The sequence below is a fragment of the Gemmatimonadota bacterium genome, assembly GCA_026705765.1.
In the GTDB taxonomy this organism is placed as follows: Bacteria; Latescibacterota; UBA2968; order UBA2968; family UBA2968; genus VXRD01.
On record JAPPAB010000101.1, the window covers coordinates 1 to 55,542 of the forward strand.

A 55,542-nucleotide genomic window follows, 5' to 3' on the forward strand; every position below is an offset into this window, starting at 1 on the left:
GTTGATTCGTTGATTCGTTGATTCGTTGATTCGTTGATTCGTTGATTCGTTGATTTTTGACCCACTACGATTACTTTGGAGGTACTCACATGTTCTTCACACTTCTCCTCATCACGCTCGTAGTCGCCGCTCTCGTGTCTTTTATTGCCGTGCGTGCGTTTAGTAGCGCGATCAATAGTATCCTTCACCGGCTTATTGACGATGCGATAGCAAGCGCATGGGTGCGCTATATGAAGTTTGCGATTTTTGTGGTGGGTATTTCTGGCGGTGTGCGCGTCCGTTCGCTGGAGCGCTATATTTTACCGCAGGAGTCTTTCGATTCCGCAGGCGAATCTCGCGATGTGCCACCCTTTGAGCTGACTACCGAACGCTGGGTGCTCGAGATCTATCGCACGATTATCGAATCTCTGCAATCTATCGCGTGGATGTTGCTCGTCTTTTTTATCGTTTCACTGGGTATGTACATTGTCGTGCGTATCTTTGAAATGCGCCGGGGGACGAACGAGTGATGAGTAGAGAGGGCGATAAAGCGGTGGACATCGGATTGCGGCGAATATTATATTGGGCGTTATTGACGCAAAGGGGTCTGGTATGGAGAAAATAGAGAAAAAAGTGATACCGGGCTGGACCGGGAGATGCTATGAGGATTTCGAGGTGGGCGAAATCTACCGAAGCCGGTTCGGGCGGACGGTGACGACGGCTGACAACCAGTTGTTTACGCATCTGACCCTGAATACCAATCCGCTTCACTTTGACGAGGAGTACGCCCGTCGGACGCGGTGGGGAAAGATTCTGGTGAACAGCACGTTTACGCTCGCGCTGGTCGTGGGGATGAGTGTCCCGGACGTGAGCGAGCAGGCGATGGCGAACCTGGGTTGGAGCGAGATCCGGCTTCCGAACCCTGTATTTGTGGGAGATACGCTCTATTGCGAGACGGAGGTGCTCGCCAGGCGGGAGTCGAAGTCGTTTCCGGAAGCAGGGATTGTGAAGGTTCGCACGCGGGGCGTGAATCAGCACGGCCGCGTCGTCATAGATCTGACTCGCAGTGTGATGGTCTATAAGAGGGCGCACGCGCCGTTGGCGGATACTTTTCCCGAAATTCACGAGGAGAAAGACGGGTGAAGTCGATGCGGTCCTGGCTTTTTGTACCGGGGCACCGGCAGCGTATGATCGACAAGGCTCTGGGCCTGCCGGCGGATGTGTTGATATTCGATCTGGAGGACGGCGTCCCGGAGGCTGAGAAGGATGTTGCGCGCAGTCGTGTCGCTGCCGCGCTGGATGGCCCGCATGGCGGCTCAACGCGGTTCGTCAGGGTTCACGATGCTGGTTCATCCGAATTGGACGCCGATCTGCAGGTGATCGCGCGTGCGGGGCTGCAGGGGCTCGTGTTGTCCAAAGTGCAGGGTCCAGAGGATGTGCTTCAGGTGTGCCGGTGGCTGGACCGGCACGAGACCAGAGCGGGTATTCCATCTGGAGGCGTCGGGCTTCTGGCAACCATTGAGAGCGCCCGGGGTCTGGTTCAGGCGCCTGCGATCGCATCCGTTACACCCAGGCTGGTGGGGCTTATGTTCGGCGCGGAGGATTTCGCGCTGGATATGGGCCTTTTTTCGCACCCGGGACAGGGATTGGTCAATTACGCCCGATCGGCTCTGGCGGTGGCCGCGGCAAGCGGGAAAATCCGGGCTATAGACAAGGTATTTACGGACATCAGCGATCTTGACGGGTTGGCTGTGGAGGCGCGACGGGCCAGAGATCTGGGGTTTGCCGGAAAAGCCGTGATTCATCCGGGTCAGGTTGGGATGGTGAATGAAATTTTCAGTCCCACGGAGGTCGAGGAGAGGTGGGCACGGCGAATTGTTGAGGCTTTTGAACGGCGGGCGGACGAAGGCCCGGCGACTGTAGATGGTCGGATGGTAGATAGGCCGATTTTGGAACGGGCGCGCTGGATCCTGGATCGCCTTGAGGAAGAGGGTTAACTTGCACGATCAAAACCAACATCCGCCCCTGAATGGAATAAGGATTGTCTCGGTGGAGCAGTTCGGAGCGGGGCCGTGGGCAACGATGATGCTGGCGGACCTTGGGGCGGAGATCATCAAGATCGAGAATCCCGAGACGGGCGGCGATGTCGCGCGTTATGTGCCACCTTATACGGCTGATCAGGATAGCGTGTATTTCCAGAGTTTCAACCGAAACAAGAAGAGTATGACGCTGAATTTGCAGCATCCAGGAGGGCGGGAGGTGTTGCATCGGCTGGTGGGGATTTCGGATGGGGTGTTCAACAATCTGCGCGGAGACCTTCCGGCTCGGCTGGGTCTGGATTATCCGGCGCTGCGTGCGATCAAGGCTTCCATTGTGTGCTGCTCGCTTTCCGCGTTCGGACGGCATGGGTCTCGGGCGGGTGAACCGGGATACGATTATCTGATGCAGGGATATGCCGGATGGATGAGTCTTACGGGCGAGCCTGACGGTCCGCCGACGAAGACAGGACTTTCTCTCGTGGATCTCGGCGCGGGCACCATGGCGTCTCTGGGTATGGTCAGCGCGATCTTCCGCGCCAGACAGACGGGTCTGGGGTGCGACGTAGATGTGAATCTGTTCGATACGGCACTGGCGAATCTGGGATATGTGGCGGCGTGGTTCCTGACCAGAGGGTATCAGGCGCATCGGACGCCGGATTCTTCTCATCCGTCACAGATCCCGTCGCAGGTGGTGCCGACCAGGGACGGATGGCTGGTGATCATGTGCGCAAAGGAGAAGTTTTTTCAAAATCTGGTACGTGTTCTGGGGGTGCCGGAACTGGCGGAAGATTCCCGGTTCTGCTCTTTTGCTGATCGCCTGGAGAACCGGGATGTTCTGGTTCCGATTCTGAAGGATCTCTTCCGCAAGAAGACGACCGACGATTGGCTGGCGCTGCTCAAGGGCAAGGTGCCCTGCGCGCCCGTGAATACGGTTGCGCAGGCTTTTGCCGACCCGCAGGTGGCCGAAGATAATATGATACTGGAGTTGCCGCATCCGGAGTTCGGAGCCGTCCGGGTGGTGGCGAGTCCCATAGATGTCGGCGGTGGATCGGTTGAACCCCGGCGCGGGCCTTCACTGGGGGAACACAACGAGTCGATCTTGGGCGAGTATCTCGGATATTCGATGCCAGAGATTGAGAAGCTCCGAAGCGATGGCGCCATTTGAATTTTCAGGCATTGGGCAATTCGGTTCGCAATGCGAATTTTTCCTCAGGCGTTCCCGCGCCTTTTAATACTTCCAGATATGCTTTGTGCAGTCGCTGTGCTTCGGCCATGTTTTGCTGGTTATACACGTTGTTCTTTTGCGCGAGGTCTGTTTGGAGGTCGTATAGTTCCGCTGGCCAGTTGGGTCCGCGATAGTGCAAGGTCCAGTTGCCGTCTGTGATGCTGGAGCACACGCTGCGGTCTTCGCGCACGGGCAGGGTTGCCGATGTGACGGCGACTTTCCGTTGTTCTTCTGCTTTTTCGCCTTTTAAGATGGGGGCGACTGATATCCCGTGTAGTCCATCGGGTTTTTTTATGCCTGCAAGGTCGAGTATTGTGGGCATGAAATCGACGGGTTGTGTTAAGGCTTTTGTGCGTTTTCCGGCTGCGTTGCTGCCGGGTACATATCCCATGAAAGCTGTGTGGGATACTTCTTCGTAATAGGGCCAGTCGCCATCTGGTCCCTGTCCGCTTTTGCCAATGCGTCCGTGGTCGCCGATGTAGTGTCCGTGGTCAGACATGAAGATTACGGCTGTGTCTTCCCAGAGGTTCAGGTTTTCTACTTTTTCCAACAGGTGACCGACCCAGGTGTCCATGAGTGTGACTTCACCTGCGTATAGTGCCTGCGTGTGTTTGATTTCTTCTGCGCTCAGGTAATCGCAATAGTCGTAAATGGGATGGTCGATGACTTCGCCTGTGTAGTCGGGGTTGTACATATTGACATAGTGCGCGGGGGGGTCCCACGGTTCGTGAGGATCAAAGGTGTCGATGTAGAGGAAGAATTTTTCGTGGGTGTGGTTTGCTTCCAGCCAGTCTGCGGCGCGTTGCATGGTGCGTGCGACAAAGGTGTCGCGTTCTGTTTCCCAGTGTGCTGCACGCCAGCGGTAGTGATATTGTTGCATGCGCTCAGGTGTGCGAATTTTTTCGGGGACTGATTCGAGGGGGACGGGTATATCATCTGTGATTGAGCGGTCGCCTTCTTGTCCGCGAATCCATTCCCAGCCCAAAAATCCGCGGTCAAATTGATGTCCGTCTCTTACCAGGTGCGGTGTGTCGCACAAGAGCATGGTGACATATCCCGCGTCTGTGAGGAGTTCGGACAAGATGACTTCATCTTCGGGAAGTGGCGTCCAGCCTCGAAAGGGGAATGTCAGCCTGCCGGTCATCATGTCTGTGCGCGTGGGTATTGTTGGGAATGATGCCTGATACGCGCGGTCAAAGACCATGCAGCGTTTGGAGAATGCGTCTATATGCGGCGTGTGGATCCAGGTATTTCCGTGACACCCCAGGTGATCATAACGCAAGGTGTCGGACATTACGACAATGATGTTCATGTGTGACCCTCCCAAAAAGGTTTCTGAATGCTGAAAATTGAGCTTGTGTAAAATAATTCCCTTTTTCAGAATCTGCAACACGAACGCCAGATGGTGTCAGAATGGTGTTGTGGTTTGCAGCAGGATATAACGCCTGTCGATGGTTGACAGCTTATAAATTTCTGTCTATGTTTGTAGCAAAATCAAATACCCATTTTAAAGTCACATATCACGTAAATACATGACGGAAAAAGATCCAGACATTCTATCCTTGGATGAAATCGAGGAAATCGAAAAGCTCACGTTGCGTTGGATATTTCAAGCGGTTTATGATTTCGGAATGGAAGCACATGAAATATTCCTTAGATCGCCTGATAGCGTTAAAGATATTGCTGAAGATATAACGCGAGAATTGCTTGATCGACTTTCAGGATTTAATGTGCAACAGAGAGTATATGGAACAGTTGATTATAAAAAAGCACGATATGTGATTCTTCCTGATCAAACCGTCAGACAGGCATTACTTATTGACTCAAAAGCAGAGAAGGAAAATCGTTCTGCAACGATTCAGATGTCACAAACGTCCATGTGGGTGAGACAACGGCGGTCCGGTGCTCAGGTTAATGAAAAAGGGTTTTTGCCAGAAATATCCAGATATGGAGATAAAAATTATCTCACAACGACATGCCTTATTCATTTCAGCTACGATGATCGTTTAGGTCGTCATCATTTGCGTGAAGTGACTATGATAGCAATTCCAAATGGAAAATTGCAAGGAAGGTATAATCCAACGGTTGATGATGGCATCTGGTTGGCTGGTAGAAATGCACCGATATTAGGTGAAGATTTCAGGGTAAGAGTAGGCTTTAGCAGATTAAAGGCCAAGGCTTCGTGGCGAATACAAAGGCTTACTTATGATGAAAAAAGACAGGAGTGTATAGGGTCATGGCAATCGTAAACTTGTTTAAATCACTTGCTCCGAACGCAATATATCACGGCGATTCGCAGGAGCTTTTGGGGAGAATTGAACGAGAATCCATTGCGCTCAGTATCTGGTCTCCTCCGTATTACGTCGGGAAAGAATACGAGAAGGATTTATCATTTGAAGATTGGAAAAATCTTCTGCAAAAGGTGATTAAACTACATTTTCCCATTGTAAAACCCGGTGGATTTTTAGTAATCAATATTGCCGATATATTGTGTTTTAAGGATGAGACGATGCCCAAAATTATGGCGGAAAACATTTCTCGTCGGAAAATTAATCTTACAAAAGAAGATATACTTAAGGTTGTACAACAGCATCCCAATTGGAATAGGTACAAACTTGCAGAACACTTCGGATGCAGCGAGCAAACAATAGATCGGCGGCTTAACGGTAACAATATTAGAGGTGGGAAATATCAATCTCAAACAAGGGTCTATCTCGTTGGGGAATTAATAGAAAAAGCTGCTACAGATGCAGGTTTTTATTTATATGATCGGCGTATATGGGTAAAAGACGCCGCCTGGGAGAACTCGAGGTGGCATACCATATCATACCGTTCTGTAGATGAGTCCGAATATATTTATATTTTTTGGAAGCCGGGTATAACGAAGGTTGATCGATCAAGGCTTACAAAACAAGAATGGGTAAATTGGGGTTCCAGAGGTGTATGGGAGATTCCTTCTGTACGCAGCAATTCAGATCATGATTCTAAGTTTCCAGTTGAGTTGCCTCGCAGAGCAATTAAGCTATTTACTGAGCCTGATGAAATTGTGCTCGATTGCTTTATAGGAAGTGGCACGACTGCTTTGGCAGCATTAAGTGAGGGAAGAAGATATATCGGTATTGACAAAGAAAAGAGGTCGGTAGAGATCGCAACAGAAGCTGTAAAATCATTCAATACGTACGAAAAAGAGCCTGAGCAGATGGATCTTCTGATACGGGAATTGGAAGCAGGATATGAGATAGATGAAAGACGCAAGATGTGACGTCAAAAGCGGGCGAACTCAAGGGTGTAATCTACAACTGACTATTGACCACGAAGTGATATGGATAAAGACAACAAACTTTTAGATGTGGTTGCATTGACCGAAGATATTGCTGAGTATGATCTCTGTCAGGGGCAGGTTGGAACAATTGTTGAGGTGCTTTCGGATGGTCAAGCGTTTGAAGTTGAATTTTGTGATCGGGAAGGTCGCACCTATGAATCAGTTGGTTTACGTCCCAACCAGTTTATCGTATTACACTATGCGCCGATCTCGAATGTCTGAGATGTTGTAAGTAAAAAGTTGATAATAAGCCCCGGATTTTTCCAGGGCTTTTTTTATAACGCAATAATCAGTTTGACCTCTGTAGGAGTGATGTTTTTTCAGGATTAATATTTGTGGTCACACGCATTGAGGAGGAGATGATGGATTCTATTTATGGGATTGTGCCGCCAGTGGTAACGCCGTTTCGAGAGGATGACTCGCTTGATGAGGGGGCGTTTCGTGCGGAAATTCAGTATATGGTTGAGACGGCAGAGGTGCACGGGGTGGCGGTGACGGGGAGTACGGGCGAGGGGCATACGCTCGGAGATGATGAGGTGAGGCAGTTGACGCAATGGGCAGTGGAGGAAGCCGATGGGCGAGTGCCAGTGATTACGGGGATTATTACGGATAGTACGAAGTCGGCAATTGAGCGGGGGAAGGCTGTGGCCGATTTGGGTCCGGTGGCGTTGCAGGTGACGCCGGTGCATTATTTGTTTCGGCCAGATGATGATGCGATGGTCAGGCATTTTGAGGCGTTGTGTGAGGGGACGGGATTGCCGGTGATGATTTACAATGTGGTGCCGTGGACGTATTTGTCGCCGGAGTTGTTGACGCGGATTATTGACGCGGTGGAAGGTGTGGTGGGGGTGAAGCAGAGTGCGGGAGATATGAAGTTGCTGGCTGATTTGTTGTTGATGGCGGGAGATCGAGCACGGATTATGACTGCGGTAGATGCGTTGTTGTATCCGTCATTTGTTTTAGGGGCGCACGGTGCGATTGCGGCGATTTTGACGGCGGTGCCCGAGTTGTGTGTGGCGGTGTGGGATGCGTGTCGTGCAGGTGATCATAAAAAGGCGTTGGATTTACACGAAAAGTTGCTGCCGATTTGGAATGCGATTTTTGATGATAATTTGCCCGCAAATACCAAGTATGCGATGAAGCTGCAGGGACGTAATGGAGGTGTGCCGCGCCCGCCAATGCCACCGTCGTCTGCCGAGCAGGAAAGGCAGGTTCAGGCGGCATTGGAGAATGCAGGTGTGATTTAATCCTTCCGCAATTGCACGGCTCGACGGCGATGATGGGAGTTGACGGCGTTGCGTATGATGCTGTGTAACCAGGGTCTAAATCGGTCGGGTTTGCGAAGTTGGTGCAGATTTTCGTACGCTTTGATAAATACGATTTGGACCAGATCTTCTACGTCGTCAACCAATCGTATGGATCGGGCAATTTGGGCATACACATATCGCGAATAGCGTTGCACCAGAATTGCGAATGCTTTGCGGTCGCCATCCAGAATTTGAGCGATGAGCGCGCTGTCTTCAATCTGTTCCACGAATGCTCCACGAGAAATCAATTCACGCGTGTTGAAATAAAAGACGAGTTTGTATCCCGAAAGTGTCGCACGGATATAAAAAAAGCCCCGGATTGTCCGGGGCTTTTGGTTTTATGGGCTGTTAAGCATTGGGACACTTAAAGTCCAGGCCATCCATGATGACTTTTATCTGGTCGGATGGTTTGAAATAATCTGTCGCCGTATAGTTTTCGCCCAGATCACCCATTAACCGACGGCGGCGAGGTGTCATGCGGGATAGCACTTCTTCGGGACATTTTTCGTAATCGTAGGGTCTGCACCACATTTGGCCATACCGAAAGGTGATGCTGCGCCGCACGACGTCTGTGTGATTTGGCGCAACCGCGTGCCACATGGTATTGGGGAAGATCGCGCAATCTCCCGCTTCGGCAATGAGTTGTATTGCGCCGGGTGGTGTTTCATTGCGCGCCTCTTTGGGCATTGGGCGGCGATGGCTACCGGGTACCAGACAGAAGTTTGCACAATTTTCGTGTGGAATATCGGTGAGGAAGAACTGTATTTTGAAGTTTAATGGCAGACTGTCTGGCGTGACTCGAATTTGTGCCAATGAGCGTCCAGCATCGGTGTGCCAGCCGATCAAGTTATCGGTTTTGTCATTTGGATAGCGCACGTAGATTTGCGATCCCATGATCTGGATATAAGGTCCCATCAGGTCGAGGATGGTGCCGAATAAGTTGGGATGGTCCATTAATCCGTCAATCCGACTTGTTCGGAAGAGCGTTTGGATGATGGTATAGACGCCTTTTTCGAGGACCTCGGGATATTTGGCTTCGTACTTTGCGATTACTTCATTGGCCGCATCGAGGTAACCCGCTGCTTCGTCTTTGGGGATTACATTTTTGAGATGTAAATATCCCTGCTCCTGCCACTGTTGCCGCATGGATTTGCTCACGTGGTTCATGTCAAAGCTCCTGTTTTTTGAATGTTGTTTTAGACCTTAGCTCTTGCCTGATTGTGTACAATGAGATATTTTTTCGATGAAACTATCGGAAAACAATATAAAAGGAGGCTTTTATGCTCGTGTTGACAACCCCCAATATTGAGGGAAAAACTGTTGATAGCTATCAGGGTATTGTGACGGGTGAAGCCATTTTGGGTGCCAATTTTTTCAAAGATATTTTTGCGAGTCTCCGCGATATTGTCGGCGGGCGTTCAGCCGCGTATGAGTCAGAACTCCGCAGAGCCAAAGATCTTGCCATTGAGGAAATGGTCGAACAGGCACGCGGTATGGGTGCCAATGCCGTCATTGGGGTGGATCTCGACTACGATACCGTTGGTGAGGGCAGTATGCTTATGGTCAGTGCCAGTGGCACGGCTGTTACTTATCGGGATTGAGACGGCGAACGAATCAACGAATCAACGACGCAGTTCGGACTAATTCGGGGTGGTAGGGTGGGGTTCGTCTATTCGTCTATTCGTCTATTCGTCTATTCGTCTATTCGTCTATTCGCGCTTTGTATTACCGTAGAATTGTTGTATTCATTTTTTATAGTGTTCTTTGGAAAATTTTGACTCTTTCACCACGGTTTGCGATTCGTAAATAGATCCGCTTCGGAGTGCGCCCGGCCAGGGCATTCGCACGGGTACGGCTTCCACGCGTGGGACGTTGGTCGGTTCACCGCGCACGATTGTTTCATTGAACAAATCCCAGTTGTTCAGGCCCGATAGGGGGTACGCATCGATCGCGCAGTATTGAAATAGGAGCAGTCGGCGGGGTTTGTCAGATGTGTTGGATACTGACCCGTGTAGCATGCGGACGTGGTGGATTGTGATGCCGCCTGCTTTGACCATTACGGGTACGGCGCCTTTGTCGCTAAAGGTAGAGTCGGTTACGGCGCCACAGAAATGGCCCTCGAGGTGATGGTCGTAAATTGGCCCTTTGTGCGAGCCGGGGATGACGAGCAAGGGGCCGTTCTCTTCTGTCATGTCGTCGAGTACTATACCCACGGCGAGCAAGTCGTCGTTGCTATGCGGATAAAATGCCCAGTCCTGATGCCATTCGACCGGGCTGCCGTAGCCGGGTTGCTTCATGTTCAGTTTGTTGCCATTACACCGCAGGCCGTATCCGATCAATTGCGATACGATTCCCAAAATTTTCTCGTGATGCAGGGTTTTGCGATATACTTCATGTAGCAAAATCGGACTTTTTAAGCGTCTCAGTTTTGGGTTTTCGGGTGTGTGTCCGGGTTCGAGGTCGAATACTTCGGTGTGATCGGTGACCTCCCGCGATTTTTCCACATATTCATCGGTTATCCGACGCAGGTCATTGACTTCGTTTTCACTGAGCACGTTCTCCACACCGAGATATCCGTGTTCGTGATAAAACGCAATTTGTTTCTGGGTGAGCATGGTTTACTCCTTACTTTTATGGATGGCGGTATTTGTTTCCAAATTTTTCGCGCAGTAAGACGGCGCCTTCTGCACGGTCGGTTTCTGCAAGGCGATCGCAATAGTCTTCGAAAGCTCCCCAGGTGTGCATTGGTCCACCTTCTTGCATGACTGTCCAGAGGGGATCGTTGTCGTAGGGTCGCGGCATGGTTTCCATCATGTGGTCGTGCCAGTTCATGAGGCGATACGCAGCCTCGCGGCATATATCGGGATTTTCAGACGCGACGTCGCGCATTTCATAGGGGTCGTCTGATAGGTTAAACAATAGTTCGCGTGGGTAAAGTCGATATCCGTCGTGATAGGTGCGGATATAAATCCAGTCGTCAAAGCGGACAGCCCGCTGACATACATGCGCGCACTGGCTCAAGATCAATTCGCTACGCCCGGCATCTGCGCCTTCGGTAATGACAGGGGCGTAACTTTCGCCATCCCACAACGCTTGTTTTTGCCCACATAGAAGATCGGCTAATGTGGGCGCTAAATCAATATTGTAATGCAGGCCCTCGTCTGTGATTCCAGACTGCCCGCCGGGCCATTTTACAATCATCGGTATATGGCAGGTCGCCTGATCGGCTGTTCCGTGTTCGCCGTATATGCCGAGTTCGCCCATGTTTTCGCCGTGATCCGCGCTGATGATGATCGCGGTGTCGTCCAGTACGCCTTTGTCTTCCAATATGCCCACAATGATGGCAATTTGATCATCTACGTACCGGATTGCGGTGTCGTATCCGTCGATCATTCGCCGCAGGTCGTCCATGTTGTCCAGGCGCCCGGGGTGCCGGGGAAAGCGGGGATTGGGGCGGTCGTTCCACATCATGATGTCCTGCGCGGTGTGGGGGCCGACGAGTTTTTTGTGTTCTTCCAGCAATTCGGGTGTTAGCCAGGCTGGGAGAGGATCATCGGCAAAGGGTTCGCCGTATTCTGCTGGCGCGCGATAGGGGGTGTGTACATCCCAGTAATTGATGTGCAAAAACCAGTTGTCGTCCGCGGCATTGTCATTCAGCCATTTTTCGACTACGGGTGTTACTTCTTCGGCTGATTCCATGCCGCCTTTGCCGGTGTTATGTATTTCGTTGAAGCCGGCATAAAAGTGCCACGCGGCATGCCGCTGTCCAAAGGGGCTGATCATGGATGTTTTAAAGCCCTGACGCTGTAAGAATCCGGCCAGTCCCTCGTTGGCGAGTCGATCTCGAAATCCGCGGTTTGGTCCATTTATTCTCCGTTCTGATGCGGTGCCGCCGTGTCCTACGACGCCCGAATGAATGCCGAATTGCCCGGAGTAAAATGCGGTGCGCGACGGCAAGCAGGGTGCGTCTGTTGTATAGACCTGGTTAAATCGAATGCCTTCGGCTGCGATTTTGTCAATTGTTGGCGATGTGTTGCGGTGATATCCGTAACAGCCCAGGTGCGTGGGATTTAAGGCGTCGAGATCGAGGTACAGGATGCGCATAGATGTTCCTTTTCTGTTTTGGTTCGTTCAGGGGATAATTTACCTTTAAAATTGTTTCTTAGCAAGTGTTCCACGCTGATAATCAGAACCTCTTGACGGATTGGCCCGTTGACATTATTCTGCATCGCACAAACAATAGCGAGGAGAGCACAGATGACAGAGCCAACAATTTCTCTTTCACAGGAACAAATTCATTCATTTCACGAGGATGGGTTCCTCGTTCTCAATGCGATTACGACGGAGGAGGAGGTGGAACAGCTTCGGAAAATTTACGATCGGCTTTTTTCGGATCGCACGGGGTGGGATCAGGGGAGTCAGTTTGATCTGGCGGGTACAGATGAGGATGATCAACCACGCCTTCCGCAAATGCTCGGTCCCAGCCGTTTTGCGCCCGAGTTGAAGGATACGCTCTATCTGGCCAATGCGCGGGCGATTGCGCGGCAGTTGCTGGGTTCTGATATGCTCGATAGGAATGGCGAACACATGATTTACAAGCCGCCGCGTATTGGTGCGCCAACGCCGTGGCATCAGGATCAGGCGTATCACGATCCTGCGATGGCGTACAAAGGTGTAAATTTTTGGATGCCGCTGGACGATGCGACGGTTGAATCCGGTTGTTTGCAGTTTATTCCGGGTAGCCACAAGCTCGATGTTTTGCCGCATCACAGTATTAACCGGGATCCGCGTATTCACGGTCTTGAGGTCGATGATCCCGAACAGTATGCCGCGCGGGCGGTTCCTTGCCCTGTTGCGGCTGGCGGGGCTTCGCTTCACGCGTGTTATATGCTTCACTACGCTGAGCCAAATCGCACAGATGTTCCGCGGAGGGCTTATACGCTTACGTTCAGGACGCCACCCCAGACGCGCGATAAGCCCGTTGATGCATATTGGCAAAAGAACAAACAGACGGCGCGGCAAGCAAGGGCAGATGCGTATCAAACAAGGGGTTCTATGTAGTAGATCAAAAAATCAAAAGGAGATTTTATGAAGGTTCTCGTTACAGGTGCCGCTGGACAGGTCGGTTGCCGGCTGGTGCGCCAGTTGCTCGACCAGAATTGTGAAGTTCGTGGGACCATTCTTTCCGACGATCCCGCGCGCAGCCGTCTCGATGGTGTCGATATTGAGTTGCGCGAGGGAGATTTGACAGATTTATCTTATGTTAAAGATGCCGTCGAGGGCGTGGATGCGGTTATTCATACCGCCAATCTCGTCGGTCCGCATTTTGAACTTAATAACCAGATCAATCTCCAGGTTACACGCGCGTGTGAGGGCGTTGCCGATCGGCTCGAACGCTATGTTTATACCAGTTCTTCGGGTGTGTTTCCCAATAATGGCGAAAATGTTCCGTGTGCTTATCATCCGGTGGATGAATTGCATCCCAAACGGCCGGATGGCGAGTATTCTATGTCCAAGTATTTCGGCGAGGTGATGGCAGAACGCGCTAATCGAGAGACGGGTTTGCGCTATTCTATTGTGCGTCCGAGTCACGTTTTGTCCGGGACCAAGATTTTGAATCAGTTCAGTGTTGCGCGCGTGGTCAATTTGTTGAAGAAAAGCCAGGAAAGACCCGGTACGGAACTCTATATGGCCGATGGGACGGAACTGTGGCACGATATTGAAGCGAAGGCGGCGTCTCCGCAGCAACCGTGTAGTATTACGGATGAGGATGGACGCCCCTGGCTTTATCAGCCGCAGGATGCCCGCGATATTGCCCATTGTCTGGTTTGTGCGCTGAACTCCGGCGCGGCGCTGGGCGAGTCGTTCAATGCCGGCGCGCCAGAGCCATTTCCTTTTACCGAAGGGGCGCGGTTGATTGGAGAAAGAAGAGGGGTTGAGCCGCTTGAGGTCAGAGTTCCCCTCCAGTACATGTATGACCATGCCATTGGCAAGGCCAAGAGTTTGATTGATTATCGTCCGCAAGGCGATTTGAATGCGATGATCGAGTCGGCTTTTGCGTGTGAAGAAGGCGCGACGGACTATACCTGGGATTGAGAAGTTCTAAAGGCGTGTTCTCAAGGCATCTATCAGATTATCTGCTGGTTCGAAGGGCAGTTTTACGGGCCGGTGTTCCAGTGCGCTTGTGTAGATTCCCAGGATGATGTTGAAGTCGCGCAAGGCGAGGTCGAGGTTCAGAGGGTGGACCTTTGCGTCGTCTTCAATCCATTGTAGCATGGCATCTGTCATGGCCGCTTGTCCGAGTATGTCTTCGTCGGGGTATTCGTGCGTGCCCCGTTCTATGTGGCCATCGATACCTGTCTCCCACGACCACATGGTCCAGTGTACATATCCCCGCGTGCCATAGGCGGCGATGCGCTTGTGGACATTGGTGCGATCTTCATTTGTTACGCGCGGGGCAAATGGTCCCGAGATGAGTTGGGCGCGCAGGCCATCGGCGTATTCTATTGCGCCGATGCACTGGTCGGGCGCGAAGTGTTTTTTTGGCGTGTCTTCCAGGCCGTCTGTGCCAGAGGCTTGTCCCATTACTTTTGTGGGGATGCCATCTGGATGGAAGGCGGCGATGGATTGTAGCGCGTGCGTGCCCTGATACGCCAGGTTCATGCCGCAGCTCGCTTCGATAAATCGGATGTCGCCGATTTTTCCTTCCTGTACGATATTTTGCAAATGCTGTCTGCGCGGGTGAAAGTGTAGCTGGTGATTTACCGCGATTTTGGTTTTTGCGGTTGTTGTAAAGTTTTTGATTGCGCGCCAGTCTTCTCCTTGAATTGCTATGGGTTTTTCCACGAGGACAGCGGGTACTCCGGCGTTTTCCGCGGCTTCGAATACTTCCAGTCGCACACTGGGCGGGGTATTTACGTGTACCAGGTCTGGCTGTTCTTTTTCAAACATTTCCCGATAGTCCAAATACCTTATATCGACGTCAAATGTATCGCCAAATGCGTGCAGACTTTCTTCTGTTCGGGTGGAGATTGCGGCGAATTTGCCGTGTGTTACGTGTTGATACGCTTCCGCCAATCCCCGTGCGCGTCCGCCGCTTACGCCGATTATTGCACATTTAAGCATTGATTACTTCCTCCTTTACACTTTATCCCCACGGTTTTAATACGACTTTTGCACACTCGCCCGTGGTTTGCAATTCCCAGGCTTTTTGCACGTCTTCGAGTGAGAATATATGTGAGATCATCCGATTCAATTTGTCTGTGTTTGCGCGGACGACTTGCATGAGTTTTGGTACGTCTTTTAAGTTGTAATGCCAGGAGCCGACGAGTGTGATGCCTTTTCGGATCATGTCTTGGCTGATTCGCAAGGGGGTTTCTTCTCCGCATTCGCCCACGAATGCCACCTGCCCACGCCGTCTCGCAGCGTCGATGCACAACCGGTGTGCAGATACGGCACCCGAGCAATCTACGGCAGCATCTACGCCAATGCCGTTGGTGAGGTCCATTATTTGTTGCAGGGCGTTTTCTTCGAGGGGATCGATTGCTTCGTCTGCGCCCAGTTCGAGTGCTTTTTCGCGCCGATAGGGGTTGATATCTACGGCTATTACACGCGCGCCAAGGTGTTTGCTGTTGATGACGCCTCCAAGTCCCACGGGACCGAGGCCAGTGACCATGAATGTGTCGTAGGCGTTTATTTGCATGCGCTGTATGGCGCCAAATGTGGGTCCCAGACCGCAGCAGGCCATTCCCCCGTGTTCATAAGAGACGTCGTCGGGAATTTTTGGGAGTAGCCAGTCGGGTTTTAAGAGGTACTGCGCCATGGTGGCTCGGCCTTCTTCTCCGCCTGTGAATTCGGCGAAGTTTGCGCTTTGCTGGCAGTGGATGTAATCGCCGCTGATACACAATGGGCATGTACCACACGGATATTGGGGCATTACGGCTACGCGGTCGCCGACTGATACGCGCCCGGGTTGGGCGATTTCGACGACTTCACCGGCTGCTTCGTGTCCCAGAGAGGTGGTTTTTCTGCCGCCTGTAAATCCTTTGTATTCTGTACACATCGGCGCGGCGTGAACTTTTACCAGTGCCCAGTTGTCTTTTGGCTTTGGGTCTGGTACGTCTATTACGCCGCCTTTGCGTTCACCAAATATTGCAGCTACTTTCATTTTTTACCTCCAGAATGGGGTTGACAGAGGTCATGGATCGCTATTCATTCAACAAGCTATAGAATATTTCCAATAATAGATTTCACGGAGAATATCATGGACAAAATCCGAGTTGCATTTATTGGCTGTGGTAATATGTCGTCGCAATTGCAACGGTGCATACCGCTGGTGCCGGAGTTCGAGTTTGTCGCTACTTGCGATCTCGTCGAAGAGAAGGCGAGATCAAATGCGCGCAGGTTCGGTGCACTCCGCTATTATACCGATTACAACGAGATGTTCAAGCATGAAGATCTCCACGCAGTCGCTGTTGTGGGTAGGCCAGAGGACAAATTGCATCGGGATATCGGTATTGCGTGTCTCCAGCAGGGTTATCATATCTATACCGAGAAGCCGCCTGCGACTACCTCTGAGGGTGCGAAGATGCTGGTCGATGCCTCAGTTGCTGCCGGTAAAACAGGGATGGTGGGCACAATGTGGCGGCATGCGCCTGCGCATCAGATTGCCAGAGAGTTGATGGACGATGAGGCGTTCGGCGATGCTTGTCAATACCATACCCGCTACATGGCGCCGGGTCCCCGGTTACAGGAGATGGGATCGCCTTTTGCGTGGCCCTTTATGCTCGATCAGGTTATCCATCCTACTGATTGCATGCGTTTTTTTATGGGGCAGGTCAGCGAGGTTTTTGCGCTGGGTTCTGTTGATGGTGCGTCTGGTACGGTGTCAATATCCGTTAATTTGCGCTATGGGAATGGTGGCATCGGTACGATGACACTCGGTACAGGTCCGGTTTTGGAGGCGATGATTTTTGTCAAGGGTACGAATAGTCAGGCCATTCAGGTGTTTGAGACGCGCAAGTTGCGCCGCTACCGCGTTCCGACATGGCTCGATTCTGGCGGTGGGTACGCCGATACGCCTACCGAAGAATGGGATCTCAATACCGCATTTCACAGCGTTGGTCGTCCGGGCTATCTCGAAGAGATGCAGCATTGGGCACAGTCGCTGCAAGCTGGCACACAGCCTCACTCGAGTCTTGAAGATGCTTATCAGAATATGCGCGTTTTGGAGGCGATTAGCCATAGTGTTGAGACGAGTGAAGTCGTTCAAATTTCCGCATAACCTGTATTAGAGGAATTTTTTATGGACAAACCCATCCGCATGGCCGTGGTCGGTGTTGGGCGCATTGGCGTTTTTCACGCTCGGCATGTTCAGGAGCTCGCCCGGGAAACGGGTGTGTGTGATCTCGTCGCTGTGTCCGATACTTATGGCGATACGGCCAGTCGCGTGGCTGCAGAGCTTCAGGCAGATCAGGCGACTGAGATTCACGCATTTGATGATGTGTCTGATCTCGCTGCGGCAAATTTGATCGATGCTGCGCTTGTTGCGTCGCGCACAGAAGATCATGAACGCGATGCGCGAGTGCTTGTTGACGCGGGTTGTCGCGTGCTTTTGGAGAAGCCGCTGACCCATTCGCTCGCGTCTGCTGAGGCTTTTGTTGCCGATTTGAATCGGGATCCCAGACGGAAAAACGCGCTGATGCTGGCTTTTATGCGCCGGTTTGACGCTCCGTTGTTGAGGGCAAAAGCGTTGTTGGAACAAAACGCCATCGGCAATGTTTTCAAAATTGTTTCGGTGCTGGAGGACCCTATTCCACCGCCGGATGGTTATAATAGCGCGGGTTTGCTCAGCGATATGGCTGTTCACAATTGCGATGAGATTCTCTGGTTGCTCGGCGGTCCTTTGCCGGAATATGTGGCCGCGTTTGGGTCTAATCTTTACAATTGTACTATCAGTACTGTTGAAGAGGATTACGACGATGCTTTTTTACAGATGTGGTTTCCCGGTCGCACAATCGGTCAGGTTATGGTCAGTCGCAATCACGTTGCGGGATATCGCAATGCGACCTGGATTTATGGCGATGGCGGGGTGATTCACGTGGGGCATTTTCAGGAGGATCCGCACAGGGTTGAGGTGGAGGCGTATGGTCCTGATGGTGTGATTTACAAAGAATCCCTCCCTTTGCGGGATTATGGCTCCGATGTGCCCGTGTTTATTACTCGTTTTGGTGAATCTTATAAGAATGAACTCGATTATTTTATTACGCAGTGTATCGACGATGCACCGTTTAGCGTTACGCACGAAGACGGTCTCAGTGCGATGCGCGTTGCCATTGCCGGAGGCGAGGCGATATGTGCCAGGGAAGATGCGAGAAAGGTGTGACATACGTCTAACACGTTACGTCCTTGCCTTCGCTGCCATAGACCGCAAGGCGTTCTTCTGAAGAAATTTCCTCTATGGATCCGGGGATGTAATGCAGTTGCAGGGCGCGGCGACGTCGGTTTGATCGATTCTCCGGGGAGCCGTGGTGCAGCCGCCCGTGCCAGAGCAATACGCCACCGGGTTGCAGGGCTACTGCGGTGATGTGGTTGCGGGCGACGTCGGTGTCGCAGATTTGCCAGTCTCGTCTTTTGAAGTGTACGACGGGACCTGCGCGATGGCTTTGGGGGATGACGTGCATGCATCCATTTTCGGGATCCGCGGGATCGAGGGCAACCCACGCGCTGACGATGCAGGTGTGCCTGGGTACGTTAAAGTAGGCGTGGTCCTGGTGCCAGGGTTTTTCGCGTCCAATGCCGGGCGGTTTTAACATGGCCTGGTTGGCAAATAGTTTGGGCGGTTCCCCCATGATGCGGGTCAAAATATCTATCAGTTGGGGGTCTTCGCCAAATGCGTCCAGTCGCGGATCAAATCCGACAAATCGGGTGAGTTTTCGCACGAGTAGTTCGCGCGCGTGACCCTCTGATCGTTTGACCTGTTTGGCGCGCCCGCGCTCGAATTGTACACCCCTGAATTCGCGATTTTGCCCTGCGATCAATTCTTTTACTGCGGCCATGCCGTCGTTGACCTGTGCGCTGGAATACGCGCTCTGTATTGGCAAAAAGCCCTGTGCGTGAAATTGCGCGATGTGTTCGTCGCTTACTTTTTCAAAGCCGTCAACAGATTCGGCGATGTGGGCGTATTTGTAGAGCGCGGGGTCGTATTCGCCAGGCTCGTACGTATCTTGCAGGTTATCTGTTTTTTCATCCACAACAACCTCCTTTGGAGATTCTTATGCTCGACCTCGAACTTATTGAACCGTCAGAAGTTGACCGCGCTGCCGCTGTTTTTCACCGGGATGGGCTTGCGGTTGTGACGGATGCGCTGACCGATGATCAGTTCGCTTTTCTTGTGGAGGGCGCGCATCGCGTCGTTGCAGAACAGACGAGCGCGGTTCCGCTGGAGAAGGCGAATAGGGGGTTTGCGCGTTATTCGTTTGGTTCGCAGATCCATCACCCCGAATGGGCGATGCTGGTCGATCTGCCTACTATTTTACCTATTATTGAAGCTATTTTCAATAGTAATCAGTTTGTGTGTAGTGGTGCTGGCGGCGATTATTCTCTGCCGGGTGCAAAAATCCAGCATTTGCACCGCGATATGCCCGATTTGATCAATGATCCCGAGCAGCGGGTGACGGTTATGGATGTTCCGGTGCCGTTTATTGTGGTTAATTTTCCGATGATTGATTTTAGTGTGGAGAATGGGGCTACGCGATTTATCCGCGGCACCCATCGCTCGCGCCAGGCGATTCCCGGTTTGGAGGATGAACCCGAGTGGATGAAGAATTCCGTGGCTTGCGCGCCGAGTAAGTCGGCGATTTTTCGAGATGTGCGCTGCTGGCACGGGGGGACGCCCAATATGTCTCGGGATGTGCGTATTATGACGAGTGTGGGCTATTACGCGCCCTGGTTTCGCCGACCTGGACGAGATGGCGAGATGCCCCGCGCGATTTACGATTCTCTGTCAGAGCGCGGTAAAGCGCTGTGTCGGTCTATTGTGGCGTTGGATTGAGAAGGGAGAAAATGCATGAAACTGGTCGTTCTTTCCTATAGTCACCACGGGCGAGGTATGGCGCGTACGGCGCACGGTCTCGGTCACGATATTGTCGGTGTTATGGATGGCGATGCAGGTCCTCGGCAACAGTTGGCAGAGGAGTTCCAGTGCCGTGGGTTCGAGTCGGCGGGTGCGTGTCTCGATGCGTGTCTGCCAGATGCGGCGCTTGTTGCGGGGAAACATGTCGAGATGCCGTCTCATGTGCAAGCATGTGTGGATCGCCGCGTTCCCTATCTTCTGGATAAGCCGTTCGCCGATTGTGCAGATCGCTTGCGCCCCGTTGCAGAGGCTTCGGAGAAGTACGGCGTGTTTAGTGCGCTGGTGCTGCCCAATCGCGCGAGCCGAATTGTCCGCGTGGTGAAAGATATGGTTGCAGATGGTAGTTTGGGCGATCTGGTGCTGTACAGTAGCAGGTTGAATAATGGGCCTCCGTCCCGCTATGATCCGACACCGTCAGCGTGGCACAATGATCCGGGTATTTCCGGTGGCGGTTGCTGGGCAGTCGAGGCGGCGCATGGGATTGATACGTTTTTGCAATTTGTTGGCGATCGGCGTGTTTCCGTTGTTGGCGCAGTGATGTCCAATGCGATGTATAGCCGGGGTGTGGAGGATAGTGGTATTGGTGTGTTGCGGACGGATGACGGTATTACCGGGATCGTTGAGTCTGGTTATTCTTATCCGGCTGGTACGCGCAGTGGGGATCATTTTTTTCGGTTTATCGGTACAAAGGCTTCGGTTTTTGAGCAGTACGGTCGCAATGGCGAGCCTTTGATTGAGGTTCACACGACTGAGGGCGTCCAGTTCAGCGAGGATATTTCGCACGGCGAGCGCATGCAGCGCGTGATGGGCAAAGCGTTAGACGCGAGTCGTGAGGGCAATGCGTTTGAGCCGACGATTGTTGATGCGGTGCGTATTCTCGAGATTCAAGATGCGGTTTACGCCCACGCGCGACAGGGTATGATGACCCACGGTCCGCATCCGATGGGGGCGCAAGGTCTATAAAAAAGAGGAGAGTATCATGTCCAAAACGGCTGTTATTTCAGGGGTCGGCTCTGGTTTAGGTGCCGCGCTGGTGAGGAAGTTTGCAAGCGAAGGCTATCAGGTGGGGTTGTTGGCCCGGTCCCCCGGTTATATCCAGGATCTGGCCGAAGAACTGCTGCAAGAAGGTGTGAAAGCTCTGGCTTTACCCACGGATATCACCGATCCCCAGCAGGTGATCCAGAGTTTTGCCCGGGTGCGCGAGGAACTGGGCCCGGTTGATGTCCTGATCAACCACGCTGGCAATGCCTCCTGGAAAGACTTCCACGAACTGACCCTGGATGAGTTTGAACTGTCCTGGCGCGTGTGCGCCTATGGCTCCTTTCTGTGTGCCAAAGAAGTGGTCGGCGATATGCTATCTGTGGGTAGTGGTGCTATCCTTTTCACTGGTGCCACTTCGTCCATTCGGGGCCGGGCAGGTGCCATTGCCTTTAGCAGTGCCAAGTTTGCGGTGCGCGGTCTGGCCTGGGCATTGGCCCGCGAGCTTTGGCCCAAGGGCATTCACGTGGCCCACGTTATCATAGATGGGGTGCTGGATACCCCCTTGTTGCACGAGAGAGGGGATGTCGAGGAGGGTGAACCGCTCATGAATATCGACGCCGTGGCCGATGCCTATTGGCGTCTGGTGCAACAGGACAAAGGCGCCTGGGGTTTCGAGATCGATTTACGACCCCACGATGAGGGGTTCTTCGAGTGAAGTCAATTGTGGGAATTACATACCAAAGTGCCCACACTATTGTACGCCAACAAAACATTTCAGGACAAATAAAAAATCTCGACCATAATTAGTCGAGGTTTTGTTGTGGGGTTATAGATGTATCTTTTCCTATTTGAGATGCCATGCGATAAACCGACAATTTTGAAGTAGCGTGTAATTACTTGACACTTGTTCCAATGCGGGAATGCCGCTTATAGTGATTTGTATATCCTTGTATTGCCTACCTTTAGCTTTACTATGAACCAATGCTGCCATTTGACCGAACAATTTTTGAGATTCTCTATGATTAAAAGATCCCATGTACCCCTTTGAACCAACAAGAATGCTCATCGATACAGTATCACTGCCGTATTGATCCTTATTTTGCCCCGTATTCACAATATGTCCTGTTACCGTGATACGCTTACTCTCCGGCGGATAAATGTCGCTGTGTAAAATTTGATCTATTTTCTTGGCTTTAATCCGAGCGTCCGTCATAATATCGTCGTAATTAAGATTGTTACCCTCAGCTACGTAGGCAGCCGCGCTACGGCTACCGTCGGTTTTACGTAACTCACGATCTATGCTATCCGTCCGCGCCCGACGCTGCGCTATTAGTTTATCAGTTTCAGAATAGTCAATTTTGGAGTAGTCAGGTCCTTCGCGTCTTTCGGAAATAGTTTCAACAAGAGCGGCGATAACTATAAGTCCTACAAAGATTACAACAAAAAAAGCACTGGCCTTAAAAAGCGGGTGTTTAGGGAATATACTACGATCTAAATCGTGAGGTGACTTGCGGGTATCATTTTGGCTCTCTGTGTAGGCTGAGTACAGCGGTTTTGGGTTTATTGCAATTTTTGGTTTATTCAACTTATTAGTATTAGAAGTAGATCGTTTTTCTACATTATTTGTAAGGGCCATAGCTAAAGAGATAATCCACCCAATTACTGTCCATCCAAGAAATAGATTGATCACTAAAATGGAAGCCCTATTATTATGACGGGACGCATACGCTAAAATGGTCGGAATAGCATAAAATGCCAGCAAAAGTAGAATTTCCATGTAAAAACCCCTCAATTGTGTGAATGTCGCAAGTTATGTCACAAGATTGTCGCAAGTTCAGTGGGCATTTCTCTACATTTGAATGCCCATTACGCCAGAGAAGTCAAGTACCACCACATCACCTGTCATTGCGGCATGGTTTTAGCCGCAATCCAGGGGTTTTGGTTGTCATTACTGTCGTCGTGCCTACGGCGTGGCGATATGGTTTTAAGCCGCTACGCGCAAGCACAATGTCAGTAATCCAGTTCGTTTTTTTTGTACTGGAAAACTCATGGGCGACTACTTACCAATGCGGTAGGCGGTTGGATACCCGATTCGCAAGCCATAAATGACTGCATTGGGATATTTGGCAAGTAGCTGTTTCGTAGCGACTAAATCGTCGGCGTTGATTTCGTATTCACCTGTTTCAATATCTATGACCAAGAACTTGCCTTTGTGCTTGGGATCCACTTTGTCACGGATTTGTTGCACATATATTAGTTCACCGCGCGATTCGACTTCGTGAGACGTATAATTAGTATAGGGCATGGTCGTTTGGTCGTTCTCTTATCACTCTGAGGAGGCCAATGGCTCCAGAGCAATTCTTACACACGCACATACGCCTTGCCAATCGCGGTCAGATAGATGGCCGACAAGCGTAGGATGGGTAGCGGAGGGTAGGGTGACAAAAAAACTGCGAAAAACTGAGGGTATCCTCAAGCCAGCCTGCGACCAATCTTGCAATACATAGTCCATAGGACCAAGCGCTACAGTTTGGCTCGTAATCAGGCCAACGATCACATCAGGCCGCGAGGCATGATAAACTGAAGAGGAAACAATCACGGACGGTCGACGTTTGGTGCCGGTCACGCCAGGAAAGTCAAGCACCACCACATCGCCTGGATTAAACAAGGTCTTCCTCCTCTGGATAAAGTACTTCCGCGTACTGTAAGGAGGCCGTGGTCAAATCTTTTTGATCTTGTTCACTCCAGGTGTTACTCTGGTCCCCAACATTGACCTTGGGTTGTACCTGTAAAATTGTTTTCATATCCTGCCAGTGGGTCTCCACAAATCGGAGGCTTGTTTTCAACTCTCCCAATTTCAGCGATACTTCTGGCTTGTCCGAATCCTTCATCAGAGCATGATACAAGGCACGCAAGGCACTTTTATCGCGCTTCACAAATTCCTTGTACCTCGCCGCGCACTCTGGACATAAAGCAAGAAACTGCACCTCGTGTTCCTTGTGAAAGTAGTCTATAGAAAGAGCCTCTACCGCCTCAAAGTAATACTCATCATCGCGCTTTTTGAACGGCATCTCCTTTTGACATATCTGGCAGATCAACTGATCGTCCTGGTTGGTGTACTGATTCCTAAGATAGATGTCAGGCTCAATCTCTCCTCGTGTAGTCCGAGTACTTATTTCTCTCGTCTTAGATTCTTTCTTTGGCGCATCTTTCACTTGATCCCTGAGTTGCTTTTTTCGGCGTTCAGAGTTAGTGGAAACTCTTTCAGGAAATTCTGGTTTTTTTTCTTTTAATTCTCTTTCAGCTTTCCACCGTCTGAATCCCTCGGGATCTTGTCTTAATAGTTCGATATCTTCAGTTGAGATGCCAACTTCTTCCGCAAGTTTTGCAATGACATTCTTCTTCATACCAAGTTGATCCGCTAATTTATCATCGGGTACGAATGATTCAGGCAGATCATCAAGGGTTAGTTCGCTCGGTTTATGCATATTTCCATTAGGGTCTGGTAACCAAGCAGTGTCAGTCAATAGCTTGCCAAACCCAGATAGTCGATTTTCTTTTTTACTGCGCTCATAAGATTGCCTTTTTGATGTTTCCACAATTCCGCGAATGCAATCAGAATTGGGTATAGCTATTTCATTCCATATAAATGTACTTTTCTCAAGACTTGGATTAGCTATTGTACATTTCAGTCCCTCAACATGTATATTAGGATCAAATCCATTGAGTCCTCTTTTGTGATCACCGCGACGACTTTCGATGTTGACGTGTCCTTCCCGATTCTTCTCTCTCCGGTTTATCCTTACGGTTTTGCTAACTCCCAAGTCTTTGAACAATGCAGATTGGGGATGGTCTAGTTTGACACAGGCAAAAGAATCATTGCTGGCAAAATACATACACAAATTATCACTTCCAAAATAGACTTGATCTGGCTTTCGATAGATTGTTTTTTCCAAACTGAGGCACTCTGCAAGAATGAATGATGTTACCCGCAATTGTTCCTGAAGTCGCTCTTTCTTCTCTTGGGAATCCGTTTTGTATGCCCGCTCAATTTTTTTGAGGTCGTGTTTGTTCTCATCAGGGTCAATCATTACTGAATCGTCCGTATATTTCGGTAGTATTCCCCTGATTACTTCTTCGACAATATCCAACTTCGGGACGCCCAACTCCTGTAGGAATTTTTGGACTTTTTCATCCGACGAGAGCGTTACTTTCACGATTGGCAACGGAGTTTCAGTATCCGTTCCAATGGCTAAGGATGCGTTTGGCGAGCCGTCATACTGGAATGGGTTGACGTGAGACCCATCTTGAAGACGCAGAATGGGTTTTTTTCGGAGAACACTCCACGAGTGTTGCCACAATGCGTTTTGTCCAGACAAGAATTCATAGAACCTAATGAACCATTCGTCGTCTTGGGTGGCAAGAAATTGTTTAGATAGATTGCGTGCGAACACTTCCGGGTCAACTTCTTCGACCTCGAGTTCTTGCATCAAATAAGACCGTAGATCGGGTGTGCGGTCTTGGGTGATTTCATCCGATAGCCACTTGATCTCATTATCCGATTGAAACAATGCACTAAGTTGTTCTTGATTCAAAATCTTCATAAGTGCAGCACCACGGACGAGTTTAGCGTTCCGGGCAGCGATAAACGTGCCGTCATTAGCCGGGAGTAGTTCCTTTTTCATAAGTGCTTTGCGCACTTTTGTGAAGATGAGGTAAAAATCTCCGTAGTAACCACCATTGCTATAGTAATACTGACTATCTGAACACCTAATTGGTAAGGCTTCCAAAAGAGAGACCGACAGCAAACCCATCTTCTTTAACTGTCTAAGTGCTTCAACAACCAACTCAGCAGTTTCTTCAATTAGCTTTTTATTCCAAGCATCATTTTCTAGAATATCGTTGCGTGCTGGCGTTGTGCGATATGGCCCCTGAATCAAGAAGCCCATTCTTGTATCTTTTTTTGTCGGGAAATAAACAACTAACGGCGAATCATTAATTTTTTTTATAAACTCAGTATTATCTTCTTGGTTGACTTCAAGTTTAAATCCTACCTCAATATGGACATAGTTACTATTATCAGGAGTCTTCACACTACGCTCAAAGAGTAGCCAATTTTCCTCCTCTTCCTGATTATTTTTCTCGCCAATTACAGTAACGCGGTGCGCGGTTTTACAAATATTGTCTTTTTTTCTTTCCTTCAGGTACTGTCCTTTTTCTCCATCCGGCGCGACACTCCATTTGATTTCGTCAATTCGCCTCAAGAATAGCAATACTCTCGGTCCAAGGTCTCGCAATTTATTTAAAATGAGATTAAAGGCTTGTTTTGCGGATAAATTTTTATGATCGAATGGAAAAACGAAGACAGTCTCACCGGATGCTATTGAAAGGCTGTGTGTTGGCTCTTTCGCTTCAGGTCTGATATATCGTTTAATCACAAAATGTTCATCGCCAGAATGAATTTCTGGAGAAGCTGTAAATGCATAAACTGACTTGAATCCGATGCCAAACTTGCCAATCTGAATGAAATCCTCTTTTTTCGTCCCTTTCAAGACATCGGATATTCCTCTAACATCTTCTTCGTTAAATGGCGTGCCGAAATGTCTAAATTCAAGTCTGTCACTGAAAAGTCGAAACTGAACTGCACAGTGGGAACCGCCGTTAGGATTTTGTCTAAAGCGTCTCTCTAAAGCATCCTCGGCGTTCTGTAATAATTCATATATGAAATGGGATCTATCGCTGTATAACTGTTCTGAGATGAGTTGCCCAATATCGTCAAATTCTTCGCCGCGCCGACGTATATTGTCTTCGCGGATTTTCTTGTAGTCACTCGGCATGATGCCTCCTTCTTTTTAAGCTGTTCCCAATCTCACTAAGTACCTACGAATCTGTAAGTTCAACTGAAATTTCAAGATGAAGTGCCTTGGCAACATCTTGAATATATCTTGCCTTCTGTTCCGTGCTGGAATGCGTTTCAATAAAGTACCCATCTATTTTTCGTACCTGTCCTGCTGATTCATTTTCTTTACGCGATACAATCGGATGGCCACCATGACTCCTGATTGACTTCAATTCCGAAACATGCTCTAAGCCAATATATTGGAAAGACTTGATGAAAGTATCTACTGCCTTGTTTTCAAAAATAACCATTCCATTGGGAAACACAACTCGTAGCTTCTTTGGGGAAGATGTTTTTCCGCCCTTGAGTTTTTTCAGATGGCGGTCTATGTCTCTTGCTAAGGTTGAGAGTTCATTCGCCAAATCAGTCAATTTTTTTATTTTTTCCGAAGCACTGATAAATTCTTCAAGAGATTTTTTTTCTGATTTTATGTCTGGTGATATAGGTATGTCCAGTTTTTTTAGCTGATCAATTACCTTTATGATTTCGCGGTATCTTGTCGTTGCTGTCTCCAAAGGAACTGTATCTGGAGATGAAAGTGATTCTTCAACCCAAGCTCTTAACTGATGAACCATTTGGAAAGGATTGTAATTATCCATCTTATGCCTCTTCTATGGTTAAGATTCCATACGCCACAGGCTCAGCGATAACATCCGCTTTATCTATAGCATTGTCCAATTCCTGGATGCGTCTATTGTAGTCGGCGGTTGCGCTCTTGATCTGGGATTGGCGCATTCTTTGTATTTTTTCGTCATTTGCCTGTTCAAGCTGTTCTCTAAGAAGTGCCATGCGTGCCTGGTGGCTCGTTGACAGGCTCTCTTTGCGGTACTTCGCTAACTCCTGATTCCGTTGCTGATGATCTGTGCGTTCTTTGGACCACAACTTGTAATGATGAGCGTCTAATTCATCCCACACGGTAGCGTTGCTTTCGTTCTGATCATCTGCATCCACTGCTTCCTCAAGAAGATGGCTTAAGTGTGGTGTTAAGGCCTCTGATGAAGCAATTGGCTTGAGCATTAAATCATCCCTGATGCCCTGGAATCGCCACTGATAAATGGCAAACTCATAACGACCAGCAGGTACTTCATTGGTCTGTGCCTTCAGACTTACGATGACTCGTTCCTTCGTATCCAATGACTTCGCCGCCTGTTTTACCAAAGGATGGAGCGGCATAACGAAAGCAGCCTCGGGATGCTGAGCAGCGCAGTCCGATTTAAAGGTTATGGACAAGTGAGGGTCTCCGCCCTTTAGCCAATTCTCCCAATCGCGATAGGCCGTCGTGTTCTGTCGGGGAAGTTGCCGAAAATCGCGCAATAGAATATTGCGTGCATCTTGTGAAAGACGAAGCGTTTTTAAGGGCCTCTCCCCAAGAATAAAGGCATGAGCCTCCCCGCATTTTCGCTGTAGATAGAGCGCGACGAGTCTTTGCAGGGAAGTCGGCTCTAACCAAAAGCTTGAGGCACCTTTAATTTCTTTCTCCATCTGATCTTCAGGGAAGCGGATACCGAAGAGCTCTATCTGCTTCTGTTCCAGTTTGTCTTGTTCTTGTATCAATCGGATCTTGTTATCTGCCAACTGTTGCAACTTGGCCCTTCGTTCCTCTTCGGTCAAGGAATAATTTTCCGCGATATTTTTGATCTCTCTGGTGATTTCCCCGAGTATTTCTTCGCTACTTCCAAGAGCACGATTGAACATGCCTATGCGCACAAGACAACGCTCATAAATGTCTGCGTCAACTGTTCCGGGAGTGATCAAATTGACAATGGCGACGGTCTCACTTTGCTGGCCGTTGCGGTCAATACGACCAATTCGCTGTTCAACGCGCATTGGATTCCACGGCAGATCATAATTCACAATACAATCGCAAAACTGGTAGTCTAATCCTTCGCTACCGATTTCCGAAAACAATAAGACATCGAGAGTGTCGCTATCCTCCCGCGGCTTCTCAAAACGGTTCCGAAGAGCAATTCGCTCTTCATCGGGCGTCCCGCCGTGAATCATACCGACGCGAATGCCATTAGCTTTGAGATGTTTATAAAGATAGCCAAGTGTGTGTCGAAAGCTACTAAATAGCATGATTTTGTTGTTGGACAGGCTCTGTTTTTCCCGGATAATTTTGCGAAGGGCCTCCAGCTTCGGATCATAGGGATCAAGAGATCGTGCCTTCTCGAGAATTGCTTGGATTTGCGACTGGATGGAACTAATGGTATCGCTTGATGGGACAGATCCCATATCGTCGGCTTCGTCCCATTCTAATTCGTCGAGATGGCGACTTAAAATATCCTTGAGAAAAGGAGCTAATCCATACAAACAACTCGCGGCTTGCCGACGGATCGTGGTCATCATGAACTTGACGTTGATATCCCCATGGAGCCTACGGAATATCTCTGCTTGTACCTGGAGCAAGTCGTAGTGAAGTTGTTGCTGTGAAGCGGTAAATGGAACGTTGACGGTTTCCGGTTTTCTAATGGTAAACGTGCCGATATCTCGCCGTCGCGTTCTGTTGATAATTCCCGAGAACGTATGCAATGATTCAATATCCGTGATGAGTTGCACTCTTTCATCGGCGGTAACATGACCTCCAGCCAGTCGTCTTTGGACCCTCTTAAATTCAGGATTATCGCGGAGAATCGCCCGACCCCAAGACGTTGCGGCTGCCTGATCAAGGGCTTCTATGGTCCGCGCTGTCCAATCTTGCTCCTGTGTACGTACATAATCCACAGCTTGGTTGATGAATGGGTTTGGCTTTGCCATGTGTTCAAAGCTCTCATGATCCAGGATGAGGTCGGGACGGAGCGTGTTCAGTAGAACAAACAAGTCATGGCTGCCAAGCTGGATAGGCGTGGCGGTCAGAAATATTGCGGCTTCGGCGTGGTCACAGAAAAATCGCACGGCTTGATGAGAGTAAGTACTCTGATTGCGAATATGGTGGGCTTCATCAACAATCACAAGGTCGAATCGTGGAGGTGGATCCAAGTCCAGCAGACCTTTTCTGCTTTTTCCTCTACCCCTTCTTTTTGAACCGTGAAGGAGCACCTCGTCAAATAACGAGTAAGGGAGAATTGTTCGCTGGTGTTGTTGGGGCCATACGCCTTCCAGGTCCATTTCCTTGATACAGGATCTCAAGATAGGTCCATTGAGATGAGTGAAACGCTCGTCAAATCGTTTCATCTCGTTCTGCCATTTGCGTTCGGTCACCAATGGGCGTGGACATATAATGAGGACAGAGTTGATGTCACGTCTGGCTTGCAACTCCCGTAGGATCAATCCAGCCTCAATGGTCTTGCCTACACCCACGCCATCTGCGATCAGTAGTCTCGGACGGTCTGATCGAATGAATCTTAGCACTGGGCGAAACTGGTAGGGTATAAAGTCAACGCGAGCCGCGTTGAGTGAATACAAGTTTGATAGGCTCGGATGCTGTATTTGTAGGGCGGTCAAGTAGGCGTGGAACTGATCGCGCGAAAGAGATTGAAAGTCGTCTTCGGGTTGCTCTTCGGCCTTCAACTGAGAAGCGTAATATGTGTGGATATTTCCCTCTGTAAAAACCCTAACCCGATCCTCATTCCCACCCGGCAATACCTCAACAACCGCTCCCTTCACAGAAGAATCGGACTTCAAGATCACAATTTGTCCCTGTGAAAATTCCATATCCATTATTTGTTTTCCTATTGAGTTTGGTGGTGAGTTTCTCTGCCAATTCATACAGTATTTCTGGACAGGTTAATCCTTCAATTTTACTCTGTCGTGCCAGTTCAAGACAGTGATATGGATTGCCTCCCCAGCCGATACTGGACAACAGAATGTTTGTATCATAAACGACTATGGGTTGCATTCACGATCCTCAGGGATGAGGTCATCGACAAAATTCTCGCGTTCCGCTTCGGTCATCGTGTCCCAATCCAATCCCTGAGACGCACATAACTTTCGAAACTGCGCTTCGGCATAGTCCATGCGTGCCACTCGATTGGCTTCTGCCTGCTCTGCAAGCGCGAGCAGTACTGCTCGCTTTTCTTCCGGTGGCATCTGCTGGACCAAACCAATGATCTGATCGGTTGTTAATTCAACGGTCAAATTCATGTCAATCCATGTATTGAGAAAGTTTAGTTAGTCGTAGCCAGTGGCTTCACAGCCGGATCCAATCTGATAGGTTCTCGTGCTGGAAGATCATGGTCTCCTGGATGCTCGACATCCGTCCCTTTCCCGCTTCTCTTGCTCGTTGATACATCGCATAAGCAATAGCGACATCGACATAGGCCAGGCCAACTGCGTTGAAGTAGGCCCGTTCTTCGGGGGTCTCCCTTCCTCCTTTTTCACCGGAGACGACTTCGACGAGGTTTGCGTAGATGTCCTCGTCCGAGAGTTGTCCGTCCTTATACATACGACTGAGCGTTTGCGTTCTGTGCTTTACGGTTTCCCAATCATCGCACACAATTTTATCGCATTGTCCCGCCACGTCATATTCGTCTTCCCAGCCGCCGATATGGCTGTAGAAAGTGCCAGGCTTTATCCATGCCGCTTTGAGAAGCGGGGCTTGTGCGCTCGTGGCTGTGACGAGAATATCGGCACCCTCTATGGCCCGCTGTGCATTTGTGTGGGCGGCGGAAAAACGCATGTCTCGAAAGAGTGTCGCCATTTCGTCGATGAACTGTTGCTCTTCGTGGTCATGCTTGGCAGAGACCCGGCACTCCTCAAGGCCTGGAAACACCGTTTTCATGGCGATCAAGTGCATCTTGGCCTGTTCCCCTGCTCCAATGAAGGCAATGCTCGTGGAATCCGGTCTTGCGAAATGCCTGGCGGCAATGCCACCCATCGCACCCACGCGCATATTCGAGCACAGGGTGCCGTCCATAAAGGCGATGGGGTAGCCTTTCTCGATCTCGGATAGGATGAAGACCGCAGAGAGATTCTGCTGTCCGTATTTCTCGGGATTGAACGGGAATACGGATACCCACTTAGCTCCGCATATCTTTTCGGGCAAGAGGGTTGCCGGCAGGCAGTTAATGCGATCCTGGGTGTCTTCATTGAAAATCTGAACTACTTTTTCTGGAAAAAGGATGTCGTTTTTTTGGTAGGCGAGCATGGCGTTTTCAGCCGCGCTCATGGCAAGCCGTATGTCCAGGCATCCGGCTTGCAGGAGGTCTTCTTGAGAGAGAAAGAGACATTCGATGCGATGCTTATCCGTCATGGGTTCTCCTTTTTTAGAGATTAACGCGCAGATTGCCCGCGTGGTGGGAGTCCAGTATGCCGAGCATGATCTGAAGTGTTTTTCTGGCTTCGCGTGCGGGCGAGACGAGTGTGCCGCCGTTTTCCAAAACGTGGATGAGTTCCGAGACTGCGCCAATTTGTCGGATCGATATATACGGCTCTACGGGGACTGCTGCATGCGACCACCAGCGCGGTTCTTGTGGGGTAATAACCTCAAATTTTTGATCTGAGATTTCAATCCGTCCATTTTCACACGTCAGAGAAAATTTCGATCCGTTAAACGCCATTTTGTGGCAGTTGTAAAATGCGCGTACATCATTGTCAAAATGGATGTACGCAGAGGCATAAGGATCGGTCGCCGGGTCGTGTCCGCCATCGCCTTTGTATTCGGTGAAGTGCTCAAATCCGGGTTCCAGTTCGCCGACCAACCATTCGGGGTTTGCCTCGGCAAAGAAGCACATCATGTCGATCATGTGTGTGCCGTTGCGGAACATCATGGCGCGCGTTCCGAATTGGTCGCAGACGATGGTTCGCAAGCGGCCCATTTCGCCAGATCGGATCATTTCCCGGGCTTGTAGATAACTCGGATACCAGCGGCGCGTGTGTTCTATCGAGAGCGGTACGTTATTTGCCTCGGCTGCTGCGATCATGCGGTCGGCGTCGTCCATGGTTGTGGCTATGGGTTTTTCACACAGGATTGCCTGTGCGGATCCTTCGGCTGCTGCGACTGTGATATCGGCGTGTGCGTGATCAGATGTCACGACACTGACGAGGTCGGGTTGCTCTTTGTCCAGCATTTCCCTGAAATCTGTGTATGTGTTCACATCGGGCCAGACGTCGCCCCACCGCTCGCAGAAGTCATCCAGTACCTCCTGGCGCAGGTCGCATACGCCGACGACTTCTGTCTGTGCGTGTTTGTGATAGGCCGATGCGTGAGACGGTGGCATGGCACCAAATACGGGTCCTCTCGGTTCGTGAGGGCGGCTGGCGCCTATGCCTGTCAAGCCTACGATTACAGCGCGATATGTATTCATTTTATTCCTCCCTGATTAATCCAGTAAACGGTTGACGATGTGGTCTTCTGCAGCGATGAGGGGGTGTTGCTCATTTTGCAAGGGCAAGGTGACGGGTTCGCCTGTATGTGCGGCTTGATAGGCGGCTGTTGTGAGCAGGGCTACTGATAGTCCGTCTTCTGCACTGGTGACGGGTGTTGTGTCTTGTTCGATGCAGTCGATGAGATGTGTCACACAGGCCGCCAATCCCGCTGCTCTGGGCGGTGGTGTATCGACGAGTTTTCCGTTGACGGAATATCCCATGCGATCTACCTGAACCCACGCGCCTTCGCCCGTGATGTTGACGCAGTCGAATGTGGCATCCTCGCTTTGCGCCTTTGACCTTCCCGCGGTGAGTGTTGCCGTGAAATCGGGATATTCACACCAGAGTGTGGCGATGTCTTCTGTGCCAAATTGCGCGTATTCCTCAAAGTAGAGATTTTGCATTTGGCAACTCACCCTGTTGGGCATGCCAAAAAACCAGAGCAGGGCATCCACGGTATGGCTGCCCAAATTCATCAGTTCACCCCCGCCATTTTGCACGGCTGGCGTCGGATAGCTTACATAAGCCATGAGGTCGCCAAAAAATTGTTTTACGCTGTTGTGGGCATACGCGGAGATATGTCCGTATTCGCTCCGGTCAAGGGCTTCTTTGAGTCTTATCATCGCGGGCGAAAATCGCGTGGGATAGGTTAACAGGACTTTATTTGATGCGCCGGCGACAGTATCGACCAATTCTCTGGCTTCGACAACGGTTCGCGCGATGGCTTTATCGACCAGTACGTGTTTGCCACAGTCGAGTGCTTTTTTGATCAGGGTGCGTTTGAGATAAAAGTCCGTGCAGATGGAGACGATATCCACGTTTGGGTCTTCCAGGACTGCGTCGTAGTCTTGTGAGACCTCAAGGCCGTAGAGTTGAGATAGGGCCTTGCCTTTGCCTTCGTGGTGCTCTGCCGCTGCGACGATTTTGCAATCTTCTCGTTCATGCCAGATCGGGCCGTAACTGTTCTGGTGCGCCCGATTGCCAATGAGTCCAATGCGATACATGGGTTATTTCCCTCCGTAGGTGGGCGATGAAAATTCGGGCTGCTGCGACCAGTGGTCAACTTTTCCCATTACCCTGTAGAGTTCGGGGCGCCGGTCGCTCAGATGGTTTTCATCCGATGCGTCTTTGAGATCGACCTTGTGGATTAACACGTCGGGTACGTTGGATTGCAATTTTGCCGCGACTTTGCCGTGTGGGTCTGTGATCAGGGCGACATTGGGATGCGTGAAGCACACAAACATCTGATTTTCATAGGATCGCGTGCGCATCCACCATTCATTTTCTTCATGCCACATGCCATAGGTTGGCATGAGACAGATTTTTGCGCCTTTGAGCCGCAATGTGCGAATCGATTCGGGCCATCGGCGGTCCGCGCAAATGACTATGCCCACGGTGCCAATGTCGAGGTCGAATACGGGCAGGTCATCGCCGCGCACAAAACGGTGATCGTGCGATTGTAGATGCGTTTTGTAATATGTGCCGACAATTTTTCCCGCGCGGTTCACTAATATAGCGGCATTGTAAAAATATCCCGCGCGTTTTTCAGTGTATCCAAAAACGATGTGGGTGCGCGATGCGCGTGCCATTTTGCATACCTGTTGGATGTACGCGCTTTGCTCGACGTCCTGAGCGACTTCGGCAAAGCGCTCAGCGGTCCAATTTTTTTCGGTTACTGCATATCCGTCCAGGAAGCATTCCGGGGTTATGAATACGTCTGTATCTTTTCCCTGTGTTTCAAATTGTTTTTCAAATATTGCCCAATTGTTCTCGACATTCCATTTTTCGGGCATGGCTTTCAGCATTCCAATTTTGATTTTATCGGGCATATGGTTTCTCCTTAGCTATACGCCTCTCAGAGCCTGCTCAAAGTCCGCGCATAAGTCCTCTGCGGATTCGATGCCAACTGCTACTCGGATCAGTCGCTCGGAGATTCCCGCGTCGCGGCGTTCTTCTTCGGTGAGTCCGGAGTGCGATGTTTGTACAGGGCGGGTGATGAGTGTTTCGATGCCGCCCAGGCTGGGTGCGGAGATTGGCAATTGTAGTTTCGATATTACTGCGTCGGCTACGTGGCTGTCGCCAGCTATTTCAAAGCTCAATACGCCGCCGCATCCTTTAAATAGCTTTTTTGCACAGTTGTATTGTGGATGGCTGGGTGAGCCAGGGTAATTTACGCGTTCTACTGCGGGGTGATTTTCCAGGAAAGAAGCGAGTGCGAGTGCGTTTTCGTTTTGTTTTTCCACGCGCAGGACGAGTGTTTTCATGCCGCGCAATAAGAGAGAGCAGGCGTGTGGGTCCAGGCAGCCGCCCATGATGTTCAGTCGATGCACAATGCGGGTGATTAGATCGTGCGATCCAATTGCGCAGCCAGCTACGATATCCGAATGTCCGTTCAGGTATTTTGTGCAGCTGTGCAGGGAGAGGTCAAAGCCGATTTGTAGAGGGCAGAAGTTCACTGGAGAGGCAAAGGTGTTGTCGATCATGGAGATGAGGTTGTGGGCTTGGGCAAAGGCGACGACGGATGGGAGGTCGGCGACTTCCAGCAGGGGGTTGCTCATGGTTTCGACATAGATGGCGCGGGTTTCAGGGCGTATCAGTTTTTCCCATTCATGTGGTGCGTTTCCGGATACGAAATCCACGTCAATTCCAAAGTCGGCGATGTCGCGTGCCAAAAAGCCGCGCGTTCCGCCGTAGAGACAATTTTGTGCGAGGAGGTGGTCGCCTTTTTTTAATACGGTCAATAGGGCGGTGGTTATTGCTGCCATGCCCGATGCAGTGACTACGGCGGCTTCTCCGCCCGCAATTTGTGCCAATTTTTCATGAACTACGGTGTGATTGGGGGTGTTGTTCAGGCGAAGATATTTTATGTCGTGATAACTGTCTTCACTGCTGTATGAAAATGTGGCGCTCTGAAATACGGGTAGCGCGACCGCGCCTTCGTATTTTTTTTCTTCTTCACCTGCGTGGATTAGTTGCGTTTCAAGGTTCATGAGTGGTTCCTCGTTTATGTAATGTCCCTGTGCCCGCCCGCGCTAAGATAGGCGTTGTAAGTTATTGTCCTCATCTTTCCCTATGATTATACATTCTGCCGTTTGGGGCAACCCAAAACTATTGCCACTCGCTATCCGATATAATAACCCGTTTCCGCTTGACAGTATTTGGCAGTTTTGATACCTTTTTCTGCCTTACAGCGTTATGATGTATCGCAAATATACTAAGTACCTGATTTTAGCGGACGTAGCTCAACTGGATAGAGCACCTGACTACGGATCAGACGGTTCCGGGTTCGAATCCTGGCGTCCGCACCAGATCGAGAGAAAGGGTTGCATCGCAACGGTGTAACCCTTTTTTATGTACAAAATGGAGAGTATTTATATGACGCGGTTTCTAAAACATAGCCTGTTTGCTCTGCTGGCTGTTTTTCTGTCCTTACACCCGATTTTTGCTGCTGAAATTCCCCAGGGAGATCCCGTAGAGTTGGGGTTTTCTGCAGAGCGTCTTGCGAAGATTCAGCCCGCAATGCAAGCGCTCGTGGATTCTGGGAAGTTTGCCGGTGTTTTGACGCTAATTGCCCGAAAGGGCAAGATTGTGCATTTTGAGACTGCGGGTTTGCGCGATCGGGAATTGAATAAGCCGATGACGGAGGATACGCTTTTTCGCATTTATTCTATGACCAAACCGATTACCAGTGTTGCGATTATGATGCTTTACGAAGCGGGCAAGCTGAAGATGGACGATCCGGTGTCTAAGTTTATTCCCGAGTTTGCCAATACAAAGGTCTATACGGGTGGCGGGACCGAGAATCCCGTTCTGGTGCCGCTCGAGCGCGAGATAAGGATTGCGGATTTGCTCACGCATACGTCTGGTTTGACGTATGGCATTTTTGGACAGACATCCGTGGATACGCTTTATCGGATTGCGAATCTGTATTCGATTACATCAAATGTCGAATATGCCCAGAAGGTGGCTCAGCTTCCCCTGCGTTTTCAACCCGGTACCCGGTGGCTCTACAGCGTGGCGACGGATATCCTCGGTCGCGTGGTTGAGGTTGCTTCAGGTATGTCTTTGGGCGCGTTTTTCTCAGAGCGCATTTTTGTGCCTTTAGAGATGGTCGATACGAGTTTTTACGTGCCGGAGGAGAAGCGCGGTCGCATGGCTACGCTGTATGGAAAGGACGATGAGGGCAAGTTCAGAGCGCGCAACCGTCAGAGCAATATGCGGCGCGATGCACGGGAGTCCGGTGGCGGCGGGTTGGTGAGTACGGCTCGGGATTATCTCCGTTTTTCCCAGATGTTGCTCAATGGAGGTGCGTTGTACGGTACGCGTATTTTGAAGCCGGAGACGATCCAGCTTATGACGGCTAATCATTTGCCGGAGACGGCACGTTACCGACATCGCCGGCGCAAGAGCGATGGTTTTGGGTACGGTTTTTCTGTGATTGTAGATGAGACGGAGACGGCGTGGGAGGACAGGAATGGGACGTATTACTGGTCGGGTATTGCCAAGACGCATTTTTGGATTGATCCGCAAAATGAGATGATTTCTATGGTGTGGACCCAGTTGCGCGGATCGGGCAATATTACGCGGCCTTTCCAGCCTCTGGTTTACAAGGCGCTTGCGGAGTAGGGGGGCTTGACAAAAGTATCGAATTTTATTAGGTTGTCGCCATCATTTTGTGAGTGACCCCGTCGTTCAGTGGCCTAGGACACCAGACTCTCACTCTGGAGACGGGGGTTCGACTCCCCTCGGGGTCACCAGAAAATAATAGTGTTTTTTTGATAAGAGAAAGGTCGTGGGAATTTATTCCCCACGACCTTTTGTTTTTTATGGCATGTGTAAGTCAGTATCAATCCGGGAGATAGCCCCCATGTTCAATATCGTCTTCGACTCCCAGGTGGGATAGTACCTCATCTATGACATCTGAATCAAATTTCACTTGTTCGGCGAGGTTGACTAATTTTCTGTACGTGATTTCGTCACGTCGATAGGCTTCGATAGCCATACCCAGGAAATTGAGCACAAAATTGTTAAAGGGATGTTCTCGCTTTTCTTCGATGTTCAGATGTCGCGCAAGTTGCGATATGTCGTAGATGGGATCAATTCCCGGATTTTATATATAATAATGCCGAAAGCCTGTGTTTTAAGAGGCTCTCGGCACTTATTCTCAGAAAGCAAACCACAAACTTGTCACATGGTCAGTTCATTCTCGCACTTTTGCCCCTTGACAAAAGCCACTGTGTCAGTCTGTGTGGGGTTAGGAACCGAGTTTAAAAAGAATCAACCCGATAATCGTCATCCAGGAGGTGAACATCAGACCCATAATCCACCGTTGGCCTGCTTGAAGCTCTCTTTGCCCAGTTTCGAGGTGGGTCAAATGGCGGTCAATCTGCTCAATTAGAGCTTCCAAACGTGCATACTTAACGTCGTGTTGGTGAACCTTCGTTTCAATTTCGTTCATCTTGTTTCCGTTCTTTATAGAGTTAGTATCGAATCTGTAGGTGAGGACAATCCAGATTAGGTGCGCGGTAAGTTTTCTTTTTTCGTTTTTATCTTAAATTTCTTACACAGTGTGGAAGAAATCTAATCCATGCTTTAATTAACAGTATTTCCACTTACAAGGCAATATCCTTTCCTTTATCTCCACCAGCAAACCCACAGGCTGCTCGATCTGGGACAGGGCATTGGTGCCGCGTCCCTATTGGATTTCCTTGTCAGGTGTGTTCTGTAAAACTATAATACGCCATATGTATATTTTTTGCAATAGGGCTATGGAATGAATGAGAAAAATGACGTCAGACTCATCGTGATCGGTGTTTCGGGGGGATCTGCCGCGGGCAAGACGACTTTTACGGATATACTATCTGATAGGCTCACTGATTTTGGCCCTGTCGTGCTCAATCAGGATAGCTATTTTCGCGACTGGTCAGCGCTGCCAGAAGACGAGCGCGAGATTCAGCGGACGGCAAACCATCCGCGGGCTGTGCTGTGGGAGCCTTTGATCGCGCATGTCAGATGTTTGCGCGAGGGACAGGCGATTGAAATGCCACCGCCCGGTACACGCGCTTTTCGGCGGGGCGATGATCCTCAAAAGGTCGTGCCTGAGAGACTAATTATTGTGGAGGGGCACTTGATTTTTTCGCAGGAGGCGCTGAGGTCTTTGCTGGATATCAAGCTGTTTTTGGATGTGGATACACACGAGCGGGTGCTCAGGCGTATGTTGCGGAATACGTCGAGTGGGATGTCGCTGGAAGATGCGGTGGCATGGTATCGCCGGGATGTCGTGCCCAATTATCGCGTCTATACGGAGCCGACAAGGGCGTACGCGGATTTGATTGTGCCTTTTGAAGGGGATGTGCAAGTAGCTGTCGATGTTGTGGCAAATGGCATACGCAGGATGATTCAACATAGATAGCAAGTATGGCTTGCCTCGCGTGTTTTCTGGTCGTAAATTTACGAATCAACGAATCAACGAATCTGTGACGGAGCTTGTAATAACTCTGGGTGGTTGAGTGGGGTTCGTCTATTCGTCTATTCGCAGTTTGATCTTACGACGCTGATTTTTGACCTGTAATTTTTAAGGAGACGACCACTATGACCGTTCAATCCGATTGGGCTGTTCTCACAGATGAACAGCGGCAGTTTTTTGAGGATAATGGGTATCTCTTGATCGAAGACGCGCTGCCGCCCGATGTTGTCGCCGAACTCAATGCGGCGACTGATGAAATTTACGACCGGGAAAAGGCGGATGGTCGCCTGGAGAAAGCGGGCAAGCTCAACTTGCGGAACTGCATTGTGCATCACGATGCTTTTCTTCAGTTGCTCGATTGGCCGACCACGGCGCCTCTGGCGTGGCAGATTCTCAACTGGAATATCCAGATGATTACCTCGCACCTCATTGTTTTGCCGTCTGGTCCAGAGCCTCCGGAAGAGGAAAAGCGCAAGGGTGGGTATCACCGCGATGGCGGTTCGTCTTCCAGGGAGATGACCGAACCCCATCCGCGCATTCTGCTCAAAATTGCCTACGCCATCAGCGATCAGACAGATCCCGCCTCGGGGGCGACGCAACTCGTGCCCGGGAGCAATCGGCTATTTGGTAGGCCTGCGATTGATCCGGCAACGGGTCATCCGAGAGGGGCGATCAATATGAATGTCAAGGCGGGTTCGGCATTTATTTTTGAACAGCGCACGTATCACGGTATTGGCAGAAATTGGTCGGGTTTTCCGCGCAAGACCGTTTTTATGGGCTATGCGTATCGCTGGGTCAAGCCTATGGATTACATCAATATGCCCGATGAACTCGTTGTTCGCGCAAATCCCGTTCAAAAACAACTCTTAGGTGTGGTCTCCGATCCGCTCAGTTTTTATATTCCGCAAGCGCAAGATGTGCCTCTCAAAGAGCTTGTGGAAAATGGTGTTTGATTACTCGTCTGTGACGCATCCCTCCGAAGCCGTTTTTACGTTTTTGATGTATTTGTAAAGGGTGCCGCGGTTGGCTTTGTACGGCGGTTGGGTCCAGGCTGCACGGCGTTTTTCGAGTTCTTCGACAGAGACGTCCATGTTGATCTCGCCTTTTTGGCTGTCGATGGTGACCTCGTCGCCGGTTTGGACGAGGGCGATGGGTCCGCCTTCGATGGCTTCGGGAACGACATGTCCGATGAGAAAGCCGTGCGATCCACCCGAAAAACGCCCATCGGTAATCAGCGCGACATCCTGTACCAGCCCTGCGCCAGCCAATGCAGATGTGGGGGTGAGCATTTCCGGCATGCCGGGTCCGCCTTTGGGTCCTTCGTAGCGGATGATGATGACATTGCCTTTTTCGATTTTGCCCTGTTCGAGGGCGGCGAGCATGTCTTCTTCGCAGTCGAATACATTGGCCGCGCCTTTGAATACCTCGCCTTCTTTGCCCGTGATTTTTCCGACTGAACCTTCCGGTGCCAGATTCCCTCGTAAAATTTGCAGATGTCCCGTTGGCTTGATGGGGTCATTAAAGGGGCTTACGATGTCTTGCTGTCCTTCACCCGTGCCATAAGGAGGAAGGGCTTTTATGTCGGCGAGATTTTCGGCAATGGTTTTGCCCGTTACTGTCATCTGGTCGCCGTCGATGAGGTCGGCGTCGAGGAGGAGTTTCATCATTGTGGGTGTTCCGCCGATGTCGTGAAGCTCTTCCATGACGTAGCGCCCAGAGGGTTTGAGGTCACACAGGAGGGGCGTTTCGTTGGATATGTGTTGAAATTCGTCGATGTTGAGGTCTATGTCATAAGCTCTGGCAATGGCGAGTAGATGGAGCACGATATTGGTGGATCCGCCCGTGACGACGGCGAGGCGGATGGCGTTGAGAAAGGATTGTTTGGTGACGATGTCGCGCGGTTTGAGGTCGGCTTCGAGCAGGGCGCGAACAGCGTGACCGGCGTGGATACATTCGGCGTGTTTGTCGGGGTCTTCGGCGGGTGTGCAGGAGGAATAGGGCAGGGAGAGGCCCATGCATTCGATGGCGCTGGCCATGGTATTGGCGGTGTACATGCCGCCGCAAGCACCGGCACCGGGGCAGGCGTGTTCGACGATTTCCTGACGTTCGGCATCGCTGAGCGAGTCTGTGAGAAATTCGCCGTAGCTTTGAAAGGCGGAGATGATGTCGAGTTTGCGTTCTTCACCTCGAATGGTGGCGCAACCTGGTTTTATGGTGCCGCCGTAGATCATCAGGGCAGGGCGGTTGAGGCGGCCCATTGCCATGACCACGCCGGGCATGTTTTTGTCGCAGCCGGGCAGTGCGATCAGGCCATCGTACCACTGCGCGCCCATGAGGGTTTCGATGGAGTCGGCTATGAGGTCGCGGGATTGAAGGGAGAAGGACATGCCGTCTGTGCCCATGGATATGCCGTCGGATACGCCGATGGTGTTGAAGCGCATGCCAACGCATCCGGCTTCGGTGACGCCTTTTTTGGCTTCGGCGGCGAGGTCGTTGAGGTGCATGTTGCACGGGTTGCCTTCGTACCAGACCGAGGCGATGCCGACCTGTGCTTTGTCCATGTCGGCGCGCGTGAGTCCCGTGGCATAGAGCATGGCCTGAGATCCACCCTGGGATTTTCTCTGGGTGATCTGTGAGCTGTACTTATTCAGTTTTGCCATTGAAGATTTCCTTTCGTAGATGAACTTTGTCTTATTTTTCCAAGGTTGTAATTTAACCGATTTGTGGGAGATGTGTCAACAAGGGTGTGGCATATGGCTGATTATGTGTTGCGGGATTATTTGCGCGTGGGGCTGAATCTGGTGTTTGTGGGGTTTAATCCGAGCTTAAGGTCCGCAGAAATTGGTCATTATTACGCGGGGCGCGGCAATCAGTTCTGGCCGTTTTTGTACGAGGCTGGGCTGACGGATCGATTGTTGGAGCCGCGAGAAGATGCGACTATTTTGGATTATAATATCGGGCTGACAGATATTGTGAAGGGGCGCGCGACGCGGGGAATTGGAGATTTGACGGATGGCGATTATGTGTCGGGTTTTGAATTGTTGCGAGAAAAGATGCGGAGGTATCGACCCCGGGTGATTTGTTTTAATGGGAAGAGCGGATATGCCAAAGTGATGGGCGGGAAGCGCGATTACGGTTTGCAAGATGAGATGCTGGAAGGCGCGAAGCTGTTTCTCGCACCGTCAACGAGTGGTGCGCTGCCTATGCCGAGGGTTGAGAAATTGCGGTATTATCGAGAGTTGAAGTCTTTTGTTGATAACTTGTGAAGGAGCGAAGATGAAGCGACCGAATATTTTGTTTGTGATGACCGATGACCACACGCCGCGCGAGATGAGCAGTTATGGCAATCCGATTTTGCATACGCCCAATCTGGATCGCATTGGGAATGAGGGTACGCGGTTTAACAATTGTTTTTCTACTAACGCATTGTGCGCGCCTGCGCGGGGCACGGTGCTGACGGGATGTTTTTCACATGTCCACGGTATTCGGGGAAATTCTGAGAGGGCCGATGCGATTGAGTTTCTGGATCCGAATGTGCCGACGTTTCCCGAGTTGCTTCGCGATGCGGGATACAAGACCGCGTTGTTTGGCAAGTATCATATCCGGCAGGATCCGCGGGGTTTTGATACGTGGTGTATTCATCCCGGGCAGGGCGTGTATTTTGATCCGACGTATATCGATAATGGGAAGGAGGTGCAGAAGGAGGGGTATGCTACGGATATAACGACGGATATGGCGCTTGAATTTTTGAGGGGGCTGGATGGAGGACAGCCTTTCTGTCTGGTGTATCAGTTTAAGGCGCCGCATCGTCCGTTTACGCCAGCACCCCGACACGCGCATCTTTTTGATGATGTTGAGATTCCCCAGCCAGAGACTTATGGCGATGATTTTGCTACGCGGAAGATTGCGGCTCTGGCAGAAGATATGAAGTTTGATATTAGTCTGGCGCCCGATTACGACGATATACCCGAGGGTTTGAGTGAAGGGGAAAAGAAGGATTGGATTTACCAGCGTTTTATGAAGGATCGGTATCGCACGATTTACGGTGTGGATGAAAATCTGGGGCGGGTGCTGGATTATCTGGATGAGATGGGTTGGGCTGACGATACGCTGGTGATTTACACGTCGGATCACGGGTATTTTTTGGGCGATTACGGGTGGTACGACAAGCGGTTTATGTACGAGCCGTCGATTCGCATTCCGCTGGTGGTGCGTTATCCAAATGGAGGTATAAGCGGGAATGTGACCGATGCGCTGGTGATGAATGTGGATTTTGCGCCGACGATTCTGGATTTTGCGGGTGTCGATATTCCCGAAGGTGTGCAGGGCGAGAGTTTGCGTCCGTTGCTCCAGGGGACAGAACCCGATGATTGGCGCAGGTCTGTTTATTACGCCTATTTTGAAGATTCGTGGGTGCTGCACGGCAAGGGGGCAGAGGCGATGTCAGAGCCGTCATTCCAGTATTTTACACCACACCGCATTGGCCCGCATCGCGGCGTGCGTACGGACCGCTACAAGTTGATTGAATATTATGCCGAGGGCGATTACTGGGAGTTGTTCGATTTGCAAGAGGATCCCAATGAATTGCTAAATGTGTACGATGACGCCGCGTATGCAGATCTGGTGGGGGAGTTGAAGACCGAGTTGAGGAGGTTGCAGGCGCAGTATGGGGATTTGAGTGTGTGAAGCTATTTTTTGGGCATGTACACGTCGGTCGCGGAGCCGAGGTGGATTTCTGAGGCGATGCCGATGGATTCGGCAAGCGAGGGGTGCGGGTGAATGGTGTGGGCAATGTCTTCGGCAACGGCAGCCATTTCAATGGCGAGTACGCCTTCGGCGATGAGGTCGCCCGCATGGGGTCCCACGATGCCCATGCCGAGTACGCGCTGGGTATAGGGATCGACAATGAGCTTGGTCTGGCCTTCGATGCGTCCAATGGCATGCGCTTTGCCAGAGGCGGCCCAGGGGAAGCGCACGATAGCGACTTTTCGGTCTTGTTTGAGAGCGTCGGTTTCGGTCAGGCCCACCCATGCAATTTCGGGATCGGTGTACACGACAGAGGGTATGAGTGCGTCAAAAGACGCGGGTTCGCTGGCGAGAACTTCGGCGGCGATTTTGCCTTCGTGTGCGGCTTTGTGAGCGAGGCCGGGGCCCGGAACGGCGTCGCCGATTGCAAAGAGGCGAGGGTCGTTTGTACGCATTTGTGAATCGACTTCGATGAATCCCTGATCGTTGGGTACAATGTCCGTGTTTTCAAGGCCGATATTATCTGTATTTGGGCGTCGGCCAATGCAGAGGAGTACGCGGTCGAATATTTCAGATGTTTTCGATTCTTCGCCTTCCCAGTGTACTTCAATACCGGTATTGACTTCTTCGATATGCGTGACGCGCGTGCTGGTGTGTATGGCGCTGAATGCCTGACGCAATCGGGTTTCGAGGGGTTTGACGAGGTCGGGGTCGGTGCCGGGCAAGAGGGTGTCGGTCATTTCGACGACTGTGACGGCACTTCCCAATGCGGCATAGACACTGCCGAGTTCGAGGCCGATGATGCCTCCGCCAACGACGAGAAGGCTTTTGGGTATTTCGTCGAGATCGAGTGCTGTTGTCGAGTCCAGGATGCGCGGTGTGTCGAGCGCAAAAATTGGGAGGATAATAGGGCGTGAGCCCGTGGCGATGATGGCGTGTTCAAATTCGACGCGGTCGATATCCCCATCACCTGTGATGGACGCGCTTTGAGAATTCTCAAATTGCGCGTAGCCCGTCAGATGGGTGACTTTGCGCTGGCGCACCAGGCCAGACAGGCCAGTCGAGAGGCGGGTGATGATGTTGTCTTTCCAGCCTCGCAGGGCGTCCAGATCGATTTTGGGGGCGCCAAAGGTGAGGCCATATGTTCTGGCTTCACTGGCTTCGGTGATGAGTTCGGCAACGTGGAGCAGGGCTTTGGATGGGATGCATCCGCGCAATAAACAGGTGCCACCGAGGTTGTCGTCGGCATTGACGAGGGTGACTTGCAGGCCCAGATCAGCAGCGCGAAAGGCCGCTGTATATCCGCCGGGACCGCCGCCGATTACGAGGAGATCGGTTTTGTGCGTTTCGGCCATGTGATTTCTCCAGTTTATCCGCCCATGAGCATGAGTTCCGGGTTTTCGAGCGCATCGACGATTTTTCGCATGAATCGCGCACCATCGGCGCCGTCAATAACGCGGTGATCATAAGATAGCGCCAAAGGCATGATGAGGCGGGGTTCAATGCGGCCTTCGCGCACGGTGGCTTCTTCTCTTGCGCGTCCAAATCCCAATATTGCAACTTCGGGGTGATTGACGATGGGGGTAAATTCGCCCACGCCCAGGCTGCCGAGGTTGGTGACGGTGAATGTGCCGCCTTGCAATTCGTCGAGGCCAATTTTGCCGGTGCGCGCGCGGTTGCTGATGTCGCCGAGTTCGAGAGCCAGTTCCAGGATGTCTTTGCGATCGACGTCTTTGATGACGGGAACGAGCAAGCCGCGTTCGGTGTCAACGGCGATGCCGAGGTTATAGTAGTGTTTGAGTATAATTTCATTGGTCCCCGCATCGAGGCTGGCGTTGAATTGCGGAAAGGTCTTTAGCGCGGTGATGATTGCTTTTAGCGCGAGGACAGTTGGCGTCAGTTTGGCCCCCAGTGCTTCGGTTTTTTCTTTGTTGCGCTGCCGAAATGCTTCGAGGTCCGTGACGTCTGCGCGATCAAATTGTGTGACATGAGCCACCTGTTGCCAGGCCTGGCTCATATTTTTTGCGATAATCTGCCGAACTTTGCTGAGGGGTTGGCGTTCGATGTTGCCCCATCTCGAGAAGTCGGGCAATTCGGAGGGCGCAACAGACACAGAACTTCCCGTTTGCCGGTCGCGCACAGCGGCTTTGATATCGTCTTGTGATATGCGTCCACCGGGACCTGAGCCAGCGACCTGGGTGAGATCTACGCCGAGCTCTCGCGCGAGCCGCCGCGTGGATGGGGCTGCGGGAATGGGGTCGCCGTTTGATGTGGGTGCAGGTGGCCTGGGTGCGGAAGGTGTTGGTTCGGGTGCTCTGGCGGTGGGTTCGGGTTCTTCTTCTGGTGCAGGAACTGGTGCTTCGACTTCTGGCTCGGGGACTGCTTGTTGTTCACCTTCTTCAACGGAGATCAATAAGCTGCCTACGGGCACGCGGTCTCCAGCACTGATGTGTATTTTTGTGATGGTGCCAGCAATACTGCTGGGTACTTCAACGAGGGCTTTGTCGGTTTCGAGCTCGACTACGCTCTGATCGACTTCAATGGTGTCGCCTTCGGCAACGAGTACGCTGACAACATCGCCGGCTTCTACACCTTCGCCGAGATCGGGAAGTTTAAATTCGGTTGCCACAAGACCTCCTTAATCGCGGATTGAGTTAATAGTACGTCGTGACCGGGCCTGCCGATACCGGATCGATTTTCTCGGGGTCTATTCCGAGTTCGTCGATGGCTGTGGCGACCTGTTCGCGTTTGATTTTGCCCTGTTTTGCCAGGACGTGAAGCGCGGCCACAGCGATGCATTCGGCGTCAACTTCAAAATGCCGACGCAGAGCCTGGCGTGTGTCGCTGCGCCCAAATCCATCTGTGCCGAGGACCATCAGGTCTTCGGGCACCCAGGGGCGGATCATTTCGGGCAGGGCTTTCATGTAATCGGATGCGGCGACGATCGGGCCATCGGTTTTTTCGAGTACTTTGACGATATACGGCTTTTTTTGGCGTCGTGTTGGGTGTAGCATGTTCCACCGCTCTGTCTCGAGCGCGTCTCGCCGCAATTCTTTGTATGAGGTGACGCTCCACACGTCGGCAGAAATATTGTATTCGGCTGCGAGAATTTCTTGCGCGCGCAGGGTTTCGCGGAGGATGGATGCACTGCCAAAGAGCTGAACTTTGTGCTGGCCCTGTTGCATTCTGTGCTTTTTGAGCGGATAAATGCCTTTGACAATGCCTTCTTCAACGCCTTTGGGCATGGGGGGGTGTTCGTAGTTTTCATTGCCCAGGGTCATGTAGTAATAAACATCTTCCTGTTCCTGGTACATGCGTCGGATGCCGTCCTGGATGATGATGGCAATTTCGTAGGCATAGGCTGGATCGTAGGCAATACAGTTGGGAACGGATGAGGCGAGAATGTGGCTGTGCCCATCTTCGTGCTGGAGACCTTCGCCGTTGAGCGTGGTGCGCCCGGCTGTTCCGCCTAAGAGAAAGCCCTTGCAGCGGATATCGCCGGCCAGCCACATGAGATCGCCCACGCGTTGAAAGCCGAACATGGAATAGTAGATGTAGAATGGGATGGTGTTGACGCCGTGTGTGGCATAAGCTGTGCCAGCGCAGATGAATGAGGACATGGCACCGGCTTCGTTGATGCCTTCTTCGAGAATTTGGCCGTCCTGGGCTTCTCGGTAGTAGCTGATGTTGCCCGCGTCAACGGGTTCGTATATCTGCCCCATGTGCGAGTAGATGCCGAGTTGCCGAAACAGGGAATCCATACCAAAGGTGCGGGCTTCGTCGGGGATGATGGGGACGAGCAGTTTGCCGATGTCTTTGTCGCGGGCGAGTTTGGCAAACAGGCGCGCAAAGGCCATGGTCGTAGAGGCCTGGCGATCGCCTGTACCTTTGAAAGCTTCGTCGAATACCTCGCGCGAGGGTGCTTGAATAGGTTCGGCACGTACACTTCGGGCGGGTAAATATCCGCCGAGTTCGCGGCGGCGTTGTTGTAAGTACTGCATTTCAGGGCTGTCGTCGGGGGGGCGATAAAAGGGTGCTTTGCCCACTTCGCTGTCGGAGATGGGGATGTCAAATCGGCGTTTGAATTCTCGCATCTCGTCTTCTTCGAGCTTTTTTTGCTGGTGGGTCATGTTGCGGCCTTCGCCAGCTTCGCCCAGGCCGTAGCCTTTGATGGTTTTGGCCAGGATAACAGTTGGTGCACCCTTGTGTTCCACGGCGGCTTTGAAGGCGGCGTACACTTTTTCGGGATCGTGACCGCCGCGACGCAATTTTTGGAGTTGTTCGTCCGAGAGGTGATCGACCATTTTGAGCAGGTCGGGATGGGTACCAAAAAAGTCGCGGCGGATGTATTCGCCGGATTCGACGGTGTATTTCTGGTATTGACCATCGACGACTTCTTCCATGCGCTGCTGAAGCAGACCCTGGGTGTCTTTTTCCAGAAGTGCGTCCCAATCGTCTCCCCATATAATTTTGATGACATTCCAGCCAGCGCCGCGAAAGACCTGTTCGAGTTCCTGGATGATTTTGCTATTGCCGCGCACGGGACCGTCGAGGCGTTGCAGGTTGCAGTTGATTACAAAGATGAGGTTGTCGAGTTGTTCGCGGGTTGCCAGGCTGATGGCGCCGAGGGTTTCGGGTTCGTCTGTTTCGCCGTCGCCGACGAAGACCCAGACTTTGGAATCGCGGGTCGATTTGAGGCCGCGGTCTTCGAGGTAGCGGTTGAAGCGGGCCTGGAAGATGCCCACGAGGGGGCCAAGTCCCATTGAGACGGTGGGAAATTGCCAGAAGTCGGGCATGAGATAGGGGTGTGGATAGGAAGACAGGCCGCCGGGATTGCGGAGTTCGCGGCGGAAGTTTTCGAGGTGTTCGGTGCTCAGACGACCTTCGAGGAAGGCGCGGGCATACATGCCGGGCGAGGCATGGCCCTGGAAGAAGACCTGATCTCCGGAGAAATCGCCATCGGGCGCTTTGAAGAAGTGATTTTGGCCCACTTCGTATAGCGTGGCAGCCGATGCAAAGGTGGAGATGTGACCGCCAATGCCATCGGCTTCTTTGTTGGCACGGGTGACCATGGCCATGGCATTCCAGCGCACGAGACTTTTGATGCGGCGCTCGATTTCGCGGTCGCCCGGATAGGGCAGTTGTTTGTCGCGTGAGATGGTGTTGATATAAGGCGTATGAGATGCAAAGGGTATGTCAACGCCCAAACTTTTTTGGGCTTCTTGTTCGAGGCGGTCGAGCAAATAGCGCACGCGGTCGGGACCGCCGTTTTGCAGAACATAAGCCAGAGATTCGATCCATTCTTCGGTTTCGATGGGATCGGTATCGCGAAATGTACCTGGTGCGACAGAATCGGCCATGGTAAACCCCTTTGTTCTGTGGTGCAATGACAGGTATTTGAAATATACGCTCGTATCCAAATATCAATTCTGTGGTGAAATTTACGAGGGATAATGAATTTTGTCAAATGTACAGTGTGTTTTTGCGCGAGAGGATGTTGGATTTTAAGGAAAGGGATCTGGATAAGATATTGTTAATTAGTAAAATAGTGTCATTAGTTGACTGGTTGGTAAAATATAATAAAAAAACAGAGCATCTCGCATCTTTCGAGGGAAGATGATGTCAGGCGTCCGGTACTTGTTGTCCCCGATGGCAGGTCTGGCAGGTGATTTGGGTGAATTGTCCTTCTTTGAAGTCTTTGAGGATTTCGCCATTGATTTTTTGCGTCATGGTAATCATGAGGCGCGCGATGTCTTTGCGGGGGTTTTCGTCTGAGGCAAAGTCATAAGTGGATAGGGATTGGCCTTCTTCCCCTTTGTGGCAAGCGTGACAGCGCACGCCCAGGGCTTTGCTAAAGTCTTTCATGTATTGCATGAGTTGTGCTTTTTTGATGTCTTTGGGCAGGACTTTTAAGTTGGTGTAGGTGTCGGGTATTTGGGCGAAAGATGCGGTGACGATCAGAGAGATGAGGGAACTGAGTGTGAGAATGAGTGCGATGAGTAATGAACGGTGCATAGTGCCTCCTTTTCATCTGTGATTGTCCAGCCATTGCAGTTGATTTGTTTGCGGAAAAGCGGTGATGGGATTTTCGAGGGGGCCAATGCCTTCAAAGGTCATGCACACGTGGTCGCCTTCACACAAGCCGCTTTCGAGGTCGTCGTCGGAAAAGACTATGGGGGTGCCCCAGTAGAGGATTTGGAGGGTGTCGGGTTCAAGGGGTAAGCGGGAAAAGAGCGATCGTTCGAGATGAAAGAGTCCGTCGGGCATGTTGAGATGGTTTTGTCCGGTATGCCCTTTTTTGTAGGCAATGCGCGTGTTGTTGCGTATCACTTCGCAAGAGACGGCTACGCTGCTGTCGTCATAAGCCGAGTTGGTGACCATCAGGGGACCGAGGCTGGCACAGCCGTGGGACCAGTTTTTGGCCTGGGGTAAGTTGAGTGGGTTTTCGGCTTCGATGCCGTTGTCGGTGTAGTCGTTACCGCCGGTGTAGCCCAATCGCTCAATTTGGCCTGTGGCATTGAGGCCATAGATGGTTACGAGTTCTGTTTCGGGTACGAGGCGTTGGGTGTTGTGGGGATGGGATATAGAGCCACCGTGTCCGACGAGGGCAGCGGTGTCGTTTTTGGCAAAGAGTTCGGGCGTGCCGCCCTGTGCACATTCCCGGTATTTTTGATCATAGACGTTGACGGCGTCACCCGTGGCTTGTTTGGCTTCGATTTCGCGCAATTTCGCGCTGTCTTCATGGGTGACGCCCGCCAGCCAGATACGCAATTTGTGCGGTGCATCTGTTGGTGCGGTTACCGGGCTGATGAGATGCGGTTGATCGGGGTCGTCCGTGTTGTCGAGGAGGTCGCGGAGTGAGAGGCGCAGCGCATTGTGGATATTGATTGCCTCTACTGTGGATGCAATACTGTTTTTGTTGCCCCCGTGGCGGTAATAGAGGTCGTGAAGCGAGGCCGGGTGGGGGGCACAGGCCGTAAGATCGAAGACTTCGTCGCCTTTGACAAGTCCCAGACGAGAGCCTCGCTCGGGTTGTGCGAATTGCAATAGTTTCATGGTTGCCTCGGTGATTGTGGGATGGGAAACAAGAATAGTTATAATTGATGGACCTGTAAAGCAGATAATTAGGGATGCGGTTGCGCGATTTTTTTTGCATATTGAGGTAAAAGGAGGCAGGTCTTATGGCAATAGCATTGATTACGGGTGCGTCGAGTGGTATCGGTTTGGAATTGGCGCGGGTGTTTGCGGCTGATGGGGTTGATGTGATTTTGTCGGCGCGGTCCGAGGATAAGTTGCACGATCTGGCGAGAGAAGTGCGAGAGGAGTACGGTGTGAGAGCTGAGGTGATTGTGGCCGATTTGTCGGTGCAGGGCGATGCGAAGAAGGTTTATGATCGGGTCAGGGAAATAGGGTGGGATGTGGATTATCTGGTGAATAATGCCGGATTTGGGGTTTATGGTTTTTATGCGGAGACAGATTGGACGGTCGAAGCGGATATGTTGCAGGTGAATATTGTCGCCCTGACGCATTTGACCAAGTTGTTTTTGCCGGGTTTGATTGAGAGGGGGCGGGGGAGAATTTTGAATGTGGCTTCGACTGCGGCGTTTCAACCCGGCCCGAGGATGGCTGTGTATTTTGCGACTAAGGCGTATGTGTTGTCGTTTTCAGATGCGATTGCCAATGAGTTAAAGGGTACTGGTGTGAGCGTGACTGCGCTGTGTCCAGGAGCGACGGAGACGGGTTTTCAACGCGCTGCAGGTGCAACGGGTTCGCGTTTGTTCGATATGCGCGGATTGCCCACGGGGGCCGATGTGGCGAAGTATGGGTACAGGGCTATGCAAAAGGGAAAGCGGGTCGCTATTCACGGGTTGATGAGTAAGCTACTGGCTTTTACTGTGCGCTTATTGCCCAGGCGGCTTGTCGTTGCAACGACGAGAGCGTTGATTGCGAGGAGTGATTAAGCGAGTGCATCTGCCTGTGTGTGGTTTGCAGACAGGAAGCGGTCCAGTTGCAGGCGCTCGGCATGGTTGGAATTGAGGCGAATGCGCAGGTGTACGTCGTTGCCCTCATAATCCAGGGTCTGTATTTCGCTGTGGGTGTAAAGTTGCGAGAGGAGTTTGCCTTCACTTTGTGGCACCTGAAGTTTTAGGGTGACTGCATCGGCAGCCAAGAAATCACATATCCGATTTTTTACCGCGTCGAGATTGGCGACGTCGAGCGCAGAAATTGCAAGCGCATTGGGATTTTTTGCGCAGCGTTTGTCAATTTCTTTTTGTCGTTCAGAATTCGCGAGGTCCATTTTGTTATAGACAGTCAGGACGGGTTTGTCATCAATTTTGAGTTTTGTGAGGACTTCGCGGACTGTGATCATTTGCATTTTGTATTGCGAATGGCTGGCATCGACAACGTGAAGGAGCAGGTCTGCCTGTACGGCTTCTTGTAATGTGGCGCGAAAGCAGGCAAAGAGGTGGTGCGGTAAGCGGTTGATAAAGCCGACGGTGTCGGTGAGCAAGATGGGGCGATGGCTTTGGACATCGACGCTGCGCGTGGTGTTGGTCAAAGTGGCAAAAAGCTGGTTTTCGACCAGAACATTTTCACCTGAAATCCCGCGCATAAGCGTGGATTTGCCCGCGTTGGTATAGCCAACGAGCACGACGTTAAAACTATGGCTGCGCCCTTTGCGGCTTGTGTCCATTTGACGTCTCACTCGTTTGAGGCTGTCGTAGAGGGACTTTCCGCGTTGTTCGATCCACCTGCGGGTGGTTTCGGTGTGCGTTTCACCCGATCCGAGGCCTGCGCGACGTTCTGCGTGGGGATTAAACTGGCGAATGCGGGGGCGCAAATAACGCAGGTGGGCCATTTGCACTTGAATTTGCGCGGTGCGTGTGCGTGCGTGTAAAGCAAAAATATCGAGAATGAGCAGGCTGCGGTCGAGGATGCGCACCCCAGTATGGGTTTCGAGGTTGCGCATTTGCGAGGGCGAAAGGTCATTGTCAAAGATGATCGCGTCGATATTGCTCTTTTGGGCCATTTCTCGAAGTTCGTCGATTTTGCCCGAACCTATATAGGTGGCTGGATCGGGTTTGTCGCGATTTTGCAATGTGCGATCAATTACCTCAAAGGTGGCAGTGGTGGCCAGGTGCGCGAGTTCTTCGAGAGATTCTCTGGCGCTGCGCGTGGAGATACCGCGTTGTGCCATCCCAACGAGAACGGCACGTCGTATGCCCTGTGCGTCAAAGATATGGTCCATGTTATCCCCTGAGTTTTTAGTTATATTCATAATAATAAGGTGAAGATATGTTGATGCAAAGCGAAATCGCCGGGATAGGACGGCGTCTGTTGGCAACGGTGCTGGATTTTTTGATTTTGCACCTGGTGCTGACGGTGGTTCTGCGCAATATGCTGCTGTCGCCTGCGGGCGTTTGGATGGTGGATTTTATTTTTATTGTGGTGTATTCCGCGGTATTTGTGGGGGTTATGGGCCAGACGCCGGGGAAGATGTTGTTGGGGTTGCGCGTGATTGATGCACAGGGTGGTGGGTTGAATTATGGGCAGACGTTTCGACGTGCAGTGGTGAAGTGGGCGCCGGTTTTTGTGCTGTTTATTCTGATGGCTCTGTTGACGCCAGAGGAGTTGTATCAGCTTCCCGCGGATGGAGAGGGGGTTGAGGTGGAGGCGCAATCGGCTGCGGTTTCTTCGACCGCGATGGTGATCGGTACGGTGGTCTGGGTGGTGTTGATTCACATGGCACGCCGCCATCCCGACGGACAGGGGATTCACGACCGGGTGGCAGAGACGTATGTGATTAGAACGGGGTGATGATTATCGGGTGCCCGCAAGAAAAAAGACAGCGTCTTTTTTTGTGATCTGGTCGGCGTTTTTGTCTGTGATTGTGAGTTTGAGGGTGTAGCGTCCGGGTGCGAGATTGGTGAGGGGCATTTCGAGATAGGTGTTTTCGTCGGGGTTTGTACCGACTTGATCAAAGCTGAGGCCAACGGCCTCGGTATTTTTTGTGCCCAATTTGGCGAGGAGGGATACGAGTGCGAAACCGGTTTCCTGGCGTTTTTGCACTTCGTAGGAGATGGTGTATCGCGTCTGTCCAAATTCGTCGCGTTTGAGGTTGTAGATTTCAAAGTAAACGTACATGGACATGCCGGGGACAAAGGTTGCCGAGGGCTGCGGCTGAATGTAGAGGTCGCCGCGCACAAAGGATGTGTCGGGTGCGCGGTCGGATTCGATGATGCGAGAGGCGACCTGGATGTCGCTGATCATCAGATGGCTTTTGTCGTGATAGGCGGGTAAGCGAAGTTCGCCCTGGCGATAGGCACCAATGCGGTTGGTGTTTTGACGCCATGCTTCAACAGCCAGTTCGTATTCGCCGGGTTCGGCGATGTGGCGCACGCTGCTGAGGGCTTGTAAACCCCGGTCCCGAACATCATCGGTGATGTCGATGGCCAATGCGCTTTTGGTGTTTTGATAATTGAGGGCGCGGGGGTAGATAAGCGCGGTGCGGCGTTCGACGACTACTGTGGTGTCCGGGTCTGTGAGCAGGGCCACATTGTCTAAAGGCAGGCCAAATATGACCTGTAATTCGGTTTTGTTTTTCGGTCCCCGAAAGGTGAGGGCGTCGAAGTAAAAGTCGAGGGGGTCAAGAGCTTCTATGCTGTACAATTCGGGTTCTATTGCTGCGAGCGATTGGGCGAGGGTGGCGGGGTTAAATTCGTTGAGGCGCTGAATCACGCTCATGTACGATCGTCCGGAGGATTCGGCATTGGCGAGGTCTTCTTCGGTTAGAGACGGGACGGGGGCAAAGTCGAAGTTTCCGCCCAGAAATTCATCGGTAAATGTAAATTCTGCACCCTGTCCGAGGTCTTTGTATATCCACACTTCCCAGGGTACAGAGGTCCAGCCGCTGGTCGTTGTGACGGGGCGGTAGTCGGTAAAGCCCATATTGCCCACGCGACCCAGGCCGCCTTCTTCCATGGTGCGAATCGGATAGACGGGGCCGACGAAGTTTGCCTCAATGCCCGCATCGCCGTAGATCGCATACGCTTTTTGTTCTTGAAGGCGCTGTACATCGAGTGGTACGATGGCATTGAGTTTGCGAGAGGTGGAGATGTAGTCGGGTTCGCCATATCAAAT

Annotated in this window: 53 protein-coding genes and 2 tRNA genes; 25 read left to right on the plus strand and 30 right to left on the minus strand. The window is 51.3% G+C overall.

Translation table 11 applies throughout. The features are described 5' to 3' along the window. Positions 1-89 precede the first annotated feature (89 nt). From OXH16_13315 to OXH16_13330, 4 genes are all read left to right on the plus strand, one after another. Positions 90-509: a hypothetical protein gene (locus OXH16_13315; GenBank protein MCY3682374.1), complete on the plus strand. Its 420-nt coding sequence runs from the start codon at positions 90-92 to the stop codon at positions 507-509. An 82-nt stretch (positions 510-591) separates the two neighbouring features. After that, the gene (locus OXH16_13320) at positions 592-1,122 is read left to right on the plus strand and encodes a MaoC family dehydratase (GenBank protein MCY3682375.1); all 531 of its coding nucleotides are present in this window, start codon (positions 592-594) and stop codon (positions 1,120-1,122) included. Between the two features lie 5 nt (positions 1,123-1,127). Further along, positions 1,128-1,976 (plus strand): CoA ester lyase, encoded by an 849-nt coding sequence (locus OXH16_13325; protein ID MCY3682376.1) that lies wholly within the window; start codon positions 1,128-1,130, stop codon positions 1,974-1,976. A 1-nt stretch (position 1,977) separates the two neighbouring features. Continuing rightward, on the plus strand, positions 1,978-3,183 hold the full coding sequence (locus OXH16_13330) for a CoA transferase (GenBank protein MCY3682377.1): 1,206 nt from the start codon (positions 1,978-1,980) through the stop codon (positions 3,181-3,183). A 4-nt stretch (positions 3,184-3,187) separates the two neighbouring features. On the opposite strand, the gene OXH16_13335 is transcribed toward OXH16_13330, so the two are convergent. Next, positions 3,188-4,555 (minus strand): sulfatase, encoded by a 1,368-nt coding sequence (locus OXH16_13335; protein ID MCY3682378.1) that lies wholly within the window; start codon positions 4,553-4,555, stop codon positions 3,188-3,190. A 220-nt stretch (positions 4,556-4,775) separates the two neighbouring features. On the opposite strand from OXH16_13335, the gene OXH16_13340 reads away from it, so the two are divergent. The 4 genes from OXH16_13340 to OXH16_13355 all read left to right on the plus strand — a co-directional run bounded on the left by OXH16_13340 (position 4,776) and on the right by OXH16_13355 (position 7,812). Further along, complete coding sequence (locus OXH16_13340) at positions 4,776-5,492, plus strand: SfiI family type II restriction endonuclease (GenBank protein MCY3682379.1); 717 nt, start codon at positions 4,776-4,778, stop codon at positions 5,490-5,492. Next, positions 5,480-6,505: a DNA methyltransferase gene (locus tag OXH16_13345; protein ID MCY3682380.1), complete on the plus strand. Its 1,026-nt coding sequence runs from the start codon at positions 5,480-5,482 to the stop codon at positions 6,503-6,505. Before OXH16_13340 ends, OXH16_13345 begins: the two co-directional genes overlap by 13 nt. A gap of 60 nt (positions 6,506-6,565) precedes the next feature. Next, the gene (locus OXH16_13350; protein MCY3682381.1) at positions 6,566-6,787 is read left to right on the plus strand and encodes a DUF4926 domain-containing protein; all 222 of its coding nucleotides are present in this window, start codon (positions 6,566-6,568) and stop codon (positions 6,785-6,787) included. 137 nt (positions 6,788-6,924) lie between these two features. Beyond that, positions 6,925-7,812, plus strand: a complete 888-nt coding sequence (locus tag OXH16_13355; protein ID MCY3682382.1) for a dihydrodipicolinate synthase family protein — start codon at positions 6,925-6,927, stop codon at positions 7,810-7,812. Here the strand turns inward: OXH16_13355 and OXH16_13360 are convergent. Beyond that, the gene (locus OXH16_13360) at positions 7,809-8,099 is read right to left on the minus strand and encodes a sigma-70 family RNA polymerase sigma factor (protein ID MCY3682383.1); all 291 of its coding nucleotides are present in this window, start codon (positions 8,097-8,099) and stop codon (positions 7,809-7,811) included. The genes OXH16_13355 and OXH16_13360 overlap by 4 nt on opposite strands. 121 nt (positions 8,100-8,220) lie before the next feature. Continuing rightward, complete coding sequence (locus OXH16_13365; GenBank protein MCY3682384.1) at positions 8,221-9,039, minus strand: phytanoyl-CoA dioxygenase family protein; 819 nt, start codon at positions 9,037-9,039, stop codon at positions 8,221-8,223. A gap of 113 nt (positions 9,040-9,152) precedes the next feature. Here OXH16_13365 and OXH16_13370 point away from each other — a divergent pair, with 113 nt between their 5' ends. Next, entirely contained in the window at positions 9,153-9,473 is a 321-nt protein-coding gene (locus tag OXH16_13370; GenBank protein MCY3682385.1) for a heavy metal-binding domain-containing protein, read from the plus strand. A 144-nt stretch (positions 9,474-9,617) separates the two neighbouring features. On the opposite strand, the gene OXH16_13375 is transcribed toward OXH16_13370, so the two are convergent. Both OXH16_13375 and OXH16_13380 read right to left on the minus strand, forming a co-directional pair. Further along, positions 9,618-10,487, minus strand: a complete 870-nt coding sequence (locus tag OXH16_13375) for a phytanoyl-CoA dioxygenase family protein (GenBank protein MCY3682386.1) — start codon at positions 10,485-10,487, stop codon at positions 9,618-9,620. 16 nt (positions 10,488-10,503) lie between these two features. Further along, positions 10,504-11,976 (minus strand): sulfatase, encoded by a 1,473-nt coding sequence (locus OXH16_13380; protein ID MCY3682387.1) that lies wholly within the window; start codon positions 11,974-11,976, stop codon positions 10,504-10,506. A 153-nt stretch (positions 11,977-12,129) separates the two neighbouring features. Here OXH16_13380 and OXH16_13385 point away from each other — a divergent pair, with 153 nt between their 5' ends. Then, on the plus strand, positions 12,130-12,933 hold the full coding sequence (locus OXH16_13385; GenBank protein ID MCY3682388.1) for a phytanoyl-CoA dioxygenase family protein: 804 nt from the start codon (positions 12,130-12,132) through the stop codon (positions 12,931-12,933). A 27-nt stretch (positions 12,934-12,960) separates the two neighbouring features. After that, entirely contained in the window at positions 12,961-13,968 is a 1,008-nt protein-coding gene (locus tag OXH16_13390; protein MCY3682389.1) for an NAD(P)-dependent oxidoreductase, read from the plus strand. A gap of 6 nt (positions 13,969-13,974) precedes the next feature. Here OXH16_13390 and OXH16_13395 read toward each other — a convergent pair whose 3' ends face one another. Together OXH16_13395 and OXH16_13400 are read right to left on the minus strand one after the other, a co-directional pair. Then, complete coding sequence (locus tag OXH16_13395) at positions 13,975-14,997, minus strand: Gfo/Idh/MocA family oxidoreductase (protein MCY3682390.1); 1,023 nt, start codon at positions 14,995-14,997, stop codon at positions 13,975-13,977. A 22-nt stretch (positions 14,998-15,019) separates the two neighbouring features. Next, positions 15,020-16,039 carry a zinc-binding dehydrogenase gene (locus OXH16_13400; GenBank protein MCY3682391.1) on the minus strand — a complete coding sequence of 340 codons (1,020 nt, stop codon included), beginning with the start codon at positions 16,037-16,039 and terminating at the stop codon, positions 15,020-15,022. A gap of 96 nt (positions 16,040-16,135) precedes the next feature. Between OXH16_13400 and OXH16_13405 the strand changes: the two genes are divergently transcribed. Then, complete coding sequence (locus tag OXH16_13405; protein MCY3682392.1) at positions 16,136-17,155, plus strand: Gfo/Idh/MocA family oxidoreductase; 1,020 nt, start codon at positions 16,136-16,138, stop codon at positions 17,153-17,155. Between the two features lie 21 nt (positions 17,156-17,176). Beyond that, a complete protein-coding gene (locus OXH16_13410) occupies positions 17,177-18,256 on the plus strand; it encodes a Gfo/Idh/MocA family oxidoreductase (protein ID MCY3682393.1) in 1,080 nt (359 codons plus the stop codon). A 7-nt stretch (positions 18,257-18,263) separates the two neighbouring features. Here OXH16_13410 and OXH16_13415 read toward each other — a convergent pair whose 3' ends face one another. Next, a complete protein-coding gene (locus OXH16_13415) occupies positions 18,264-19,124 on the minus strand; it encodes a phytanoyl-CoA dioxygenase family protein (GenBank protein ID MCY3682394.1) in 861 nt (286 codons plus the stop codon). 23 nt (positions 19,125-19,147) lie between these two features. Between OXH16_13415 and OXH16_13420 the strand changes: the two genes are divergently transcribed. From OXH16_13420 to OXH16_13430, 3 genes are read left to right on the plus strand one after another with little or no spacing between them, the layout of a single operon-like run. Further along, on the plus strand, positions 19,148-19,924 hold the full coding sequence (locus OXH16_13420) for a phytanoyl-CoA dioxygenase family protein (GenBank protein MCY3682395.1): 777 nt from the start codon (positions 19,148-19,150) through the stop codon (positions 19,922-19,924). A gap of 15 nt (positions 19,925-19,939) precedes the next feature. Next, a complete protein-coding gene (locus tag OXH16_13425; protein ID MCY3682396.1) occupies positions 19,940-20,968 on the plus strand; it encodes a Gfo/Idh/MocA family oxidoreductase in 1,029 nt (342 codons plus the stop codon). Between the two features lie 16 nt (positions 20,969-20,984). Further along, positions 20,985-21,701 carry an SDR family NAD(P)-dependent oxidoreductase gene (locus tag OXH16_13430; GenBank protein MCY3682397.1) on the plus strand — a complete coding sequence of 239 codons (717 nt, stop codon included), beginning with the start codon at positions 20,985-20,987 and terminating at the stop codon, positions 21,699-21,701. Between the two features lie 129 nt (positions 21,702-21,830). Here the strand turns inward: OXH16_13430 and OXH16_13435 are convergent, their stop codons facing one another. The 12 genes from OXH16_13435 to OXH16_13490 all read right to left on the minus strand — a co-directional run bounded on the left by OXH16_13435 (position 21,831) and on the right by OXH16_13490 (position 36,178). Next, on the minus strand, positions 21,831-22,763 hold the full coding sequence (locus OXH16_13435) for a superinfection immunity protein (GenBank protein ID MCY3682398.1): 933 nt from the start codon (positions 22,761-22,763) through the stop codon (positions 21,831-21,833). Positions 22,764-23,042: 279 nt separating this feature from the next. Then, positions 23,043-23,291 (minus strand): hypothetical protein, encoded by a 249-nt coding sequence (locus OXH16_13440; protein MCY3682399.1) that lies wholly within the window; start codon positions 23,289-23,291, stop codon positions 23,043-23,045. Positions 23,292-23,312: 21 nt separating this feature from the next. Further along, complete coding sequence (locus OXH16_13445) at positions 23,313-23,654, minus strand: type II toxin-antitoxin system PemK/MazF family toxin (protein ID MCY3682400.1); 342 nt, start codon at positions 23,652-23,654, stop codon at positions 23,313-23,315. After that, positions 23,647-26,823, minus strand: coding sequence for a hypothetical protein (locus OXH16_13450; GenBank protein MCY3682401.1), 3,177 nt, complete (start codon positions 26,821-26,823; stop codon positions 23,647-23,649). The genes OXH16_13445 and OXH16_13450 overlap by 8 nt, the downstream gene beginning before the upstream one ends. A 43-nt stretch (positions 26,824-26,866) precedes the next feature. Further along, a complete protein-coding gene (locus OXH16_13455; protein ID MCY3682402.1) occupies positions 26,867-27,484 on the minus strand; it encodes a hypothetical protein in 618 nt (205 codons plus the stop codon). A 1-nt stretch (position 27,485) separates the two neighbouring features. Continuing rightward, positions 27,486-30,542: a helicase-related protein gene (locus OXH16_13460; GenBank protein MCY3682403.1), complete on the minus strand. Its 3,057-nt coding sequence runs from the start codon at positions 30,540-30,542 to the stop codon at positions 27,486-27,488. 165 nt (positions 30,543-30,707) lie between these two features. Further along, positions 30,708-30,965, minus strand: a complete 258-nt coding sequence (locus tag OXH16_13465) for a hypothetical protein (protein ID MCY3682404.1) — start codon at positions 30,963-30,965, stop codon at positions 30,708-30,710. Positions 30,966-31,011: 46 nt separating this feature from the next. Further along, positions 31,012-32,073, minus strand: a complete 1,062-nt coding sequence (locus OXH16_13470) for an ornithine cyclodeaminase family protein (GenBank protein MCY3682405.1) — start codon at positions 32,071-32,073, stop codon at positions 31,012-31,014. Between the two features lie 13 nt (positions 32,074-32,086). Further along, the gene (locus OXH16_13475) at positions 32,087-33,127 is read right to left on the minus strand and encodes a Gfo/Idh/MocA family oxidoreductase (GenBank protein MCY3682406.1); all 1,041 of its coding nucleotides are present in this window, start codon (positions 33,125-33,127) and stop codon (positions 32,087-32,089) included. Between the two features lie 15 nt (positions 33,128-33,142). Then, complete coding sequence (locus OXH16_13480; protein MCY3682407.1) at positions 33,143-34,192, minus strand: Gfo/Idh/MocA family oxidoreductase; 1,050 nt, start codon at positions 34,190-34,192, stop codon at positions 33,143-33,145. Between the two features lie 3 nt (positions 34,193-34,195). After that, positions 34,196-35,017: a carbon-nitrogen hydrolase family protein gene (locus OXH16_13485; GenBank protein ID MCY3682408.1), complete on the minus strand. Its 822-nt coding sequence runs from the start codon at positions 35,015-35,017 to the stop codon at positions 34,196-34,198. Positions 35,018-35,032: 15 nt separating this feature from the next. Beyond that, the gene (locus OXH16_13490; protein MCY3682409.1) at positions 35,033-36,178 is read right to left on the minus strand and encodes an aminotransferase class I/II-fold pyridoxal phosphate-dependent enzyme; all 1,146 of its coding nucleotides are present in this window, start codon (positions 36,176-36,178) and stop codon (positions 35,033-35,035) included. Between the two features lie 241 nt (positions 36,179-36,419). Between OXH16_13490 and OXH16_13495 the strand changes: the two genes are divergently transcribed. The 3 genes from OXH16_13495 to OXH16_13505 all read left to right on the plus strand — a co-directional run bounded on the left by OXH16_13495 (position 36,420) and on the right by OXH16_13505 (position 37,945). Further along, positions 36,420-36,496, plus strand: a tRNA-Arg gene (locus OXH16_13495). A gap of 67 nt (positions 36,497-36,563) precedes the next feature. Continuing rightward, the gene (locus OXH16_13500; GenBank protein MCY3682410.1) at positions 36,564-37,814 is read left to right on the plus strand and encodes a serine hydrolase; all 1,251 of its coding nucleotides are present in this window, start codon (positions 36,564-36,566) and stop codon (positions 37,812-37,814) included. A 55-nt stretch (positions 37,815-37,869) separates the two neighbouring features. Next, positions 37,870-37,945, plus strand: a tRNA-Glu gene (locus OXH16_13505). Between the two features lie 89 nt (positions 37,946-38,034). Here the strand turns inward: OXH16_13505 and OXH16_13510 are convergent. Then, complete coding sequence (locus OXH16_13510) at positions 38,035-38,208, minus strand: hypothetical protein (protein ID MCY3682411.1); 174 nt, start codon at positions 38,206-38,208, stop codon at positions 38,035-38,037. Between the two features lie 234 nt (positions 38,209-38,442). Next, complete coding sequence (locus OXH16_13515; GenBank protein ID MCY3682412.1) at positions 38,443-38,646, minus strand: hypothetical protein; 204 nt, start codon at positions 38,644-38,646, stop codon at positions 38,443-38,445. Positions 38,647-38,961: 315 nt separating this feature from the next. On the opposite strand from OXH16_13515, the gene OXH16_13520 reads away from it, so the two are divergent. Together OXH16_13520 and OXH16_13525 are read left to right on the plus strand one after the other, a co-directional pair. Further along, on the plus strand, positions 38,962-39,600 hold the full coding sequence (locus OXH16_13520) for a uridine kinase (GenBank protein ID MCY3682413.1): 639 nt from the start codon (positions 38,962-38,964) through the stop codon (positions 39,598-39,600). 179 nt (positions 39,601-39,779) lie between these two features. After that, the gene (locus OXH16_13525) at positions 39,780-40,607 is read left to right on the plus strand and encodes a phytanoyl-CoA dioxygenase family protein (protein MCY3682414.1); all 828 of its coding nucleotides are present in this window, start codon (positions 39,780-39,782) and stop codon (positions 40,605-40,607) included. On the opposite strand, the gene ilvD is transcribed toward OXH16_13525, so the two are convergent. Beyond that, positions 40,608-42,314 (minus strand): dihydroxy-acid dehydratase, encoded by a 1,707-nt coding sequence (ilvD, locus tag OXH16_13530; protein MCY3682415.1) that lies wholly within the window; start codon positions 42,312-42,314, stop codon positions 40,608-40,610. 93 nt (positions 42,315-42,407) lie between these two features. Between ilvD and OXH16_13535 the strand changes: the two genes are divergently transcribed. Both OXH16_13535 and OXH16_13540 read left to right on the plus strand, forming a co-directional pair. Then, positions 42,408-42,920 (plus strand): mismatch-specific DNA-glycosylase, encoded by a 513-nt coding sequence (locus tag OXH16_13535; GenBank protein ID MCY3682416.1) that lies wholly within the window; start codon positions 42,408-42,410, stop codon positions 42,918-42,920. Between the two features lie 10 nt (positions 42,921-42,930). Next, positions 42,931-44,340 carry a sulfatase gene (locus OXH16_13540; protein MCY3682417.1) on the plus strand — a complete coding sequence of 470 codons (1,410 nt, stop codon included), beginning with the start codon at positions 42,931-42,933 and terminating at the stop codon, positions 44,338-44,340. Positions 44,341-44,342: 2 nt separating this feature from the next. On the opposite strand, the gene lpdA is transcribed toward OXH16_13540, so the two are convergent. The 5 genes from lpdA to OXH16_13565 form a co-directional block, all read right to left on the minus strand. Further along, complete coding sequence (gene lpdA, locus OXH16_13545) at positions 44,343-45,755, minus strand: dihydrolipoyl dehydrogenase (GenBank protein ID MCY3682418.1); 1,413 nt, start codon at positions 45,753-45,755, stop codon at positions 44,343-44,345. 14 nt (positions 45,756-45,769) lie between these two features. Beyond that, positions 45,770-47,029: a 2-oxo acid dehydrogenase subunit E2 gene (locus OXH16_13550; GenBank protein MCY3682419.1), complete on the minus strand. Its 1,260-nt coding sequence runs from the start codon at positions 47,027-47,029 to the stop codon at positions 45,770-45,772. A gap of 25 nt (positions 47,030-47,054) precedes the next feature. Next, positions 47,055-49,760, minus strand: coding sequence for a pyruvate dehydrogenase (acetyl-transferring), homodimeric type (gene aceE / locus OXH16_13555; GenBank protein MCY3682420.1), 2,706 nt, complete (start codon positions 49,758-49,760; stop codon positions 47,055-47,057). A gap of 262 nt (positions 49,761-50,022) precedes the next feature. Continuing rightward, complete coding sequence (locus OXH16_13560) at positions 50,023-50,415, minus strand: c-type cytochrome (protein ID MCY3682421.1); 393 nt, start codon at positions 50,413-50,415, stop codon at positions 50,023-50,025. A gap of 12 nt (positions 50,416-50,427) precedes the next feature. Continuing rightward, positions 50,428-51,456, minus strand: coding sequence for a fumarylacetoacetate hydrolase family protein (locus OXH16_13565; GenBank protein MCY3682422.1), 1,029 nt, complete (start codon positions 51,454-51,456; stop codon positions 50,428-50,430). Between the two features lie 125 nt (positions 51,457-51,581). Here OXH16_13565 and OXH16_13570 point away from each other — a divergent pair, with 125 nt between their 5' ends. Next, positions 51,582-52,361 carry an SDR family oxidoreductase gene (locus OXH16_13570; GenBank protein ID MCY3682423.1) on the plus strand — a complete coding sequence of 260 codons (780 nt, stop codon included), beginning with the start codon at positions 51,582-51,584 and terminating at the stop codon, positions 52,359-52,361. On the opposite strand, the gene hflX is transcribed toward OXH16_13570, so the two are convergent. Continuing rightward, positions 52,358-53,650, minus strand: a complete 1,293-nt coding sequence (gene hflX, locus OXH16_13575) for a GTPase HflX (protein MCY3682424.1) — start codon at positions 53,648-53,650, stop codon at positions 52,358-52,360. The genes OXH16_13570 and hflX overlap by 4 nt on opposite strands. A 47-nt stretch (positions 53,651-53,697) precedes the next feature. On the opposite strand from hflX, the gene OXH16_13580 reads away from it, so the two are divergent. Continuing rightward, on the plus strand, positions 53,698-54,219 hold the full coding sequence (locus tag OXH16_13580; GenBank protein ID MCY3682425.1) for an RDD family protein: 522 nt from the start codon (positions 53,698-53,700) through the stop codon (positions 54,217-54,219). 3 nt (positions 54,220-54,222) lie between these two features. On the opposite strand, the gene OXH16_13585 is transcribed toward OXH16_13580, so the two are convergent. Continuing rightward, the gene (locus OXH16_13585; protein MCY3682426.1) at positions 54,223-55,383 is read right to left on the minus strand and encodes a hypothetical protein; all 1,161 of its coding nucleotides are present in this window, start codon (positions 55,381-55,383) and stop codon (positions 54,223-54,225) included. Positions 55,384-55,542: the final 159 nt, after the last annotated feature.

What these genes read in the sequence shown, in the direction of transcription:
- OXH16_13395 (MCY3682390.1), bottom strand. Translation starts at nt 14,997, where the DNA reads ATGCTTAAATGTGCAATAATCGGCGTAAGCGGCGGACGCGCACGGGGA.
- OXH16_13500 (MCY3682410.1), top strand. Translation starts at nt 36,564, where the DNA reads ATGACGCGGTTTCTAAAACATAGCCTGTTTGCTCTGCTGGCTGTTTTT.
- OXH16_13490 (MCY3682409.1), bottom strand. Translation starts at nt 36,178, where the DNA reads ATGAACCTTGAAACGCAACTAATCCACGCAGGTGAAGAAGAAAAAAAA.
- OXH16_13385 (MCY3682388.1), top strand. Translation starts at nt 12,130, where the DNA reads ATGACAGAGCCAACAATTTCTCTTTCACAGGAACAAATTCATTCATTT.
- OXH16_13455 (MCY3682402.1), bottom strand. Translation starts at nt 27,484, where the DNA reads ATGGATAATTACAATCCTTTCCAAATGGTTCATCAGTTAAGAGCTTGG.
- OXH16_13450 (MCY3682401.1), bottom strand. Translation starts at nt 26,823, where the DNA reads ATGCCGAGTGACTACAAGAAAATCCGCGAAGACAATATACGTCGGCGC.
- OXH16_13570 (MCY3682423.1), top strand. Translation starts at nt 51,582, where the DNA reads ATGGCAATAGCATTGATTACGGGTGCGTCGAGTGGTATCGGTTTGGAA.
- OXH16_13355 (MCY3682382.1), top strand. Translation starts at nt 6,925, where the DNA reads ATGATGGATTCTATTTATGGGATTGTGCCGCCAGTGGTAACGCCGTTT.
- hflX (MCY3682424.1), bottom strand. Translation starts at nt 53,650, where the DNA reads ATGGACCATATCTTTGACGCACAGGGCATACGACGTGCCGTTCTCGTT.
- OXH16_13465 (MCY3682404.1), bottom strand. Translation starts at nt 30,965, where the DNA reads ATGAATTTGACCGTTGAATTAACAACCGATCAGATCATTGGTTTGGTC.
- OXH16_13400 (MCY3682391.1), bottom strand. Translation starts at nt 16,039, where the DNA reads ATGAAAGTAGCTGCAATATTTGGTGAACGCAAAGGCGGCGTAATAGAC.
- OXH16_13560 (MCY3682421.1), bottom strand. Translation starts at nt 50,415, where the DNA reads ATGCACCGTTCATTACTCATCGCACTCATTCTCACACTCAGTTCCCTC.
- OXH16_13440 (MCY3682399.1), bottom strand. Translation starts at nt 23,291, where the DNA reads ATGCCCTATACTAATTATACGTCTCACGAAGTCGAATCGCGCGGTGAA.
- OXH16_13405 (MCY3682392.1), top strand. Translation starts at nt 16,136, where the DNA reads ATGGACAAAATCCGAGTTGCATTTATTGGCTGTGGTAATATGTCGTCG.
- OXH16_13520 (MCY3682413.1), top strand. Translation starts at nt 38,962, where the DNA reads ATGAATGAGAAAAATGACGTCAGACTCATCGTGATCGGTGTTTCGGGG.
- OXH16_13335 (MCY3682378.1), bottom strand. Translation starts at nt 4,555, where the DNA reads ATGAACATCATTGTCGTAATGTCCGACACCTTGCGTTATGATCACCTG.
- OXH16_13375 (MCY3682386.1), bottom strand. Translation starts at nt 10,487, where the DNA reads ATGCTCACCCAGAAACAAATTGCGTTTTATCACGAACACGGATATCTC.
- OXH16_13485 (MCY3682408.1), bottom strand. Translation starts at nt 35,017, where the DNA reads ATGCCCGATAAAATCAAAATTGGAATGCTGAAAGCCATGCCCGAAAAA.
- OXH16_13535 (MCY3682416.1), top strand. Translation starts at nt 42,408, where the DNA reads ATGGCTGATTATGTGTTGCGGGATTATTTGCGCGTGGGGCTGAATCTG.
- OXH16_13350 (MCY3682381.1), top strand. Translation starts at nt 6,566, where the DNA reads ATGGATAAAGACAACAAACTTTTAGATGTGGTTGCATTGACCGAAGAT.
- OXH16_13380 (MCY3682387.1), bottom strand. Translation starts at nt 11,976, where the DNA reads ATGCGCATCCTGTACCTCGATCTCGACGCCTTAAATCCCACGCACCTG.
- ilvD (MCY3682415.1), bottom strand. Translation starts at nt 42,314, where the DNA reads ATGGCAAAACTGAATAAGTACAGCTCACAGATCACCCAGAGAAAATCC.
- OXH16_13565 (MCY3682422.1), bottom strand. Translation starts at nt 51,456, where the DNA reads ATGAAACTATTGCAATTCGCACAACCCGAGCGAGGCTCTCGTCTGGGA.
- OXH16_13470 (MCY3682405.1), bottom strand. Translation starts at nt 32,073, where the DNA reads ATGACGGATAAGCATCGCATCGAATGTCTCTTTCTCTCTCAAGAAGAC.
- OXH16_13420 (MCY3682395.1), top strand. Translation starts at nt 19,148, where the DNA reads ATGCTCGACCTCGAACTTATTGAACCGTCAGAAGTTGACCGCGCTGCC.
- OXH16_13410 (MCY3682393.1), top strand. Translation starts at nt 17,177, where the DNA reads ATGGACAAACCCATCCGCATGGCCGTGGTCGGTGTTGGGCGCATTGGC.
- OXH16_13315 (MCY3682374.1), top strand. Translation starts at nt 90, where the DNA reads ATGTTCTTCACACTTCTCCTCATCACGCTCGTAGTCGCCGCTCTCGTG.
- lpdA (MCY3682418.1), bottom strand. Translation starts at nt 45,755, where the DNA reads ATGGCCGAAACGCACAAAACCGATCTCCTCGTAATCGGCGGCGGTCCC.
- OXH16_13580 (MCY3682425.1), top strand. Translation starts at nt 53,698, where the DNA reads ATGTTGATGCAAAGCGAAATCGCCGGGATAGGACGGCGTCTGTTGGCA.
- OXH16_13320 (MCY3682375.1), top strand. Translation starts at nt 592, where the DNA reads ATGGAGAAAATAGAGAAAAAAGTGATACCGGGCTGGACCGGGAGATGC.
- OXH16_13515 (MCY3682412.1), bottom strand. Translation starts at nt 38,646, where the DNA reads ATGAACGAAATTGAAACGAAGGTTCACCAACACGACGTTAAGTATGCA.
- OXH16_13480 (MCY3682407.1), bottom strand. Translation starts at nt 34,192, where the DNA reads ATGTATCGCATTGGACTCATTGGCAATCGGGCGCACCAGAACAGTTAC.
- OXH16_13460 (MCY3682403.1), bottom strand. Translation starts at nt 30,542, where the DNA reads ATGGATATGGAATTTTCACAGGGACAAATTGTGATCTTGAAGTCCGAT.
- OXH16_13425 (MCY3682396.1), top strand. Translation starts at nt 19,940, where the DNA reads ATGAAACTGGTCGTTCTTTCCTATAGTCACCACGGGCGAGGTATGGCG.
- OXH16_13345 (MCY3682380.1), top strand. Translation starts at nt 5,480, where the DNA reads ATGGCAATCGTAAACTTGTTTAAATCACTTGCTCCGAACGCAATATAT.
- aceE (MCY3682420.1), bottom strand. Translation starts at nt 49,760, where the DNA reads ATGGCCGATTCTGTCGCACCAGGTACATTTCGCGATACCGATCCCATC.
- OXH16_13525 (MCY3682414.1), top strand. Translation starts at nt 39,780, where the DNA reads ATGACCGTTCAATCCGATTGGGCTGTTCTCACAGATGAACAGCGGCAG.
- OXH16_13585 (MCY3682426.1), bottom strand. Translation starts at nt 55,383, where the DNA reads ATGGAAGAAGGCGGCCTGGGTCGCGTGGGCAATATGGGCTTTACCGAC.
- OXH16_13430 (MCY3682397.1), top strand. Translation starts at nt 20,985, where the DNA reads ATGTCCAAAACGGCTGTTATTTCAGGGGTCGGCTCTGGTTTAGGTGCC.
- OXH16_13325 (MCY3682376.1), top strand. Translation starts at nt 1,128, where the DNA reads ATGCGGTCCTGGCTTTTTGTACCGGGGCACCGGCAGCGTATGATCGAC.
- OXH16_13540 (MCY3682417.1), top strand. Translation starts at nt 42,931, where the DNA reads ATGAAGCGACCGAATATTTTGTTTGTGATGACCGATGACCACACGCCG.
- OXH16_13475 (MCY3682406.1), bottom strand. Translation starts at nt 33,127, where the DNA reads ATGAATACATATCGCGCTGTAATCGTAGGCTTGACAGGCATAGGCGCC.
- OXH16_13435 (MCY3682398.1), bottom strand. Translation starts at nt 22,763, where the DNA reads ATGGAAATTCTACTTTTGCTGGCATTTTATGCTATTCCGACCATTTTA.
- OXH16_13340 (MCY3682379.1), top strand. Translation starts at nt 4,776, where the DNA reads ATGACGGAAAAAGATCCAGACATTCTATCCTTGGATGAAATCGAGGAA.
- OXH16_13365 (MCY3682384.1), bottom strand. Translation starts at nt 9,039, where the DNA reads ATGAACCACGTGAGCAAATCCATGCGGCAACAGTGGCAGGAGCAGGGA.
- OXH16_13370 (MCY3682385.1), top strand. Translation starts at nt 9,153, where the DNA reads ATGCTCGTGTTGACAACCCCCAATATTGAGGGAAAAACTGTTGATAGC.
- OXH16_13390 (MCY3682389.1), top strand. Translation starts at nt 12,961, where the DNA reads ATGAAGGTTCTCGTTACAGGTGCCGCTGGACAGGTCGGTTGCCGGCTG.